A 57,305-nucleotide genomic window follows, 5' to 3' on the forward strand; every position below is an offset into this window, starting at 1 on the left:
CCTGAGGGGCGCCCGTAAAGGGGCCAACGCGTTGCGTTGTTCAAAAACGCTCCCGGCGTTTTTGTCTATGCCGCGGGACGCTTGCCTCCTTTGACCGTGTTCCCTGCACGTTAAGCTAATTCATTGCTGCCAGATGCATCCTGATTTGGGTTTGCCAGCAGTCAGCAGGGACGCCTCAGCGTCCCTCAGACTTATGAAAACCACTTCCCGAACCAGCCGTTGAACTTCATCATCACGAAATCAATCATCCGGCTGAAGAAGCCGCCTTCCGGCACGTCCTGCAGCACCACCAGCGGACGCTGCTCAATCGTTTTGCCATCCAGCTGGAAGTCGATGGTGCCGACCACCTGATTCTTCTTCAGCGGCGCTTCAAGCTGCGGCGCATTGAGTTTAAAACTCGCCTTCAGATTCTTCATCTGCCCTTTCGGGATGGTCAGCGCGGCATCTTTCGCCACGCCCAGATTCACCTGACTCTTGTCACCGAACCAGACCCGCTGCTGCGCAAATGGTGCATCCGCTTTAATTGGCGTCACTGTTTCATAGAATCGGAAGCCCCACGTCAGCAGCTTTTCACTTTCGCGGAAACGAATCGCATCGCTGGAGGTGCCGAGTACCACCGAGATCAGACGCATATCGCCCTCGGTCGCGGAGGCCACCAGGTTATTGCCTGCGCCTGAGGTATGGCCGGTTTTAACGCCATCCACTTTGAGGTTGGTGCTCCACAACAGACGGTTGCGGTTGATCTGACGAATATTGTTAAAGGTGAACTCTTTCTCTTTATTCAGGGCGTACTCTTCAGGCACATCGCGGATCAGCGCCTGAGCAATCAGCGCCATATCCCGCGCAGTGCTGTACTGCCCTTCTGCATCCAGACCATGCACCGTCATAAAGTGGGTGTTCTGCAGTCCCAGCGCCTTCACGTAGTTATTCATCAGGCCGATGAACGAATCCTGACTGCCTGCCACATAATCCGCCAGCGCGATACAGGCATCATTACCGGACTGAATCACAATTCCTTTATTCAGCTCATGCACCGGAATGCGGTCGCCAGGCTTGAGGAACATCAGCGAAGAGCCGCGCAGCTTAGGATTGCCAGTCGCCCAGGCATCCTGTCCGACGGTGACCAGATCATCCGGTTTGATTTTGCCTGCTTTAATTGCCTGACCCACTACGTAGCTCGTCATCATCTTAGTCAGACTGGCGGGATCGAGACGCTGATCGGCACTGGATTCAGTCAGCACTTTACCGCTGGCGTAGTCGATCAGAATCCACGCTTTAGCATCAATGCCGGGCGCGGCGGGAGCCTGCTCAGCAAAAACGCTGATGGGGGCAAGAATCAGTAATGAGGTGGCAGCAAAGTGCCGCAGGCGAGATGAGAAGCGAGTGTTTGTCATGAGCTTGGCCGGATTGTCCTTGTTAAATCGAAATTCCAGGGGCAGAAAATTCTCACTCAAACGCTACCCCCTGACGGCAGTGAAAAAAACCGTCGAATCGTAAAGTTTTTTAGAGTTTAGTAGAGTAACCCTGGCATAAACGCCGCGCGCGTGCCCCTTTTTTCCGATTCTGTCGCCACCAAAACTGCGTGAAATTCCGATTTTTCGCAGAAGAGTTAAGCCCGTCACAAATATCAGCTAACCTGAACGCCAGTCAGCCGAGGAGACCGACCATGGACTTAGCCCTTTTTGATCTTGATGAAACACTCATTTGTGAAGACAGCACCAGCCTGTGGCTGCGCTGGCTGGTATCACAGGGATTTGCTCCCAGCGAACTGATTGATCAGGAACAGGCATTAATGAATCAGTATTATGCCGGTACGCTGTCGATTGAAGAGTATATGAATAAGACGCTCTCACCGCTGGCGGGCATGGCGACGCTGACCGTTGAAGGCTGGGTGCGTCGCTTCATTCAGCGCGACATCCTGCCTCGTGTCTATCCGGCCGCCCGCGAGCGGATCGAATGGCATCGGGCGCGCGGCGACCGGGTGATGATCATCTCTGCCAGCGGCGAGCATCTGGTGGTGCCGATTGCTGAGAAACTCGGAGCCTGCGGCGCGCTGGCGATTGGTGTTGAAATCGTGGACGAGCGTTACAGCGGCAACACCTACGGCACCATGACCTATAAAGAGGGCAAAGTGACCCGACTGGGTGACTGGAAAGCGCTGCAGCAGCAGGAGCACTTTGAGCGCACCTGGGCCTACAGTGATTCAATGAACGACCTGCCGCTCCTGGAGCAGGCCGATCATGCCCATGTCATCAACCCGGATGCGCAGCTACACCAGGAAGCGTTAAACCGTGGATGGCAGGTTTATCACTGGGCTCGCTGATTCAGCGTCGTGTCCATCGGGCGTAATTTTTGCAGACAGCCTGGGCGCTGAACAATCGGAACGCACATGGAGTACGCGAGGGTTGCGAGCAGAGCCAGGTGCAGACTGAAAAATTAACTCACCTGATGGACAAGGTTTTTAGCCGCGGGATGCGCCAGCGTCCTGCATTAATCCCACTCTCAACAGCTTGCCATTGGCCTCATCGGTCAGCACATAGAGATAGCCATCCGGCCCCTGTCGCACATCACGAATCCGCACATTCTGATCCCCCAGCAGCCGCTGCTCCTCCACCACTTTTTCGCCGTTAATACTCAGACGAATCAGGTTTTTCTCTTTCAGTGCACCGATGAATAGCGAGTTTTTCCACTGGGGAAAACGGGCGCTGTTATAAAACGCCATGCCGCTGATAGCCGGAGAAACTTTCCAGTGATAAAGCGGCTGTTCGGTGCCCGCGACATGAGTGCCTTTTGACTCCGGCACGTTGTCGCCATTGTAGTCAATGCCGTACGTCGCCAGCGGCCAGCCGTAATTCTTGCCCCGGGCCATGATATTCACTTCATCGCCGCCTCGCGGGCCATGCTCGTTTTCCCATATCATGCCGGTCCAGGGGTTAAGCGCCAGTCCCTGCGGATTACGCAGACCATAGGCCCAGATTTCTGGCCGTGCGCCGGCCTTTTTCACAAACGGGTTATCGTCGGGCACGCTGCCATCAGCATTCAGCCGCAGCAGCTTGCCCTGAAGCTTATCGAGATCCTGCGCCGCACTGCTGACAAAATTATCGCCGAATGCAATCCAGAGATAACCCTGGGTATCAAAGGCCAGCCGGGTGCCGATATTGTTGCCGCTGGAGAGCATCGGCGTCTGCCGAATCACCTCACGAAAATCGCTGAGCTGCCGGTTATCCTGGCTCAGCGTCCCGACGCCCACTACCGCGCCCGCTTTGCCGCTGCTGTTCGCCTCGGTGTAGCTCAGCCAGACGCGACGGCTGGTCGCAAAATCGGGTGCCAGCACCACGTCCAGCAAACCACTCTGCCGTTCTGCCCAGACTGTCGGCACCCCTTTGATTGGCTGCGACAGACCGCTCTCCGGGCTCCAGCTGCGCAACTGTCCGCTACGTTCGGTAATCAGCAGGGTTTTGTTGTCGGGCAGAAAGGCAACGGACCATGGATGTTGTAACTTATCCTGTAATACCTCAACTTTCACGTCAGCGGCAAACAGCGGCGAAGCGCAGAATAGCGCGCTACTCAGCAGCAGAGCGGTCGAAAAACGGGACATAGGGATCTCCTGACAGGATGGCTTGACCTTAAGCGTAGTCATCCGTCGCGGGGTGAACCTGAGGATTTACAAAAGATTAAACAGGAAACCCGCTGCAGGACGCAGCGGGTGAAAGGCATTACTCGAAACAGGTATCCGGATTATCCGACAGGGTGATGAACTGCTTGCCACCCTGGGTCAGCGCCATAATGGTGCCGCTTTCGATATCGTAGACCCAGCCGTGCAGACGCAGCTTGCCATTACGCAGGGCAACGGAGACCGACGGATGGGTTTTCATGTTGTTGAGCTGGGCGATAACGTTCTCTTTGACCATTTCGTTCAGCTTCTTCTCTGGCGAGTCATACTGACGCTGCTCAACCACCGCTTTTGCCGCATCGGCATAACGCAGCCAGTGCTCAACCGCTGGCATGGTATCCATGCAGGCGCAGGAGGCGATGGCATTCATGGCACCACAGTTAGAGTGACCACAGATGATGATGTCGGAGACACCCAGTGCGACAACCGCATATTCGATAGTGGCAGAGACACCGCCTGGCTCCGGGCCGAATGAGGGAACGATGTTGCCCGCATTGCGGATAACGAACAGCTCTCCTGGCTCCTGCTGTGTTACCAGTTCAGGCACCAGACGGCTGTCTGAACAGGAGATGAACAGCGCTTTCGGATTTTGATTTGACGCCAGGCTTTTGAAAAGATCCTTCCTTTCAGGAAACACATTCTGCTGGAAATTCAGAAATCCGTTGATGATCTCTTTCATTATTTAGCTCTCACATTATCCATTTCATTACCTGAGGAGCATAGCCTCCTCAGTGGGGTTTGCTGGTTTATTATTAATGAAAACAAGTGAATATCAACCCGAGTTTTGCAGTCAGCCCTGGACCATCGCCACTGTCAGCGTTTCGCTTATCGGTCAGCCAGAAGCATCCTGGTTGATTTCTTTTTATAGCACGGGAAGTTACTGGAAAAGGTAACGTTTGATCCGTCTGCTTTTTTTACCTGAGATCGCGCTCCGCTTTTACGCGTTTTTTCACTACTTTACGCACGACATAGCAGGTGGACGTACTTTCACTTTTACGTCAGCGGATGTGGCACACGCTGGAGGGCCGCCTGAACCGCAATGCTGCGCGACAGGCCGCCGGGGGGAATCAGCACTCAGCCATACTGTTGCTGATGCGCTTTTTTACGTTTCAGATAGTCCTCATCTTCCCGAAGTTTATCCCAGTACGCTTTGAAAATGGCCGCCGCTGCGGCTTTCTCTTCGTTGACGCCGCGCGGCAGCTCTTTGCCGTCTGCGTCATACTTGCGTCCGCCTTTATGATTGCTGTAGCGACGCGCTCGGGTATACCCCATCTGGATAAATTTGCGCGCCATATCCATACCGACAAAATCATCCTGACGCCGGTAATCCTCAAACAGCGCCATGATTTTCTCAGCCGACTCTTCAGCAATGGGGACAGTGCGAAAACGCCAGTGCGGCAGAATTTCGCTCTTATAAGGCTCGACCATCAGCACACCCTGCTCGCCTCGCCCGACCTGATAACGCTCGGGATGCTGGCGGAAATCAATCGTGCTGAAGTCCTGATCATAATCGAAAGGTTTCATCTCTTTAGTTTAGGATCAAGTGCGTCACGCAGCCCGTCTCCCAGTAAATTAAATGCCAGAACCGTGAAGAAAATGGCCAGACTGGGGAAAATCGCTACATGAGGCGCAATCACCATGTCGGCACGCGCCTCATTCAGCATCGCGCCCCACTCCGGTGTGGGCGGTTGTGCACCCAGCCCCAGAAACGACAGGCTGGCAGCGGTGATGATCGAAGTGCCGACCCGCATGGTGAAATAGACCACAATCGGCGATACCGTACCGGGCAGGATATGCCGCATCAGAATGGTCCAGTCAGACGCGCCAATACTGCGTGCTGACTCAATATAGGTCTGATGCTTCAGCACCAGCGTATTGCCGCGCACCAGGCGGGCAAAGGCGGGAATACTGAAGATAGCCACCGCCACAATCACGTTGCTCATGCCGCTGCCCATGATCGCCACCACCGCAATTGCCAGCAGGATGCCGGGAAACGCGAACAGCACGTCACAGATGCGCATGGTAATGCGGTCCCACCAGCCTTCGTAATACCCGGCAAGCAGCCCAAACAGCGTGCCAATCAATGCGCCGATCACCACCGAAAAGAAACCGGCAATCAGGGAAATACGCGTCCCGACCAGCACCCGGCTGAAAATATCACGACCCAGCGAATCGACACCAAACAGGTGAATCAGGGACGGGCCCTCATTGAGCCGGTCATAATCGAAGTAGTTCTCTGCGTCGAACGGCGCAATCCACGGAGCGATAACCGCCAGCACAATCAGCAGCAGTACAAACGCGCCGGCCAGCAGCGCCACCGGCTGCTGCCGGAAGCGCCGCCAGAACTCTCGCCATGGCGTACGAACCCGGTTCTCCGCAATCAGCGGCATTGTTTTCAGGGCCGCTTCACGTCGCCAGTTTTTCATCGCGACTCCTTAAAGCGAATAGCGGGATTGATCACCGCATAGAGCATGTCGACAAACAGATTGATCAGAATAAACTCCAGTGAAAACAGCAGCACCTCTGCCTGAATAACCGGATAGTCGCGCATCGCCACCGAGTCGACCAGCAGACGGCCCAGTCCCGGCCAGTTAAACACCACTTCGACGACGATCGATCCCCCAAGCAGAAAACCAAACTGCAGCCCCATCATCGTCACCACCGGGATCATCGCGTTGCGAAGGCCGTGTTTCACCACCACCAGCGACTCGCGTACCCCTTTAGCCCTGGCGGTGCGCATGTAATCTTCCTGCATCACCTCCACGAACGACGCGCGGGTAAAGCGTGCCATTACCGCCGCCACCGCCGCACCTAAGGTGATCGAGGGCAGAATGTAATGTTTCCAGCTGTCAGCACCGACGGTTGGCAGCCAGCCCAGCTCCACTGAGAAGACCTGCATCAGCAGCATGCCCAGCGCAAAGGCGGGAAACGAGATGCCCGATACCGCCAGCGTCATCCCCAGCCTGTCAGGCCAGCGGTTGCGCCAGACAGCCGAAACAATGCCGATGGTCATGCCAAAAATCACCGCCCAGATCATGCTGGCCAGCGTCAGCCACAGGGTCGGCATAAAGCGCGAGGCGATCTCATCCGCAACCGGCCGCTTTGAGACCATCGACTGGCCGAAATCACCCTGCAGCGCATTCAGCATAAAATGCCAGAACTGTTGCGGCAGCGGCTGATCCAACCCCAGTTCCTGACGCACCAGCGCCACCACGGAGGCATCAGCTTCCGGCCCGGCAATCAGGCGTGCCGGATCGCCCGGCAGCATATGAACAAACAGGAACACCAGCACCGCCACTATCAGCAGCGTTGGAATCAGCCCCAACAGTCGTTTAAGAAAATAGTTAAACATGCAACATCCTGCAGCTGCGGCCAGCCACGCAGGCTGGCCGGCTCCGTTACTTCAGAGTGGCCTCATCAAAATTGAATGAGGTATCGGGCATCACATAAAAACCGCTGAGGTTTTTGCTGTTGGCAGAAACCAGCTGCTCCACCACCAGCGGGATCCACGGATGGTCCTGCCAGATGGTGTCCTGCGCATCTTTATACAAGCGCGCTTTCTCTGCACGGTCAGTGGTTTTCAGCGCATCGGCCAGATCTTTATCCACCTTAGGATTGCTGTAAAACGCCGTGTTAAAGATCGCCGGTGGCCAGGCTGCGGTAGCAAACAGTGGCGTCAGCGCCCAGTCTGCTTCGCCCGTTGAAGCAGACCAGCCGGTGTAGAACATCCGCACGCCGCTCTCTTTCTGGCCCTTGCCCTCCACTTCTGCGGCACGCTGGCCCGCATCCATCGCCGTGACTTTTACCTTCACGCCAACCTGCGCCAGCTGCTGCTGAGTGAACTGCAACACTTTCTGCGCGGTGCTGTGGTTATGTGATGACCAAAGCGTAGTTTCAAACCCGTTCGGATAACCCGCCTCTTTCAGCAACGCACGGGCTTTGGCTGGATCGTAGCTGATGGCCGGATAGGTCTGTGCAAAGTCGACAGCGGACGGCACGATGCCGGTAGCGGGTGTGGCATAACCGGAGAAAGCCACTTTCGCCAGCGCCTGACGGTTGATGGCATATTCCAGCGCCTCACGTACCTTCGGGTTGTCGAACGGCTTCTGAGTGACGTTGAGGCTGATATAACGCTGCATAATGGAAGGTGAGGTCACCACATCCAGCTTGCTGTTCTTTTCCAGCAGTTTCACCTGCTCATAAGGCACCGGGAAAGCAAAGTTTGCTTCGCCGGTCTGCAGCATCGCCGCACGGGTGTTGTTGTCCACCACCGGACGCCAGGTGATGCTGTCCAGCTTCGGATAGCCCGGCTTCCAGTAACCGTCCCACTTCTTCACTTTCACAAAATCGGTCTGGTTCCAGGTTTCAAACACAAACGGGCCGGTTCCTACCGGATGGAAACCGATCTCTTTGCCATATTTTTTCAGCGCGGCTGGCGAAATCATCGCCGCCGCCGGATGGGCCAGGTTGTTGATAAAGGCAGAGAACGGCTCTTTCAGCGTCACTTTTACCGTCGTCGGATCCACGACTTCCGTACTGGCGATGCGTTTAAACAGGTTGTAGCGCTTGAGATGGTTATCCGGGTTGCTGGCACGATCGAGGTTGACCTTTACCGCTTCCGCATTGAAATCCGTGCCATCCTGGAACTTCACGCCAGGACGCAGCTTGATGGTATACGTCAGGCCGTCGGCGCTGGCCTGATAGCTCTCTGCCAGCACGTTAGTCAGTTTCATATCCTTATCGAAGCCAAACAGACCCTGATAGAAGGATTTCGCGACCGCCTGCGACAGTGTGTCATTGGCGTCATAGGGATCGAGCGTGGTGAAGTTGGACGCGACGGCAATCACCGCATCCTGTGCTGCCCAGGCGGGCAATGTCATTGCGCTGCTTAACACGCCAGCTGCCAGTAACCCTTTACGCATCGTCATCTGCATCTTGTTCTCCTGTAATCCCTGTCGGGTTGGTCGCCGGGGCGACATTGTCACTGTTCAGGTCGCGCTGATAATGTGGCGGGCGACGAAATGGCCCGGAGCCACCTCCATCAGCGGCGCCACTTCAGGTTCATCCCCTAACGCATGGATCGGGCTGGGGATCTCATCGACCAGTAAGGCGCGTTCACGACGCCGGTGAGCCGGATCGGCGACCGGCACCGCTGCCATGAGTTTTCGGGTGTAGGGATGCTGAGGCTGTTCAAACACCGCCTGACGCGGCCCCATCTCGACAATCTGACCGAGATACATCACCGCCACGCGGTGGCTGATACGCTCCACCACCGCCATATCGTGGGAAATAAACAGGAAGGCGATGCCAAACTCGCGCTGCAGGTCGAGCATCAGATTAATAATCTGCGCCTGAATCGACACATCCAGCGCCGAGACGGACTCGTCGGCAATCACCACTTTGGGGTTCAGCGCCAGCGCGCGGGCTATACAGATGCGCTGACGCTGCCCGCCAGAAAATTCATGCGGATAACGCTGAGCATGTTCCGGCAGCAGTCCCACTTTATCCAGCAACCAGGCAACGCGCTGCTCCGCCTCGCGACGCGGCATCGCCTTGTGGACCAGCAGCGGCTCCATGATGGAGAAGCCGACCGTCAGCCGGGGATCCAGCGAGGCGTAGGGATCCTGGAAGATAAACTGAATATCACGCCGCAGATGGGCCAGCGCGGCACCGGAGAGATGATCTATTCGCTGGCCGTCAAACGTCAGCGTGCCGCCCTGACTGGCCACCAGCTTCAGCAGCGAGCGGCCGGTGGTCGATTTACCACAGCCAGACTCCCCCACCAGTGCAAGCGTCTCACCGGCATAGAGATCAAAACTGACTTTTTCGACGGCATGAACCCGGCTTTTAACCCGATTCAGCAGACCACCGCGAATATCAAAGCGGGTGACCAGATCGCGCACCTGCAAAATCGGCGGCTGCAGGCGGCGTACCGTATCCTGCGGCACGTCATCAACGGCATCACTGTGCAGCAAGGGGAATTTGGCGGGCAAAGGCTGCCCCTGCATCGAGCCGAGTTTTGGCACCGCCGCCAGCAGCGCCTGTGTATAGGGCTGCTGTGGTGCGCTGAACAGCTCGGCGACCGGAGCATTTTCCACTACTTCGCCGCGATACATCACCTGCACCCGGTCGGCCATTTCGGCGACCACGCCCATATCGTGAGTGATAAAAATCACTCCCATCTGCATCTCTTTTTGCAGCACGCGGATGAGCTGCAGAATCTGCGCCTGAATGGTGACGTCGAGCGCGGTAGTCGGTTCATCGGCAATCAGTAACGCCGGCTTGCAGCAGAGCGCCATCGCAATCATCACGCGCTGGCGCATCCCACCCGACAACTGATGCGGAAAGCGGGATAAGACATTCTGCGCATCGGGAATGCGCACCAGATCCAGCATCCGGCGCGCCTCTGCCAGCGCCCCGGCGTGGCTCAGACCCTGGTGCAGACGAATGGATTCGGCAATCTGCTCACCCACGGAGAAGACCGGATTCAGTGAGGTCATCGGCTCCTGAAAGATCATCGCCATATCCGCGCCGCGTACCCGGCGCATCTGACCTTTTGAGGCGCGCATCAGATCCAGCACGTCGCCGTTGCGACGGCGCAATTGCACTTCTCCGCTGACGATTCCGCCCGCCTGCTCAATCAGTCTCATCAGCGCCAGCGAGGTGACCGATTTCCCCGAACCTGACTCCCCCACCAGCGCCAGCGTTTCGCCCCGAAACAGATCGAGTGACAAATGACGCACCGCATCCGTGACGGTGTCTTCGTGCTGAAAACGCACATTGAGATCGCGCACCGCGAGTACCTGTTCAGGGGCCAGCGGCGATAATGTTTGCCTGTCGCTCATCACTGCCCCTTAACTTTCGCGATATATCGCGACGTCCGCCGCTTCGCCGACGCGCCCAACACCCCGATACATGCCTTCGCTGTTAAACGGCAGCGCCACGTTACCTGCACGATCCACCGCAATCAGCCCGCCGCTGCCGCCCAGTTCCAGCACGCTGTCATGAATGACATTAACCGTAGCCTGCTGCAGCGAACGTCCGGCGTAGCGCATCTGCGCAGCCACATCGTAGGCCGCCAGCGTGCGCATAAAGACTTCACCGGTGCCGGTACAGGAGACGGCCACGCTGTCGTTGCTGGCGTAGCAGCCCGCACCCGGTAGCGGTGAGTCGCCGACCCGCCCGGCCTGTTTATTGGTCATACCGCCCGTTGAGGTAGCTGCAGCCAGGTTGCCTGCCAGATCCAGCGCGACGGCGCCTACCGTACCGAACTTGCGGTCCGGATCGAGCGGGTCGTCGCTGTGCGCGGCACCATCGTGGTCCAGCACCGCGGTATCGCTGTTCAGCGCGCGCTGCAACTGCTCCCAGCGTTCCGGCGTTGAGAAGTAATCTTGTGCAACCATTTCCAGCCCGTTCGCTACGGCAAACTGCTCTGCACCCTCGCCGATAAACAGCACATGCTCGCTTTTTTCCAGCACGGCACGTGCCGCCAGCACCGGATTACGCACCCGCGTCACGCCCGCGACCGCGCCCACATCCAGCGTACGCCCATCCATGATGCAGGCATCAAGTTCATGAGTGCCCTGATGGGTGAACACCGCGCCTTTACCGGCGTTGAAAAGTGGACACTCCTCCAGCAGTCGCACGGCCTCCGTCACCGCATCCAGTGCGCTGCCACCCTGAGCCAGTATCTGCTGACCCTGAGTAACAATATCGTGTAGCGCCTGACGATAGTGTTGTTCTTTTTCAGCGCTCATTGCTGCGCGCGAAATTGCACCCGCGCCGCCGTGAATGGCGATCACTGCATTGACCATAACGCTTTACCCTGTGGTTGCATCAGGACGAAAAACACTGATTTAAAATGGTTTTCACCCATTTTGGGTGATTTTTGACTATAGAAAGCCTGCTAAGTGTTGTAAAGCGGAAACTGTTCCTGTGGTTATAACCTTTTCTTACCACCCTGATTCATTTTTGCCATAACAACCGGCGCGTCTGACCGACACCGATGTGACTCAGCGGCTAATCCGACTCATAATAGGCAGCATCTGAGTTAACCAGGCTGGACTGTTTATGGAAAGTTTTACTGCAGGTTTGATCTCCCTTGAGGAGGCGCAACAAAAAATGCTGTCACAGCTGACGCCCGTTACCGACTCACTGAGCGTGTCGCTGGCCGACGCGGTCGGCCGCATCACGGCAAAAGCCGTCACCTCCCCGATCGCCGTGCCGCCCTTTGATAACTCTGCGATGGATGGCTACGCCGTCAGGCTGGCCGATGTCAGCAGCGGCCAGCCGTTACCCGTCGCGGGCAAAGCCTTTGCGGGCGCGCCGTTCAGCGGTGAGTGGCCGCAAGGCAGCGTGATTCGCATCATGACCGGTGCCCCAGTGCCCTCAGGCTGTGAAGCGGTGGTGATGCAGGAACAGACCGAATCTCAGGGCGATGCGATTGTGATTACCGCGCCCGTGCGTCCAGGACAAAACATCCGCCTGACCGGCGACGACATTCAGCCAGGTCATGTGGTGCTGGAAGCGGGAACACGTCTGGGTGCCGCCGAGCTGCCGCTGCTGGCTTCGCTGGGTATCGCGCAGGTGAGCGTGCTACGTAAACTGCGGGTCGCTATCTTCTCCACCGGTGATGAGCTTCAGCCGGTCGGTGAGCCGCTGGCAGAGGGCCAGATTTACGACACTAACCGTTTTGCGGTCTCGCTGATGCTGCATAAGCTCAACTGTGAAGTCATCGACCTTGGCATCATCAAAGATGATCCTGCTGCCCTTCGCGCCGCATTTGAGGAAGCCGATCGGCAGGCGGATGTGGTGATCAGCACCGGCGGCGTCTCGGTCGGCGAAGCGGACTTCACTAAAAATATGCTGGAAGAGCTGGGCGCGATTAGTTTCTGGAAACTGGCGATTAAGCCTGGCAAACCATTTGCCTTTGGTCGTCTTAACAGCAGCTGGTTCTGCGGTCTGCCCGGCAATCCGGTCTCCGCCGCCGTGACCTTCTATCAGCTGGTACAGCCGCTGCTTGCCACCCTTACCGGCCAGCAAAAATCCGCCTTGCCGCCCCGTCAGAAAGTGCGCAGCGCCTCGCGACTGAAAAAGTCGCCGGGCCGCCTCGACTTCCAGCGCGGCATCCTGCGCCAGAACGCACAGGGTGATCTGGAGGTGGAGACGACCGGAATGCAGGGTTCACACGTCTTCAGCTCTTTTGCCCAGGCGAACTGTTTCATCGTGCTGGAACGTGAACGCGGAAACGTTGAGCCGGGCGAATGGGTTGAGGTAGAACCGTTCAACGCCTTGCTGGAGGCATAAATGGTGCCTGAATTAAGCGATGAGGAGATACTGCGTTACAACCGGCAGATTGTCCTGCGCGGCTTTGATTTCGACGGTCAGGAGCGGCTCAAAGCGAGTCATGCGCTGGTTGTCGGGCTGGGAGGACTCGGCTGCGCCGCCGCGCCCTATCTGGCGTCTGCGGGCGTCGGCAACATGACACTGCTCGACTTCGATACCGTGTCGCACTCTAATCTGCAACGGCAGATTCTGCACCATGATGTGGATATTGGCCGCGCCAAAGTGGACTCTGCCGCGCAAAGCCTGGCCGCTATCAATCCGCACTGCCTGCTGCATCCGGTCAATGGACAGCTGGAGGACGCAGCGCTGCTGGCGTTGATTGCCCGGCAGCAGGTGGTGCTGGACTGCACCGACAATGTTGCGGTGCGTGAGCAGCTTAACCGGCTCTGTCGGCAGCAGCGGGTGCCTCTGGTCTCGGGCGCCGCAATTCGGATGGAAGGTCAGATCAGCGTATTTAACTGGCAGCCCGGCACGCCCTGCTATCGCTGCATCAGCCGCCTGTTTGGCGAACAGACCCTGAGTTGCGTGGAAGCGGGCGTCATGGCCCCGCTGGTTGGCGTCATTGGTGCAATGCAGGCGATGGAAGGGATTAAAGTACTGACCGCCTTTGGCACACCCGCCACCAGCCGGTTGCTGATGTACGATGCGATGAGCGCGGAGTTCCGCAGCATGAAAGTCGCGCAGGACGCGCACTGTGAAGTGTGTGGCGGTGGAGATTAACCTTCTGCAGATATCCGTTCGCAGACAGCTCAAAACTTAAAGCGAAGGGAGCATACGCCTGTAGCAAAGCATCGCGCCGCCCGGATAAAAACGCCGGGAGCGTTTTTTGAACAACGCAATGCGTTGGCCGGGTTACGAGCGCACCTCAGGGATGAGGTGCGTAATCGCCCGCGCTGAGCATGCCAGTGACGGGGTCTTTTGTGTCTTTGCGAAACACGTATGCTCCCTGAAGCCCGCTCAGCTGATAAGAGTGTGAATGCTTAGCGATCAGATTGAGATCTGCTTCAGGAACACGGGCAGATCGGAAAGTCGCTTAAACCATCCATGGATGCTCGGCCCACGCCGTCCATGGCGTGGGACGCTTTCCTCCTCTGCCCGTGTTCCCTGCGCCTTGAGCATTTGCGTTGCTGTCAGATAACCTATGAGCGTGGCAATCAGCCCAACCCACACCCTCTGACAATCAATAAGCATTCAGCTCTCTCATCAGCACAAAAAAAACGGGGTGGCCTGCGCCACCCCGTTTTTATCAGACGATACCCTGAATGCGCAGGTAATCTTCATAATTACCGGTGAAGTCCACCACCTTGTCTGCTTTCAGCTCAATCACGCGGGTTGCCAGCGAGCTGACAAATTCGCGGTCATGTGAAACAAACACCAGCGTGCCTTCATACATCTCCAGCGCCATATTGAGTGATTCAATCGACTCCATATCCAGGTGGTTGGTCGGCTCATCCATAATCAGAATGTTCGGTTTTTCCATCATCAGCTTACCGAACAGCATACGACCCTTCTCACCACCCGAAAGCACTTTCGCCGGCTTCTTAATATCATCCTGCGAAAACAGCAGACGACCCAGAATACCGCGAATGGTCTGCTCATCATCGCCAGGCTGTTTCCACTGACTCATCCAGTCAAATACTGTCAGGTCATTGGCAAAATCATCGGCATGATCCTGAGCGTAATAACCAATGCGTGCGTTCTCTGACCATTTAACAGTGCCATTATCTGGCGTAAGCTGACCCACCAGCGATTTCAACAGCGTCGACTTACCAATACCGTTGGCACCGATGACCGCCAGTTTCTCACCGACTTCCAGCAGCAGATTTAAATTCTTAAACAGCGGACCGTTATCAAAGCCTTTAGTTAAACCTTCCACTTCCAGCGCATTACGGAACAACTTCTTGTCCTGCTCAAAGCGGATAAATGGGTTCTGACGACTGGACGCTTTCACTTCATCCAGTTTAATTTTATCCATCTGCTTGGCGCGTGATGTCGCCTGACGCGATTTAGAGGCGTTAGCACTAAAACGACTGACGAACGATTGTAAGTCAGCAATCTGCGCTTTCTTCTTCGCGTTATCTGATAACAGACGTTCACGTGCCTGCGTTGCAGCGGTCATATATTCGTCATAATTACCGGAATAAACCCGCAGCTCGCCATAATCCAGATCGGCCATGTGAGTGCAGACCATATTAAGGAAATGACGGTCATGCGAAATGATAATCATGGTGCTGTCACGCTCGTTCAGCACCTGCTCCAGCCAGCGAATAGTGTCGATGTCCAGGTTGTTCGTCGGTTCGTCGAGTAACAAAATATCGGGATTTGAAAACAGCGCCTGTGCCAGCAACACACGCAATTTAAAGCCCGGCGCAATTTCGCTCATCGGGCCGTAATGTTGCTCAACCGGAATACCCACGCCGAGCAATAACTCACCGGCACGGGACTCGGCGCTATAGCCGTCCATCTCACCGTAGAGCGCTTCAAGATCGCCGACTTTATACCCCTCTTCTTCGCTCATCTCGGGCAAAGAATAAATACGGTCGCGCTCCTGCTTCACTTCCCATAATTCATGGTGACCCATGATTACGGTGTCCAGTACGCTGAATTCTTCAAAGGCAAACTGATCCTGACGCAGCTTACCGATACGCTCATTAGGATCGTAAGAGACGTTGCCGCCTGAAGGCACCAGATCGCCACCCAAAATCTTCATGAAGGTGGATTTTCCGCTGCCGTTCGCACCGATTAAACCGTAACGATTACCGCCGCCAAATTTAACGGAGATATTTTCGAACAGTGGCTTGCTGCCAAACTGCATGGTGATATTGCTGCTAACTAACACGGCATTGACCTTTGTGAAGAGAATGGATGAAAAAACGGCGGCTATTATGCCAGATGTGACGCAGCGCACGCCAGCGTCAGGCGTGGATTCCTGGCGGGGTGATTGATATCCCGGCAGAAATAAAAAAGCCGGAGGGCCATATTGGCCCCCCGGCTCCCACTTACAAGGATTGTGTTGATCAATCGATCAGGAAACTGTCCAGGCTTTTACCGGAATCCAGCGCTTTTTTAATCGCTGCCGGGGTACGGCCCTGGCCAGTCCAGGATTTCTGCTCACCATTTTCGTCGGTGTAAGAATATTTAGCCGGACGCGGCGCACGCTTGGTGCGTTTTTTTCCGCTCTCCAGCGCACCTAATAATTCATTAGGATCGATGCCGTCAGCCAGCAGCATTTCGCGATATTTAGACAGCTTTTCTTCTTTTTCGCGATTCTGTGTCTCTTCCGCTTCTGCTTCTTCGCGGCGCTCAGTAACGACTACCGTTAATTTTTCCAGGATCTCTTCAAGATCGGTCAGTGGCAGTTCACGAGCCTGGGCACGTAATGTGCGAATATTGTTCAGTACCTTAAATGCGTCACTCATCACAATGTCCTTGATTAAGGGGGGTTAATAAAACTGTAGCGCCAAGACTACCTAATTCAAATAAAAAAATAAATTATTTTTACGCTACAGATAATTCCTAAGTTTTAATTTCAGTTAAAATCTTACTATTAAATCGGCAGTGGCTGGTAATTTATTAACGCTGAATTAACAACAAATCGCCCTTTTACTCAACCGATGAAAACGATTTCAGCCTTGTTATACCGGCAACAGGCGTTAACGATTTTCGCTAAACGCGCACTACAGCGCGTCATTAATTGCAATTAAAGGTTCGTTGATAGCTGATTAAACGCGTGCCCTGATTGAGATCTCTGTCACACCAGCTTACAGATCATGCCTGAAAAACCGCCTCCCCCACCTTAAATAGTGCAAAATTATTACCGCTCGCGTGTTTTTTTTAATTATCCCTCAGCGTGCAGCCAGCCCTTTTTTAACGGTGAGATTTCCAGCAGCGTCAGATTATTCGCAGCCCGACCGGCTGTGCAATAACTGTAGGGTCTGACTCCGCCTGGTGAATGATCACGTGCTCTCACCTTAACAGTCGTAAGTTGCATTAAAGAATCGTCAAAGAAATAAATTCAGAAAGGTGACACGGCTCAGAATCCAGGATGGCCGGTAACGTAAAAATAATTGCCGGTCAAAAGCGCTGATAATATTCCGGCTAAGACTGGCTGTTTATTTTCTGCAGTCCGGACCGGACGCGTTGGGGCTGCGATGTATGCTAATTCAACGGCTTAGACCATTGAGATTTACATTGAGTGGGTGAGAACCCTTAACTTAACGCGGTTAAAAGGGAGAGATAAAGCGGTCACTGCGCACAGGCAGCGACCGCGAAAGGATTAATTCGCCTGTGTGGCCGGACCAAATACCGGATATTGAGGCATCTCAACGTTCTGATACGTTTCCCATCCGCCGCCCAGCGCTTTATAAAGCGCCACTAAATCCAGAGCGCTCTGCATTCTCGCCTGAGTCGCCTGCTCCTGAGCCTGTGCCAGCTGGCGCTGCGCATCCAGCACGTCAAGGAAGGTCGAAAGCCCCTGGCGGTAACTGTCGCTGGCGAGGTTAAAGGCCCGCTGCAGGGCGCCGGTCGTCTCATCCAGCGCAGTCACGCGCTGCTGGTCGGCGCGGTAGCTGACCAGCGCATTCTCGACATCCTGTAACGCCGTCAGCACAGTTTGACGGTAATCCAGCGCGGCGCTGGCCTGCTGCGCCCGCGCTAACTTGACGCTCGATACCAGTTGTCCACCCTGGAAAATCGGGATCGAAAGCGAGGGGCCATAACTGTAGAAATGGCTGCTCCAGTTATCCAGATAACTGGCGTCAGTGTTGCGGACGCCCAGCTGTCCGGTCAGCGACAGGCTTGGGAAGAGCTGCGCAACAGACACGCCGATCTCCGCGGTTTGAGCATGCAGCGTCGCTTCAGCCTGGCGAATATCAGGACGACGACGTGCCAGCGTGGAGGGAATACCAACCGGTACAAACTGCGGCAACGGCGGTAAGGCTTTAGGTGTGCTGAGTTCAGCATCCAGTGCACCCGGTGTTTTGCCGAGCAGCACCGCTAATCCGTTCATCGCCTGCCGTGCCTGCGATTGATACTGCGGCAGCTGGGCCTGAAGCGTGCTGAGCTGGGCACGGGCATTTTCTACATCAGTTAACGGAGCCAGACCATTACGCTGCTGACTTTGCGTCAGCTCGGTCGTCTGCTGCGCCACATTAATCTGCTCCTGCAGAGTCTGAACGGTGCTCTGCGCGCCTCGCAGCTGCAGCCAGGCTCGCGCAACTTCGGCCTCAAGTGAGACCAGCGCATCGTTACGCTGCTCTATCGCTGCCTGCTGCTGGGCATTGGCGGCCTCAACCTGACGGCGAACTTTGCCCCACAGGTCAAGCTCCCAGCTGGCATCGAAGCTGCCCTGATAGAGGTTAACCGGCTGGGTCAGGCCATTGAGCTGGCTGGCCACGTTGCTGTCGAGTTGATCGGTGGCGCCATTGGACTCAAGCAAGCCTTTCAGGCCGAGCTGCTGACGGGTGACTTTAGCCGAACCGCTCAGACTGGGGAACAGGCTGCCCTGGGCCTGCGTCAGCTGTTCACGCGCGCCCGCAATCCGCAGCACTGTCTGCTGCAGGCTCAGGTTCCCCGCTATCGCCCGCTCAATCAGGCTGTCGAGCTGCGGATCGTTAAAGCTCCGCCACCAGCGGGAATTAATTGCGGCGTTTTGTGGCTTTGACGCCTCCTGCGAATCCAGCGTGTTGTAGCTACCCGGCACGGCAGGTTTCGGTGCCTGATAGTCAGGCCCGACAGCGCAGCCCGCCAGCCCCAGGGCCAGCAGTAAGCTCAGGGGTTTCAGGCGATGAGTATAAAAAACCTTCATGTTAGTGTGCTCCTGCACTGCCTTCGCTCTTGATAGGCGACAGCAGCCAACAAAATGGAATCAAAATCAGGGCGACAATACTCAGGCCTGAGAAGACATCGATGTATGCGAGAATACGCGACTGCGCAATCATCTCCTGATAGAGCTGACCGGTTGCCAGCGTAATGGGATCGCCCACCGCCGACGTGAAGTCGCGTATCGCCTGCGCCCAGTGCTCAAGCGTAATGTTGAACGGCTCGTTAAGCGGCGTCATGTTGTGCACCATATGCGCCGACCGCGCCTGTGCGCGCTCGGTAATGGCCGCGGTCGAAAGCGAGATCCCAATGGATCCGGCCACGTTACGGAACATGGTAAAGAGCGCGGAGGCGTCCGCGTTAAGTCGCTGAGGAATGGTGACAAAGGCAATCGTAGTCAGCGGAACAAACAGGAAACCCAGCCCGATCGACTGTGCGCTACGCATCATCACCAGCGTTTTGAAATCGACATTCGGCGTCAGGGTAGCAGAATAGAAAAACGCCATGGCCAGACAGCTGAAACCAAAGGCGATGATGTATCGCGTCTGCACAATCGGCATCAGTTTCAGCACCAGTGGTATGGTCAGCACAATAAGCACCGCGCCGGGCGACAACACCAGCCCTGACCAGGTGGCGGTATAACCCAGATCCTGCTGCGCCAGCTGTGGCAACACCACAGAACTGCCATACAGAATCATCGCCATTCCCGCCATCAACAGCCCGGCCACCCAGAAGTTCCGGTCTTTCATTACCAGAATATCGACCACCGGCTTACGCGCATACATCAGCCAGTAAATGGCGCCAACGATGCCAACCAGCGCCAGAACAGCGAACAGTACGATAAAGTGCGAAGCAAACCAGTCCTCATCTTCTCCGCGATCCAGCATCACCTGCAGACACCCCAGGCCTAAGGTAATCAGGCTGATCCCGATGTAATCGATCTTCAGCTTACCTTTGGCCCATTTACGCTCCCAAGGCGGATCTTCCAGCAGCTGATAGATCGCCAGCACAGTCAGCACGCCCACCGGAATGTTAATAAAGAACACCCAGCGCCAGCTGTAGTTGTCAGTGATCCAGCCACCCAATGTCGGGCCAATCACCGGCGCGACGATAATAGCGATGGAGGAGAGACCAAATGCCTTGCCGCGATCTTCTGCCTTGAAGTAGTCCAGCAGCACGGACTGCTGAACGGGCTGCAATCCGCCACCAAAAAAGCCCTGCAGCACGCGGAACAGAATGATTTGCCAGAGTTCAGTGGCGATGCCGCACAGGAACGAGCAAATGGTGAACATCACAATGCAAATCAGGAAAAACTGTTTACGGCCAAACAGCCGGCTGAAGAACGCAGAGATAGGCAGCACAATGCCGTTCGCCACCAGATAGGAGGTCAGCACCCAGGTTGACTCATCATAACTGGAGGAGAGCGAACCGGCGATGTGCGGCAGCGCCACGTTAACGATGGTGGTGTCGAGGATCTCCATAAACACCGCCAGCGTCACCGTGATTGCCACTAACCACGGATTACTGGCCGGTTTCCAGCTCTGCGCCGTACTCATTCCACTGTTACCTCGGGTTCAACGGAGAGACCCAGCGGCAGCGGATGGTTCGGATCCAGGCCCTTGTCGATAACGATTTTCACTGGCACACGCTGAACAATTTTCACGTAGTTACCGGTGGCGTTTTCTGACGGGAAGGTCGAGAAGCGTGAGCCGGAGCCCATCTGAATGCTGTCGACGTGTCCTTCCAGCTTCATGTCCGGCCATGCATCAACGCTGATTTTCACTTTATCGCCAGGATTCATGCGTTCCAGCTGAGACTCTTTGAAGTTCGCAGTAACCCAGATGTCAGGCGAAACCAGCGAGAACAGAGAGGAACCGGCCTGCACCAGCGTGCCCAGCTGAACGTTACGCTTGGTGATAAACCCGTCATAAGGCGCGCGAACCTGGGTATAGGAGAGGTTAAGATCGGCCGTACTTAACTGTGCTTTCGCCTGCTCAACCTGTTGCTGACGCGCTTCAACATTGGTCTCCTGCTGACGAATCTGCAGGGCAACCTGTGAAGCGACTTCAACCTGGGCTTTCGCACTCTGTAACTGTGCCTGCGCCGAACGTAGCTGCGCAGACGCGCTGTCGATATTACGCTGGCTGGTCGCACGTGGATCGACGCCACGCTGGCGACGATAATCCGCCTGCGCATTCAGCATATTGGCTTCTGCTTTCGCCTGATCGGCCAGAGCCTGATCGCGCTGAGCCGGATACTGTACTTTTGACAGCGCCAGCTGGGCCTGCGCCTGATGCAGTTGTGCAACGGCTAAACCGAGCTGCGCGTTAGCCTGCTCACGCTGGGCACGGTTATCGCTGGGATCAATCTCCACCAGCAGATCGCCCTTCTTCACCCGCTGGTTATCTTTCACCAGCAACTTCACGACATAGCCGGATGCTTTAGGCGCAATAGTAACGGCATCGCCTTCGGTAAAGGCGTCGTCGGTGGTTTCAATATTGCGGGTAGATAACCAGAACCAGAGACCGACAATCAGCATAATCACCACCACCACCGCCAGAATAATCAGCGGCTTTTTACCGGGGCGTTTACGCTCAGGCTGCTGGTCGTTGTCCTGATTTTCCTCTGACTGACGGTTTTGATCCGTCGTGTTTTCTGCGTCCTGCTGATGTGGATCGCGTTGATTGTTCTCGCTCATAGTTCCCATCACTGGCTAAGGCCCTGATTCCGGGCATAAAGGTCCTGTTAACCTTATATCGGAAATTGACAAAATCCAGTGCAACTTTACGAAACTTGAGGAATGCCGCACATCCTGCCACCTGACAGCGATAGCAGGATGTATCGGGCCTAATTGAGCAACCGCAGCAGCAGCCAGCCGCTGGCCATTGACCAGGCCAGCAAAGGAAGGGAAAAGAGATGAAATTGCCACCATACGGCACGATCTTTCGCCATACGCAGAGCAATCAGGTTAGCCAGTGAACCTGGCAGCAGACCGAATCCACCGATGTTGACCGCCCAGGCGAGCACATCGGTTGGCGGGACTTTTTGCAGCAGCAGAATCGTCGCCGGGACATTGCTTATCACCTGTGACAGACCAATCGCCAGCAGATAGAGCTGCCCCTGGCCGAAATGCGCCACCGCATCAAAGTGAGCCTGCATCACCGGCAGACGTGTCAGCAGGAAGACGTCAATAAACATGGCGATAAACACCGCCAGCAGGCTCCAGTCGATACGTTGCAGCACCGGACGCGCCATTACCATAAAGGTGGCGAGGATAACCAGCAGTATCCAGCCGGTGATTTCCAGCTCCAGACCGGCGATAAACAGCAGGTATAACACCACGCTGACAATAAACAGTGGCTTCTGCCACTCCGGCTGCTCCGGGTTGTCATGTTTATCAATTGTCCGCTTTGAAAAGCTAAACCAGGTCAGCACGACCAGGCTCAGCAGCAGCCAGGCGGCCAGCGGCAGCATCTGCACAATGAATGCAATAACGCTGAGCTTGCCGTGACTCCACAGCAGAATGTTTTGCGGATTGCCGACCGGCGTCAGCAGCGACCCGGCATTCACTGCCAGCGCCTCGAAAATGATCAGTCGCGAGATAGGTAAATGAGAGAACTTCCGCAGCGTTAATGTCAGCGGCACCAGAATAAACAGCGCAACATCGTTGGTTAAAAACGTGGAGAGCAACGCGGCAGCCAGTACCATAAATAGCGCCAGCGCACGTTCGTGCCGGAAACGCGCAATCAGGCGTCCTCCCAGCACGTCAAAGTAGCCGCTGGTTTCCAGCCCTTTGGTCAGAATCAATAACCCGGTGAGTGTGATAATGGTATGCCAGTCTACGGCTCCGGGCAGATCGGCCCAGCGGAAATCCGCCAGGAATGCCAGAACTACACCAATCACGATTAATAAATGCAAAATTGAGTCATGCAAAAAAGATCGAAGCAGTTGTGGCATGGTGAGGGTACGCCTTAGCGTTAACGGGTTTCGGAGAACTTCTTAAATACAGCCAGAGTTTCATCACTGACGTGATGTTCAATACCTTCTGAATCGCGTCGGGCCGTTTCGGGGCTGATGCCTAACGCCAGCAGAAAACTTTCAACAATATGATGACGGGCGCGACTCTCCTCTGCCAGCTTCTCCCCTTCACTGGTCAGGAAGACACCGCGGTAAGGGACCTGCTCAACCAGCCCGGCACTGCCAAGTCGTTTCAGCATTTTAGCCACTGTCGGTTGCGAAACGCCCAGACGGGCTGCCATATCGACCTGACGTGCTTCGCCAAATTCACCAATTAAATCAGAGATTAACTCAACGTAGTCATCAATTAACTCCCGACGATGCGCTTCACGCACCTGCCGAAAACCTTCGACATGCTCTTCAATATCTTTCAGTGGTCCTTTCGGCGCAGAAACCACGCTTTTAGCACGACGACTCATTCAGCTTCCTCATTATTATTTCCCGTACTGACGCTGCTGTACGGATTTAGCTGCGCTCATTGTAAACCAGCCACAAAGAAGCTCAAATTTTTCGTCATTAGCCTTGGCTAAACGATATAGCCAGTGCTATCTTTGTTGATAATGTAAGCAGCCAACGCATGATCCCTAGTGATCTTCTGTTGCTCTGGTGATGATGACGCTCTCACCCCACGCTGCTGATTACCGCGTCGATCAGGCTTGGGAGGTAATTCTATGAGCACTCTGAAATGTTGCTTAGATTGCAGCAAATGCTTCCAGACAGAGAAGAAAACAACCACGGAGTTTAAATCCTGGCTGTGCCTGCTGACGCGTTCCCCTTTCACACTGCGTCTGATGCTGATTGAAAAACTGCTGGGCCATAAGCCTGCCGAACCTCGCTGTCCGAATCTTATCTGGCGCGGCTAATCCTGATTCAGAGCCTTTTTGCCTGCGGTTGAAAGGCTCACGCCCCTCTGTTTGTTCTCTTTGTTTTTTCCCCTCATAAGAAACTGCCCTGAGGCTGAAAGGGGCATGCCTGCAGATCAGCGTCTGCCAGAGAATGAGACGGGAGACCGACAGGTAAGTCGGGGTGGCGGGTAAAATCAGCACAATAAAAAACGGCCCACAAGGGGCCGTTTTTTTGCAGGTCAGCTAAGCTAAACTTAGAAGCTGTAACCTACGCCAGCAATCCAGGTACCGACGTCAACGCTACGGATACGGCTCTGCTCGTAACCAACGTCAAGTGCGATGTCCTGCATTGGGTTAAACTGCATGCCTGCGCCGTAAGAGAAACCTACGTCGCTGGTGTCAGTTTTATCACGTGATGCAGTTTCGTTGCCCTGGTATTTACCATAGCCGATACCGACAACACCATAGATGCTAGCCCAGTCGTTCAGACGGAAAGCTGGACCACCGGTCACACCGTAGTACTGGCCTTTGTTGTAAACGCCATCTTCGGTACGATCTTTTTCAGTGTAGGTGAATGAACCGATCCAACCCAGTGGGTTAGAACCGTCTTCGTAGCGGTATTTCAGGTTGAAGCCGTTAGCTTTGTTCGCTACGCCCTGATAATCGCTCTGAGCATAGCCACCAGTTACGGTGCTCTGTGCCATTGCTGAACCTGCAGATACTGCCAGTACACAGGCTAATGCTGAAAGACATGCAATTTTTTTCATAACCACCTCAAATGTGAAAATACTTCTCTCCTGACAACGCTGAAAATATAACAAAAAATAGCGAGAAACTCTGCCCGGATTTTGTTGTCTAACAGAAAGTTTGGTGTAACAGGACGTTAATGCGACATACTATGTCATTCATTTTTCTTATAAAATCCGTCATCTTCCTGCAATAATCTTTTTGTGCTCAATTTGCCGTTTAAGTTAATTCCTAAAAAAACCTGACATTTCTTTACCTAAATGGCACTGATTTTGGCCAAAATTTGCGCAGTTAAGGCAAATTAAAAACGCTGACTCATGATTTTTTGCCTGACATTTCCTTTACACTGGCCCACTCGTTACGTTGATGACCAGGAAAAGTACACAGGATGTCTGCCTCTCCCGCTTCTAAAAATCTTGCGCCAATCGTGTTGCCAATTGCCGTACTGCTGATTGCGATGCTGTCGCTGCAGGGCGGTGCTTCTCTGGCAAAAAGCCTGTTTCCTTCTGTTGGGGCGACGGGAATCACCGCGCTGCGTCTGGGCTTTGGCACCCTGATACTCTGTGTCATCTTTAAACCCTGGCGTTTACGCTTTAGCCGGGAACAACGTCTGCCTTTGCTGATGTATGGTCTGGCGTTGGGCACCATGAACTTCACATTCTATCTGGCGATTCGCACTGTGCCGCTGGGCGTGGCGGTGGGACTGGAGTTTACCGGTCCACTGGCGCTGGCGCTGTTTGGATCGCGCAGACCACTGGATTTTGTCTGGGTGCTGCTGGCGGTGATTGGTTTGTGGTTCCTGCTGCCGTTTGGGACAGGGATGACCGCGATTGATCCATTGGGCGCAGCACTGGCCGTGAGTGCGGGTGCCTGCTGGGCAATCTATATCCTGGCGGGACAGCGGGCAGGTGCAGAACATGGTCCTGCGACAGTGGCTATCGGTTCGCTGATTGCTTCGGTGATTTTTGTACCGCTGGGGCTGACGTTTGCAGAAAGTGGCATCTGGACATGGGCCGTGATGCCGATCGCATTGCTGGTTGCCCTGCTCTCCAGCGCGATACCCTACTCACTGGAGATGATCGCCCTTACCCGCTTACCGGCGCGCATCTTCGGCACGCTGATGAGTCTGGAACCCGCCATGGCCGCTTTTTCCGGCATGCTGTTTTTGGGCGAAACGCTGACCGGCCTACAGTGGCTGGCGCTACTGGCAATCATCATCGCTTCGGCAGGCTCAACGCTGACCATGCGACCGAAAAAGAGCCAGTTAAGCAGCGTGGAATTATCAGATTCTGGTCAGAAATAAACGCCTTTAGCCTGCCTTTGTGGTGGGCTAAATAACAATCATGCTCATCATGAGAATTATTCTTAACCATTCCCTGTCCAGGTTCTGACTATTTTGAAACAGACGCTTACCTGTTATTTACATGTAAAATTAAAGCATTGATTTAATTAATTAAATACAAGCGCTTTTATTTTAACATTGCGTTAACCTCGTCTGTGCCTTCCCGCATTTAATAAAGACCTGCACTATTTCATCTATCGATAAAGTCGTTTCTGCAAAGCTGAAAAGCGCTGCTATACTTATCCGGTACTTGATTAGGACAACCATCAAAGAGAGGACTGAAACGATGAGTACCGCTAAACTGGTTAAAACTAAATCTGCTGACCTGATTTATACCCGTAATGACGTGGCCGAAGATGAGAAGAAAGCCACCATCGCGGTGTTGAACCGTCTGGTAGTCGAGTTTATTGACCTGTCATTGATTACTAAGCAGGCGCACTGGAACATGCGCGGTGCTAACTTCATCGGTGTACATGAAATGCTGGACGGCTTCCGTACTGCAATCACCGAGCATCAGGACACCATTGCTGAGCGTGTGGTACAGCTGGGCGGCGTTGCACTGGGCACCACGCAGGTTGTTAACGATACGACGCCGCTGAAAAGCTATCCGCTGAATATTCACAGCGTTCAGGATCACCTGAAAGCGCTGGCAGACCGTTATAGCGTCGTGGCTAATGATACCCGTAAAGCCATTACTGAAGTGAAAGATGAAGATACCGCTGACATCTTTACTGCGGCATCACGTGACCTGGACAAATTCCTGTGGTTCATCGAAGCCAACATTGAATAAAACTCAATGCAGTCAATCAGGCGGGGAAACCCGCCTTTTTTACGTCTGCGTTACCGCATTTTTATGACCCTGTTAACAGTTCTTCCTTCCTTCGCTTCACAGCCTTAACATCTGAGGCACACTACCGCTTGCACCAAAACAGCCATATGCACCAAAACTGAGCACCTAGATGGTGCAAAGGCAGAATTAACTGCAAAATCGTGTCAGCTATGTTATTTAACTCTCTGATTTAGCGAAACTTGCAAAGTTGGCATAATTATTTCATATGACAAGCCGCAAACGCAGGCCCTGCCGCCTGGTAGTAAAAAAAGGAAAAATGATGAAGTCACTGTTAAAAGTTTCTGTGGCCGCGCTGGCGCTGGCCTTCTCCCTCTCTTCCACTGCAGCAGATAAGAAGCTGGTTGTCGCTACCGATACCGCCTTTGTTCCGTTCGAATTCAAACAGGGTGACAAATATGTCGGCTTTGATGTGGATCTGTGGGATGCCATTGCGAAAGAGCTGAAGCTGGATTATACCCTGAAGCCAATGGACTTCAGCGGCATCATCCCTGCACTGCAAACGCGCAATGTCGATCTGGCCCTTGCGGGCATCACCATTACCGAAGAACGTAAAAAAGCAATCGAGTTTTCTGATGGCTATTACAAAAGCGGTTTGCAGGTAATGGTGCGTAACAATGAAAACGACATCAAAGGCATCAGCGATCTGAACGGTAAAGTGGTTGCTGTGAAAAGCGGCACCGGCTCTGTGGAATACGCAAAAGCCCACATCAAATCTAAAGACCTGCGTCAGTTCCCGAACATCGACAGCGCCTACATGGAACTGGGCACTAACCGTGCGGACGCCGTGCTGCATGACACGCCAAACATTCTTTACTTCATCCACACCGCCGGTAAAGGCCGCTTTAAAGCGGTAGGCGATTCGATTGAAGCGCAGCAGTATGGTATCGCCTTCCCGAAAGGCAGCGACGATTTACGTGAAAAAGTAAACGGCGCACTGAAAACCCTGAAAGAGAACGGCACCTATAACACGCTCTATAAAAAATGGTTCGGCACCGAACCTAAATAATAATTTGCCCGTTATCTGATTTCAGCAGGGAAACTTTTTCCCTGCTTTTTTCCATCGCAACATATCTGGAGTGACACCATGGAGTTTGACTGGAGCGTCATCTGGCCCGCCATGCCAGCGCTGCTTGAAGGCGCTAAACTGACTTTAATAATCTCTGTTATTGGACTGGTTGGCGGCCTGTTTATCGGGCTGATTGCCGGTTTTGCCCGCGCTTACGGCGGCTGGATCACCAATAACATCGCACTGGTGTTTATCGAAATTATCCGCGGCACCCCTATCGTGGTGCAGGTGATGTTCATCTACTTTGCTCTGCCGATGGCGTTCCCCGACCTGCGCATTGATCCCTTCAGCGCAGCGGTAGTGACCATCATGATTAACTCTGGCGCTTATATCGCGGAGATTACGCGTGGTGCCGTGCTGTCGATTAATAAGGGCTTCCGCGAAGCCGGACTGGCGCTTGGCCTGTCGAGCCGTGAGACGCTGCGCTACGTGATTATGCCGCTGGCGCTGCGCCGTATGCTGCCACCGCTGGGCAACCAGTGGATTGTCAGCATCAAAGATACCTCGCTGTTTATCGTTATTGGTGTGGCTGAACTGACGCGTCAGGGTCAGGAGATTATTGCCGGTAACTTCCGCGCTCTGGAAATCTGGAGCGCCGTCGCGATCATCTATCTGGTGATTACGCTGGTGCTGAGCTTTATGCTGCGCCGCATTGAGAAAAGGGTGAAAATCCTGTGATTGAATTTAAAGATGTCTCCAAGCATTTTGGCCAGACCCAGGTGCTGCACAATATTGATCTGAAGATTAACCAGGGCGAAGTGGTGGTAATTATCGGCCCATCCGGTTCCGGTAAATCCACCCTTTTACGCTGCATTAACAAGCTGGAAGAGATCACCAGCGGCGAGCTGATTGTTGATGGCCTGCGCGTGAATGACCCGAAAGTTGATGACCGCCTGATTCGTCAGGAAGCGGGCATGGTATTCCAGCAGTTTCATCTGTTCCCACAGATGAGTGCGCTGGACAACGTTGCCTTTGGTCCTATCCGGGTGCGTGGCGCCAGTAAAGAAGCGGCACGCCAGCTGGCGCGTGAGTTGCTGGGCAAAGTGGGCCTGGCAGAGCGTGCACATCATTTTCCGTCTGAGCTGTCCGGCGGCCAGCAGCAGCGCGTGGCGATTGCCCGTGCGCTGGCGGTTAAGCCAAAGATGATGCTGTTCGATGAGCCAACCTCAGCGCTGGACCCGGAACTGCGTCATGAAGTCCTTAAAGTGATGCAGGATCTGGCGGAAGAAGGCATGACGATGGTGATTGTGACGCATGAAGTGGGCTTTGCACAGAAGGTCGCCTCGCGCCTGATCTTTATTGATAAAGGCCGGATTGCGGAAGATGGCGATCCTGACAGCCTGATCAGCAATCCACCCAGTGACCGTCTGCGCGAATTCCTGCAGCACGTCTCCTGATCAAAACGGGCCGCTAAGCGGCCCGTTTTTTTATGCCCCTGGCCGCAGTAATAGCGTGCCTGCACCGGGAAAACCCTAACTTCCCAGACGACTCAGCAGTTTGCTGCGCGGTGCGGCAGGCATAAAACTCCACGCCAGAAAGCGGCTCTGTTTCTGACCCTGGGCCATGTTCACCACCCGCACTTCAGCAACGTCGAGCGCCTGCAGCTGTTTTTCCAGTGCCGGCAAGTTCTCTTTGCGCGACACCAGCGAGGTAAACCAGCCGATCTGACGACCCAGCGCCACGCTCTCGGCGATCATCTTGCCGATAAACGCCTTTTCGCCACCGGGATACCACAGCTCATTGTGCTGCCCGCCAAAGTTAAGTGGCGCACTCTTGTCCAGTCCGAGATTGCGGACCTTGCGCTGCGAACCGGCCACTGCCTCATCCGGCGACGCGTGGAATGGCGGATTACACATCACCGCGCTGAAGAATTCCGTTTTGCTGACCACACCCGCCAGCACCGCATCGCTGTTTTTCTGACGACGCAGACGGATCTGGCGCGTCAGGCGTGGGTTAGCCGCAACGATGCGGTTAGCGGCTTTGATGGCGGCTTCATCAATTTCGGTGCCGGTAAAGCGCCAGCCATATTCTGCCGCACCAATCAGTGGATAGATGCAGTTTGCGCCGCAGCCAACATCGAGAATGTCCGCCATCGGGATAACGCCGTTGTTATCCAGCGCCAGCAGATCGGCCAGGTAGTGCAGATAATCGGCGCGTCCCGGTACTGGCGGGCAGAGTGAGCCGGGAGAAAGCTGCCAGTCGATGTCGTAAAAGAGTTTGATCAGCGCCTGGTTCAGCAGCATCACCGCCTCCGGGTCCGCAAAATCCACAGACTTCACGCCATAACCATTAGGCCGGACTTTAGCCTTCAGCGGCGGATGAGCAGCGGTTAACGCGGCAAAATCGTATTCGCCCTGATGGCGATTGCGGGCGTGGAAGGGCGACGTGCTGGCTGACTTTTTCATACGTTCTCTCAATTATTCAGGCGCGCGTACAATACGCTGTAGGCGGCGGAAAATAAACCCGCACCATCCGCTTACCGCTTTCCGATTCCGTCGGGTGATGCTGTCGGGCTAAGATAAATAAAATCACCTGCTGGAGACGTTATGACCCGGAAACGCTATTCCTATGAACCCCGTGCTGGTCACGGTCTGCCCCACGATCCGCTCAACGCCATTATCGGACCACGACCAATCGGCTGGATTAGCTCTGTCAGCGCCAGCGGCCAGCGCAATCTGGCCCCTTACAGCTTCTTTAACTGCTTCAACTATCATCCGCCAATTATCGGTTTCGCCAGCAGCGGCTGGAAAGACAGCGTGCAGAACATTGCGGACACCAAAGAGTTTGTCTGGAACCTGGCTACCCGCCCGCTGGCCGAAGCGATGAACGAAAGTTCTGCTTCACTGCCTGCCGATCAGGATGAGTTTGCTTTTGCCGGATTAACCCCGCTGTCAGCATCACAGGTTGGTGCAAGTCTGGTGGCGGAAAGCCCGGTCAACTTTGAGTGTCGTCTGACCCAGCTGATTCAGTTGCAGGATGCCAGTGGCAATCTGGTCGACAGCTGGCTGGTGCTGGGTGAAGCGGTCGCGATCCACATCGATGAATCGCTGCTGGAAGCGGGCATTTATCAGACCGCAAAAGCCGAGCCGATTCTGCGCGCAGGTGGTCCCAGCGCCTATTACGGCATCAGCGAAACACAACGCTTTGACCTGGTCCGTCCCGACGCACGCCCTAAATAATCCTCACCCCACAAGCGCATCGGTCCGGTGCGCCCTTATCTGCGCCACCGCACGGTCGATGTCGGGTGCCAGCCAGCGATCCTGCTGCCAGCGCTCAACCACCTGCCGCAGATGCTGCCAGGCGCGCCGCGTGCCGGCTGCCAGCTGTGATTCACCGTGAAACTCCAGCGCCTGCGCCGCCAGCAGATACTCAATCGCAATGATGTGATCGACGTTGCTGACCAGCTTCAGCAGCTTCAGCGCCGACCCGGTGCCAAGACTGATGTGATCCTCCTGTAATCCTGAGGTGACATAGTTGTCGAGTACCGCAGGCTGGGCCAGCTGACGGTTTTCCGCGCAGAGCGAGGCCGCGACGTACTGCGCAATCATCATGCCAGAATTGACGCCAGGCTCGGCCACCAGAAACGGCGGCAGGCCACTGACCAGCGGGTTTACCAGCCGATCCAGTCGTCGTTCGGCAATGCTCCCCAGTTCCGCCAGCGCAATCGCCAGCAGGTCACAGGCCATCGCCACCGATTCACCGTGCGGATGTGACTGTGACACCACGCGCCACTCCTGCGGCGTGCCCAGAATCAACGGATTGTCGGTACAGGCGTTGAGTTCAGTCTCCACCTGACGTGCGGCGTGATCAAACTGATCGCGGCAGGCGCCGTGCACCTGCGGCATCGACCGCAGACTCATCGCATCCTGAGTGCGGATGCCGACGCTCGCGTTCAGCAACGGGCTGTCACTCAGCAACTGGCGCAGACGTTCACCACTGCGCTGTATTCCCGGGCTGGCCTTGAGTGCCAGCACCTCTGGATCAAACGCCACCCGCTGACCGCGCAGCGCTTCAAAACTCATTGCGCCTGTCACATCCGCCCAGTCCAGCAGACGCCCGGCATCGTCCAGCGCCAGGCAGGCTAAGCCGGTCATGCAAGGCGTGCCGTTGACCAGGCTCAGTCCCTCTTTGGCACCTGGCCGGTAAGGCGCTAAGCCCGCCTGGGCCAGCGCCTGCTGCGCGGACATGATTTCGCCGTGCCACTCCACCTCGCCGATGCCAATCAGGGCCAGACCGATATGCGCCATGTGGGTCAGATAGCCCACCGATCCCTGAGACGGCACCTGAGGGGTCATCTGCAGATTCAGTAGCGCCAGCAGCTGCTGCACCAGCGCCACTGACACACCCGATTTGCCATGACTGTAGTTGGCAATCGCGGCACACAGAATGGCGCGGACCTCCGCTTTTTTCAGCACCGGCCCGACACCACAGGCATGGCTCAGTAAGGTATTGCGCGACAGCTGGCTCAGTTCATCTTCGGAAAGAGTAATGTTGCACAACGCCCCTAATCCGGTATTAATGCCGTAGGCTACCTGCCCCGCCGCGACGATGTTGCCGACGATTTCACGACTCCGGGCAATTCGCTGCCAGGCGCTGTCGCTTAGCATCAGAGTCGCGCCATGCCGGGCGACCTGCACCAGCTCCTGCCATTTAAGCGGACCATCGCCCCAGACCCGCGTCTGACTCATGACGTCGCTCATACCACCGGCTCCACCTGATGATGACTGGAAATAAATTGCTTAAAGCGCGCTGATCCCGCCTCGCCGAACATCGCCTCTGGCGTGCCCTGACAATCAATCGTGCCCTGATGCATAAACACGACCCGGTTTGAGACGTTGCGGGCAAAGCCCATCTCGTGCGTGACCACCAGCATGGTGCGCCCCTCTTCGGCCAGGCTGCGCATCACCTTCAGCACCTCACCCACCAGTTCCGGATCCAGTGCCGATGTCGGTTCATCAAACAGCATCACCTCCGGGTCCATCGCCAGCGCGCGGGCGATCGCCACCCGCTGCTGCTGGCCGCCCGAAAGCTGAGCGGGATAGAAGTCTTTGCGATTCAGCAGGCCAACCCGATCCAGCAGCTGTTCTGCCTGAGCGATGCAGGCTTTTTTATCGCGCTTCAGCACATAGTGCGGCCCTTCAATAACGTTTTGCAGTACGGTGAGATGCGACCAGAGATTAAAGCTCTGAAACACCATCCCCAGCCGGGAACGCAGCCGTTCAATCTGACGCGGGTTAGCCGCCAGCTGGTGCCCGCGTGCATGACGCTTCATCTCAATGGTTTCACCGCCCACGCTGACGACGCCAGAATCAGGCGTCTCCAGCAGGTTGATACAGCGCAGCAGCGTACTTTTACCGGAGCCGCTGGCACCGAGAATAGAGATGACATCGCCCTGATGCGCCTGCGGCGAGATGCCCTTCAGCACCTCCATCGCGCCAAAGGATTTATGGATATCGCTGGCCGACAGCGTGACGGGTGGCAGTTCAGACATTTTTTTCTCCTCCGGGGATCGGCTTAGCGGCCGGTAACGGCTTTTTTTCCGGTTTATGAACCGGTGTCAGACGCCGCTCCAGCAGGGCATACAGTTGAACAATGATGAAGTTGAGGATCAGATAGATCGCCGCTGCACAGAGAAACACCTCCATGGTGCGGTAAGTACGCTGGATAATCTGCTGCGCGACCCCGGTGACATCCCACACCGTCACCAGACTCGCCAGCGCGGTTGATTTCACCAGCAGAATCGCTTCGGTGGAGTACGCAGGCAGCGCATAACGCAGCATCACCGGTGCGATAATGCGCCGCAGCAGCAGGCCGCGCGACATGCCGCATGCCATCCCCGCTTCCACCTGACCGGGCGGGACCGCCAGCAGCGCGCCGCGCAGGATCTCCGCCGTGTAGGCGGCGGTACAGAGGGACAGGGCCAGCACCGCGCAGGTAAAAGGCTCACGCAGAAACGGCCAGAAGACGCTGTGGCGGATCACCCCAAACTGTCCCAGCCCGTAGTAGATCAGGAACAACTGAATCATCAGCGGCGAGCCGCGAAACACCAGAATGTAGCCGCGGGCGAATGCACTCAGCAGCCGCCAGCGGCTCATGCGCAGCGCCAGAATACCGACCGCCAGCACGCCCCCGCAGAGAAAGGCGCTGATAAACAGGCCGAGCGTGACCGGCAGCGCCGCGCTGAGTTTCAGGAAGGTGTCAGTAAGGAACGCAAAATCAATCATAACTCTCCTTAATGCTGTGCAGCGGTGCGGCTTTGCCAGGCGCGACCCAGACGGGATTCGGCGCGCAGAAAGGCGCGATTCGACAGCAGCGTCAGCAGCAGATAACAGGCACCGCCCACCAGGTAAAAGGAGAAGTAGTCCCGGGTAGAACCGGCTGCTATCTGGCTGGCCCGCATGAGCTCGACAATGCCGGTCACCGATACCAGCGCGGAATCTTTCAGGCTCATCTGCCAGACGTTAGACAGGCCGGGCAGCGCATAGCGCGCCACCTGCGGCAACAGGATACGTTGCCGGATGCGCCAGCGCGGCATGCCAATAGCGACGGCGGCTTCGATCTCCCCTTTCGCCAGAGCCAGCCGCGCGGCGCGATAGACTTCCGCCTGGTAAGAGCCGGAGATAAGCCCGATCGCCAATGCCCCGATCAGAAACGGCGGCGCTTCGATAAAACCGTCTGCGCCAAACAGTTGTCCGATCTGCGTGATCAGTCCCGATCCACCGAAGTAGAACAGGTAGATCACCAGCAATTCAGGGATACCCCGAAAGATCACCGAGTAGCTTTCACCCAGCCAGCGTACCGCCCGGTGCGGGGATAACTTTGCGGCGGCCACGCCCGATCCCACCACCGCGCCGACCAGCAGCGCGCAAAACGACAGCAGCAACGTGGTCAGCGTGGCACTCAGAATCAACCGTCCCCAGCCGTCCGGGCCAAAACTCAGCAGGCTTATCATCAGTTACCTCACTCAGGGTGTGACGTCAGTTTTGAACCACTTCTCACTCAGCTTTTTCACTGTGCCATCGGCCAGCGCGGCTTTAATCGCCTGATCCAGTCGGGCTTTCAGATCGTTGTCGGCCATGCGTACACCCATCGCCTCGCCCTCACCCCAGATTGGGCCGCCCAGCTGAGGACCGCTGAAACTGAGGTTGCGGTTATCCGGTCGTGCCAGCATCGACTGCGCGAACGTCACATCGTCAAACACCGCATCAATGCGTCCGGCCTGCAAATCAAGAATCGCATCGGCTGAGCTGGTGTATTCACGCACATCCGCCACCCCTTTGAAGTATTTGTCGATAAACGGCGTATAGACCGTGCCAGAGGCGATACCAATCGTTTTGCCCTTCAGCGCTGCTTTCAGGGGTGCGATGGCAGGCTCAATGGTTTTTTCATCGTCAGTGAGTTTGATGATCTTGCTGTCAGCGGGCAGCAGTGACCCTTTTACCGTGATAAAGGTGGCGGGTGTTGAGGCGTAAGGCACGGTGAAATTCACCACTTTTTTGCGGTCGGGCGTAATCACAATCGCATCCATGATGACGTCATATTTTCCGGCATTCAGTCCGGCGATCATCCCATCCCAGTTCTGCACCACCAGCTTGCACTGGATCGCCATGCGCTGGCAGAGATCCGCCATCAGCTCCGGTTCGAAACCGCCCAGCTTGCCGCCCGGCAGGGTGAGGTTCCAGGGTTCATAACTGCCTTCAGTGGCAATGGTGATCGACTTCCACTCTTTAGCCTGGGCGCTGACGCCACAGAGCAGCAGACTGGAAACCAGCGTAGTAAGACATAAACGACGAAGAGTCAGAGGGTGTGTCATACGGTTCTCCTGAAGTAGCGGCCTGGTGATCGCCCTGATGAGATTTAACATAAACCCCACAAGATGATATGTCATGTATATACAAGTTAACGCAACGCAGTTCATTGCCGGCTTTTTCATTTTGTGAGCCAGACGGAATTTATTCAGATAGAGCACGCACTGCAGTACTTGTACATACAACCAAGCAAAGGTTATGCCAGCTCTGAAAAAGCGAAGAATGGAGGCGGTAGCAAGGGAGCAGCCACACAGGCTGCCCTCACCTGCACCCGATTAGCGCAGCGCTGCACCGGCGTGGCGCATCGCTGATTTACTGCGGTTTAGCCTGCGCCAGCATGGCATGAATCATCGCCTTCAGCACTTTCTGTAACTGAGCGGCACGCGCCTGCTGCCAGGCGTAAGGAGGCATCTCATCCATGTAGTTGAGCTGCGCCAGCTCCAGCTGGACGGCTTCAATATGCTGCTGCGGCTGTCCATAAGCGCGGGTGATGTAGCCGCCTTTAAAGCGTCCGTTAATCACCCAGCTGTAGTCGTTCTGTGCGCTGCATACTGCTTCAATCGCCGCGCTCATGGCAGGTGTACAGCTTGCACCGTCGTTGGTGCCAACATTGATATCGGGCAGACGGCCCTCAAACAGGCGGGGAATTTCGCTGGCGATGGAGTGAGCATCAAACAGCAGCGCATAACCATGCAGCGCTTTAAGCCGCGCCAGCTCCTGCTGAATCTGCTGATGATAAGGCTGCCAGATCTGATCGATGTAGCCCTGACGCGCCGTGGCATCAGGCGTTTTACCTGGCGCAAAGGTCGGCGTGCCGTCGAACAGCGTTTCCGGGAACAGGCCAGTGGTGGCCGTCGTGTAGAGCGGCTGGTTATCGGGCGGACGGTTAAGATCAACCACAAAACGGGAGTAGCGGCCAATTAACACGCTGGCCCCGAGGTCACGCACAAAATCATACAGCAGCGGGATATGCCAGTCAGTGTCAGGCAGGCCGCGCGCGGCCTCACTTAATCCAGCCTCCACGCCGGGCGTCAGGTCGGTCCCGGCGTGTGGAATGCTGACCAGCAGCGGCAGGCTGCCCTGGGTGAAATAGAAAGGGTTCATTGTGGATCTCCACGATAAATAACGGTACAGGGCAGCTCACCACCCAGCCAGTAAACCAGTTCCGCGGGACGAGCCAGCGGCCAGTGCACGAAGTTTGCCACTTTTCCCGCCTCCAGCGAGCCGTGACTGTCAGCCAGCCCCAGCGCTTTTGCTCCCCACAGGGTGACGCCCGCCAGCGCCTCTTCCGGTGTCATGCCAAACAGCGTGCAACCCATATTGAGCATCAGACGCAGCGACAGCGCAGGCGAGGTGCCAGGATTCGCATCGCTGGCCAGTGCCATCGGTACCCCATGTCGCCGGAAGCTTTCCACCGGCGGGCGCTGGGTCTCACGCAGCAGGTAAAACGCACCAGGCAGCAGCACCGCGACGGTGCCATGCTCTGCCATCACCCTGGCATCCTCTTCCGTGGCGTATTCAAGATGGTCCGCAGAGAGTGCGCCGTAGCGCGCCGCCAGTGCTGCGCCCCCCAGTGCCGAAAGCTGTTCCGCATGCAATTTCACCGGCATACCCAGCGCCACCGCCCGGTCAAACACCCGCGCCACCTGCGCAGGGGAAAAGGCGAGATGCTCACAGAACGCATCCACCGCATCCGCCAGCCCCAGCGCCTGTACCTGCGGCAGGAGTCGATCGCAGATGATATCGACCCAGCTATCCGGGTCGTGCTTAAACTCCGGCGGAAAGGCATGTGCTGCCAGACAGGTGGAACGCACATCGGCGGACACGCTCTCTCCCAGCTGGCGAATCGCCCGCAGCATCCGCAGTTCGCTCTCTTCATCCAGACCATAGCCGGACTTAATCTCCACGGTGGTGACGCCTTCGGCCAGCAGCCGATTGAGCCGCCAGCGAGCCGACGCCACCAGCTCCTCTTCCGTGGCCGCGCGGGTGGCGCGCACGGTGGAGAGAATGCCGCCGCCCTGCGCGGCGATCTCTGCGTAGCTGACGCCATTCAGGCGCTGTTCAAACTCCTGACTGCGGTCGCCGCCAAACACCAGATGGGTATGACAATCCACCAGCCCTGGCGTCACGATGCCGCCTGGCAGTTGATGATGCTGATCGGCGACGAACGCGGGCATCTCCGCCTGCGGGCCCACCCATACCAGTTTACCTGCCCGCACCACCAGCGCGCCTTGCGGAATCAGATGGTACTTTCCGTCACGCATGGTAACCAGGTCGGCCCCGGTCCATACCGTATCTACACGCATCTCTTCTGCCATCGCTGCCTAAGCCTCCACCGTTTACACTGTGCCTCAAAGTATGTATATGTATATACAACCACATCCGGAGAGGATCAACCATGGTAACTTTTTTTGCCCCGCGTGCACTGCTGGCAGAGGGCTGGCAGCAGCAGGTTCGTATCACAGTTAATCAGGCGGGTTTTATCGATGCCATTGCTCCGGATAGCCATGCGGAGAATGCTGTCCAGCTCAACGGCGAGGTAATTCCGGCGATCGCCAACCTGCACTCGCACGCCTTTCAGCGTGCCATGGCGGGGCTGGCAGAAGTCGCGGGCGATCCTCAGGACAGCTTCTGGACCTGGCGGGATTTGATGTACCGCATGGTGCAGCGCCTGACACCCCGGCAGGTGGGTGATATTGCCGCCCTGCTCTACATCGAAATGCTGAAGGGCGGCTACACCCAGGTGGCGGAGTTTCACTATCTGCATCACGACCCCAGCGGCGCACCCTATGGTGATGATGCGATGCTGCAACAGCTGATCGAGGCGGCGGAGATCGCCGGTATCGGTCAGACCCTGCTGCCGGTGCTCTACAGCTACAGCGGCTTTGGCAGTCAGCCTGCAACGGCGGGTCAGAAACGTTTTATCCAGCAGACCGACCAGTATCTGCAACAGCAGGCGCGGCTGGAGGAGTGGCAGCAGCAGCGGCCACTGCTGAATCGTGGCCTCTGTTTCCATTCGCTGCGGGCAGTAAGTGAAAGTCAGATGCACGACGTGCTGGCGGCCAGCGATCCTGGGCTGCCGGTCCATATCCATGTGGCTGAACAGCAGAAAGAGGTCAATGATTCACTGGCGTGGAGCGGCGAACGGCCGGTTGCCTGGCTGCTTAACCGCTTTAACGTGGATACGCGCTGGTGTCTGATCCACGCCACGCATCTGGATGAGAGCGAACTGTCACGCCTTGCCCGCAGCGGTGCGGTGGCGGGTCTCTGCCCGACCACCGAAGCCAACCTCGGTGACGGCATTTTTCCGGCGGTGGAGTATATCGCGCAGGGCGGACGCTGGGGCATTGGCTCCGACAGTCACGTCTCGCTGAGCACCCAGGAAGAGCTGCGCTGGCTGGAGTATGCGCAGCGCCTGCGCGACCAGCGCCGCAACCGAATCACCCTGCCTGACCAGCCCTCGGTAGGCGATCTGCTTTGGCAACAGGCTGCAGCAGGGGGTGCGCAGGCGTGCGGCATTCAGCAGGGTACGCTGGCGGTGGGACAACGTGCTGACTGGCTGGTGCTGCGTGATGAGGCATGGCTCGGCAGCGTGGAATCACACGCCGTAATGAACCGCTGGCTGTTTGCCGGACAGCGCGATCAGATTCGCGACGTCTATGTTGCAGGTAAAGCCGTGGTGAAAGATGGCGTGCATCCGCACCAGACAGCGTGTGCCGCACGCTTTGCTCAGGCAATGGCGGCGCTGCGATGATCGCCCGGTTCGCATATGCCGATCTGGCAGTCAGCCGCTGGCGCAACGGTGGCGGTGAGACCCGTGAGATTATCAGTTTCCCGCCCGGCGCAGATCGCTTTGGCTGGCGCGCCAGTATTGCGACCCTGGCGCAGGATGGCCCCTTCTCTCCCTTTCCGGAGATTGATCGGGTTATCACCCTGCTGCACGGCGATCCGGTGTTGTTAACCGCGCCCGGCGTGCAGCATCTGTTGACGCCGCAAAAGCCGTGGGCGTTTGCCGGCGAACTCGCCTTAACGGCACAACTGCAGGGCAGCGTCAGCGAAGATTTTAATATCATGACGCGACGTGGTGAATGGCAGGCAACGGTGGAGGTGGTGACCACAGAGGTCAGCGCGCTGCATGGCGTCGCCTGGGTGCTGGCTGGCGCATGGCAGACGGCTGACGGAGAAAAGCTGAGCGCGCAACAGGGGACGTGGTGGGTCGATGATGAGACACAACTCAGCCCGTGTGACACGGATGCCCGGCTGCTGTTTACCCGACTTAACCGTGTCCTCTGAAGCGGCCCAGCAGTTTGTAACGTGAGCCGGGATAGAGCAATCGCGCATAGGTCACGATTTTCGTGTCGCTCCAGGTCTGACGGCGAATCAGCAGGCAGGGTTCGTGCTCATCCAGCGACAAATGCTTACGCTGACGCGCATCGGGCAGCACCGCTTCAACGATGTGCTCACCCGCCGTCAGCGGCGCGACCCGCATGAGATAGGTGTACGGCGTCATCTTCTCATAATCCTGCGTCAGGTAGTCGGGCGCGACCAGGGGATTGACCAGACGATCCTCCAGCTGCACCGGCAGATCGTTTTCGTAGTGCACAATCAGCGAATGGAAGAGCGTCTGCCCGGTAGTGAGACCCAGTACGGCCGCCTGCTCGGGATCGGCTTTGTTCTGACCGATGGTAAGGATTTTTGCGCTGTGCTGATGACCTCGCTGGGCAATCTCATCGGCGATGTTATGCACCTCCAGCATGGCGGTGTACCCTTTCATCTCCGCCACAAAGGTCCCGACACCCTGCATCCGCACCAGAAATCCCTCACTGGTGAGCTCACGCAGCGCCCGGTTAATGGTCATGCGACTGACGCCCAGTTCATTGACCAGTTCACTTTCTGATGGCACACGCTGATTCGCTTTCCACAACCCTTCACGAATCTGGCTGACGATGGCCTGTTTCACCCGCTGATAGATCGGTGCGGGTTCATCGCTCATTGCCGCCGCCAGTTGTGCCAGTGCCGTATGCTCAACCATTTGCTGTTCCTTATGCTGAAAGTCCCCTGAGTTTACTGTCTCACTGCGTGAATGTATATACATCCAGCAGAGCACGCGATGCTCCGATGGTGCAGCCTCCGCATCCTGATGGTGCAGCTTCTCCCACATGCTAAACACCCGACCCGCAGCATAGGGAGATTCGATTTTTGTGATCGGCCTGGCACGTCCTTTGCTTCCATTGCTTGATTGTATAGACAAGCATAGACAAGATTTAATGCTTATGTTTCACTCGAATTATCCCGCTGGTTCAGGGCAAGGGAAGCAGCTTCGCCACACCAGCACACTTGTATCGACAGGAGTAGGCTATGTCAGGTTCGTTTCAGGCATTGCGCCTGGTGCCAGGCGAGGTGGACCTCGCCACATTACGCGCTATCTATCAGGGTAATGTCACATTAAGTCTCGATGAGCGTGCGCGTCAGGCGATTGCAGCGGCGCAGCAAACCGTAGATGCCATTGTCGCCTCCGGTAACGTGGTGTATGGCATTAATACCGGCTTCGGCAAACTGGCGCAGACCCAAATTCCGGCCAGCCGGCTGGCGGATCTGCAGCGTAATCTGGTGTTGTCACACAGCGTCGGACTGGGCGATCTGCTGCCCGACAATGTCACCCGGCTGGTGGTCGCAACCAAAATCATCAGTCTGGCGCGCGGTCACTCTGGCGTGCGAATCGAACTCGTTGAGGCGCTGCTTGCCCTGTTTAACGCGGGTGTGATGCCCTGCATCCCGGAAAAAGGCTCTGTCGGGGCTTCTGGCGATTTGGCGCCGCTGGCGCACATGTCGCTGATGCTGCTGGGTGAAGGTCAGGTACGGCTCGCTGGTAAGCTGATCCCGGCCACAGAAGGACTGGCAAGCGTCGGCCTGTCGCCGTTTGTGCTCGGTCCAAAAGAAGGACTGGCGCTGCTCAATGGCACCCAGGTTTCGACTGCGCTGGCGCTGCGTGGCCTGTTTGAAGGTGAAAATCTGTTTGCTGCCGGTCTGATGGCGGGTGCGCTCTCGCTGGAGGCGATCAAAGGCTCGCTGAAACCGTTCGACGCCCGTATTCATAAAGCGCGTGGTCAGCAGGGCCAGATTGCGGTCGCCGCCGCCGTCAGCGCTCTGATAGAGGGCAGTGAAATTCTGCAGTCGCATACCCATTGCGGCCGCGTGCAGGACCCCTACTCCATCCGCTGCGTGCCGCAGGTGATGGGTGCCTGCCTGGACAATTTCAGCCACGCGGCGCGGATTCTGGAAATCGAAGCAAACGCAGCCTCGGACAACCCGCTGGTGTTCAGCGACAGCGGCGATGTGATCTCCGGCGGCAACTTCCACGCCGAACCCGTGGCCTTTGCCGCAGATATCCTGGCGCTGGCCATTGCTGAAGTCGGCGCCATCTCCGAGCGGCGCCTGGCGCTGCTGCTGGACAGCGGCTTATCTGGCCTGCCGCCTTTCCTGGTGCGTGACGGTGGCGTGAACTCTGGCTTTATGATCGCCCAGGTCACCGCCGCCGCGCTCGCCTCTGAGAACAAATCGCTGGCCCATCCGGGCAGCGTAGACAGTCTGCCGACCTCCGCTAACCAGGAGGATCACGTCTCAATGGCGACCTATGCCGCCCGCCGTCTCGGCAGCATGTGCTTTAACAGCGCCGCGGTGGTCGGTATTGAAGCGATGGCCGCCGCGCAGGGTATTGAATTTAACCGGCCGCTGAAAAGCTCTGTGCTGATTGAGCAGGCCATCGACACCATTCGCGAGCAGGTCGCTTTCCTTGAGGAAGATCGCCTGCTGGCACCCGATATCGAGGCCATGCGTCAGTGGGCAAGTCGCGCTGACTGGCCTCAGGCATTGACCGCGCTGCTGCCGAGCATGCGCCCAACTTCTTGAATTAAGGAATCTCTTATGAGCGAAACTCTTTCTCAGGCTGTGGCACGTGAAATTCGTGCGCCACATGGCACCACACTGCACTGCGCTAACTGGCTGATTGAAGCGGCTTACCGCATGATTCAGAACAACCTCGATCCCGATGTGGCCGAGCGGCCGGAAGATCTGGTGGTTTACGGCGGCATCGGTAAAGCAGCGCGAAACTGGGCATGCTTCGAGCAGATCCTGCGTTCGCTGCGGGCGCTGCAACCGGATGAGACGCTGCTGATCCAGAGCGGCAAACCGGTCGGCATCTTCCGCACCCACGCGGATGCGCCGCGCGTCCTGCTGGCGAACTCTAATCTGGTGCCACACTGGGCGACCTGGGATCACTTCCACGAGCTGGATAAAGCGGGCCTGATGATGTACGGCCAGATGACCGCCGGTTCCTGGATCTATATCGGTGCACAGGGCATCGTGCAGGGCACCTATGAAACCTTTGTGGAAGCGGGACGTCAGCACTATAACAACGACCTCAGCGGACGCTGGATTCTCACCGCCGGGCTGGGCGGCATGGGCGGCGCGCAACCGCTGGCGGGTGTGCTGGCCGGTGCCTGCGTACTGGCGATTGAGTGCCAGGAGTCACGCATCGATTTCCGTCTGCGTACCCGCTACGTAGACTACAAAGCCACCACGCTGGACGAAGCGCTGGCCATCATCAGCGAAGCCACTGCTGCGAAAAAAGCGATTTCAGTCGGGCTGCTGGGCAATGCCGCTGAAATCCTGCCAGAGCTGGTGAAACGCGCCCGGGCGGGCGGGCCGAAGCCGGACATCGTGACCGACCAGACGTCGGCACATGACCCAATAAATGGTTATCTGCCGATTGGCTGGGATCTGGCGCGCTGGCAACAGGCGCGCGTTTCACAGCCGAAAGCGGTTGAGAAAGCCGCGCGTGCCTCTATGGCGGTTCACGTCCAGGCGATGCTCGACTTCTGTCATATGGGTATTCCGACCGTGGATTACGGCAACAACATCCGTCAGGTAGCGCTGGATGAGGGTGTCAGCAACGCCTTCGACTTCCCTGGCTTTGTACCGGCCTATATCCGTCCGCTGTTCTGTGAAGGCAAAGGCCCGTTCCGCTGGGTGGCGTTGTCAGGCGACCCGGAGGATATCTACAAGACCGATGCCAAACTCAAGGAGCTGTTCCCGCACCACAAAACGCTGCATCGCTGGCTTGATATGGCGCAGGAGCGCATCGCTTTTCAGGGCCTGCCGGCACGTATCTGCTGGCTGGGACTGGGCGAGCGACACCTTGCCGGTCTGGCGTTCAATGAAATGGTGCGCAACGGCGAGCTGAAAGCGCCGGTGGTCATTGGCCGCGACCATCTCGACTGCGGTTCAGTTGCCTCACCAAACCGCGAGACCGAAGCGATGAAAGATGGCTCGGATGCGGTCTCTGACTGGCCGCTGCTTAACGCGCTGCTGAATACCGCGGGCGGCGCGACCTGGGTCAGCCTGCATCATGGCGGCGGTGTCGGCATGGGCTTCTCGCAGCACTCTGGCGTAGTGATTGTTGCCGATGGCAGCAAAGAGGCCGATGCGCGTCTGGGTCGTGTGTTATGGAATGACCCGGCCACCGGTGTCATGCGTCACGCCGATGCAGGTTATGAGCTGGCGCAGAGCTGTGCTGCAGAGCACGGCCTGAACCTGCCAATGCAAAAATAGTCTGATATCGTTCACTAAACGGGGCGCGCTGTGGCCTGCCCCGTTTTTCTGACTTTTCCATTGTGAAACCCCTCTCTGAAATCACTTCCTTATTACTTATTCCATTTTGATTTAGCCTATAGCCATATTTAGTCCCGACAGCGATAGACGCCGCGCCACCCAATCACTAAAGTGAAATCTACTCATTCTGTATGGAGCGCGACGCTGCATGACCCTTTCTCCTTCCCTGCTTGAAGACGCCCTGCACTGGCGCCGTGAGTTTCATCGCCACCCCGAATTAGGTTACCAGGAACAGCAAACCAGCCAGTTTATTGCTGAAGAATTAGCGCGGGCGGGGCTGCAGGTGTTTCGTGGGCTGGCGGGAACAGGAGTCATCGGTACGCTGGAAAACGGTCCCGGTCCGGTTATCGGGCTGCGTGCGGATATGGATGCATTGCCGATTACAGAGAAAGGCGACGCTGAGTGGCGATCTTCGACGCCTGGCGTCATGCACGCCTGCGGCCACGATGGTCACAGCGCTATCCTGCTGGCCGCCGCCCGACAGCTGGCTGCCACGCGTCAGTTTAGCGGCACGGTGCATTTCATCTTTCAGCCTGCCGAAGAGAATCTGGGCGGGGCGCGCAAAATGGTGGAAGAGGGATTGTTCCAGCGCTTTCCGATGGATGCGATCTACGCGATGCACAACTGGCCGGGGCTGCCGCTGGGGTCACTGGCTGTTAATCCTGGCGCAATGATGGCGTCGCTGGATTCATTCGAAATTACCCTGCACGGTAAAAGCTGCCATGCGGCGATGCCAGAAAGTGGCGCCGATCCGATGGTGGTAGCGGCCGAGCTGATTCTGGCGCTGCAGACGATTCCCTCGCGTCGGCTCTCGCCCCTCGCCTCTGCGGTGGTCAGTGTGACGCAGATCCACGGGGGTGAAGCGATCAACGTGATTCCGGAACAGATTGTGCTGCGCGGCACAGTGCGCTGCCTGCAGACCAGCGTGCGCGAAAAAGTACGCGGACTGATTGATGAGTTTGTGACGACTCTGCCACGTCCGTTTGGCGTCAGCGGCGAGATTAACTGGCTGCCGGGCTATCCGGTCACGGCTAACCATGCGGCCCCGGCTGAGCAGGTGCGCGACGTGGCGCTGGCAACGCTGGGCGCAGAACAGGTTCACTGGCAGGTCAATCCGTCGATGGCATCAGAAGATTTTGCCTGCATGATGGAAGCCTGTCCCGGCGCTTACTTCTGGCTGGGCGCGGATGGCGAGACGCCCTCCGCGCCGCTACATAACGCTCGCTATGATTTCAACGACACACTGCTGCCGATTGGCATCCGTTTCTGGCAGAACCTGGTTGAACAGGCGCTGCCAGCCGCCTGACTCAGTATCCGGCAGCGGCAATCTGCTGCCCGGCCGCCGCCAGCGAGTCGCACTGGCCGCTGGCGCGCAGGCAGCAGGCGAGCTGCAATCGCAGTGACGCAGGCACCGGGCGCTGCTGATTCAGCACCTCATCAATCCAGCGCGCCGTCACCTCTGCCGTCTTGTCCGCCGGCAGTTCAACCGCCACTTCAGGCTGACGCTCGACCCACACTTCCGCTTCCACGCCTGCGCCCTGAATCATACTGATCGCCGGGCAGCGCTGCGGATTCGCATAGACTTCCCCTTCGGTGCCATTGAGCAGTATCGCTGGCGCATCAATGTCACTGAAGAATTTCGCCACGCGCGGCACATACTCCGGATGCGACACGCTCGACAGCCGCAGCGCCGCACGCTCTGCAAACGGGGTTGCCAGTTTTGCCAGCGTATGTGCGCTGTTACGGACGCCCATCCGCCAGCGCAGTGAGAGCTGTTTCGCCATTGGCGGGCAGAGGTGATCGATAGTGATAAAAACGAGTTCGCCCTGGTCGAGTTTCGCCTGCGCCAACTCTGCGGTGGTGACAGGTGTTACACCCAGTGCGGCAAACACCGCCTCACTGGTGATACGCGTCGCGTCGTCGCTGACGCCATGTACCACCACAGGGAAGCCGAGTTTCACCAGCAGCAACGCCAGCAACGGCGTCAGATTGCCCTGGCGGCGCGCGCCGTTGTAGCTGGGGATGACGATCGGCATCGGCCGGTTTTCTGGCGCTCGCAGCTGCATCATCTGTGCCTGCATCGCCTGATAAAAGCCGCGCATCTCGTCTTCGCCTTCGCCCTTGATACGCAGCGCAATCAGGATGCCGCCCAGTTCCAGGTCCGGCACCTCGCCCGCCAGCATTGCGCCATACAGCGCCACTGCAGTATCAAAATCGATGTCGCGGGCATGATTTTTACCGCGACCAATCTCTTTAATGATTTTATTCAGTTCCATCACTCGCTTCCGGTTAAGTGCGCGGCTTAGCGCCGCGTGGGACGTCGTTTTCGCACCGTGTTTTTTGGCGCCACGGTGGCCGGTATCGCTTCCGGCTCTGGCGTTTCCGGCTGCGCAATCGGGAAGATCGGCAACGCGGCTAATAACCGGCTGCCGTAGGATTTGCTCAGCAGACGACGGTCGTAAATAACGATTTCGCCATAACATTGATGGCTGCGAATCAGGCGCCCGACCTGTTGAATCAGGGTGAATGAGGCGCTGGGTAAGCTCTGCACCTCAAACGGATAACGCTTCAGGCTTTTAAGCCACTCGCCTTCGGTCAAAATTACCGGACTGTCCACCGGGGGAAAAGCGATTTTGTGAATATGCACCTGACTCAGCAGATCGCCCTTCAGATCAAGCCCTTCGGCAAAGGACTGCAGGCCAATCAGAATACTGGTTTCCCCTTTGGTGACGCGCTGGCGATGCAAATCGACCAGCCGGCTGCGCGGCTGATCGCCCTGCACCAGCATCGAGAGCCGCAGGTCAGGCAGACAGGCGACAAACTGCTGCATGGCCCGGTTGCTGGCAAACAGCACCAGCACGCCTTTGTGCTTTTTCTCCGCCATCTGCTGACGGAAGAAACCGGCCATCTCCGCAATGTGCTCCGCTTCGTGCGTCATCAGCGGCTCGAAGCGCATCTGCGGGATCACCAGCCTGCCCTGCTCTACATGGTTAAACGGCGAGTCCAGCGCCACAAAACGATCGCCTGCTTTTTCGCTGAGTCCCGACATCTCCTGCAGGCGGTTGAAACTGTTGAGCGATCGCAGTGTGGCAGAGGTGACCACCACATGTGGGATTTTGCGCCACAGCAGCTTTTCCAGCTGATCGCTGACGCGAATACCGGCGCAGTGAAACAGCAGATGCGCCTGACCTTCGCGCAGCTCGCGGGTGATCCATTTCGATACCGGTGCGCCAGACGCTTTTTCCATCGCCGCCAGCCGCCACAATTTGCTCACCGACTCGAACCAGCCAAACTGACGATTGAGCTGCAGCAGATTGCGATGCAATCGCACCACGTCCACCTTGCCAGTCTGCTCACTGAGTGCATTGATCAGGCCTTCGCTCAAACCGCGCAGCGCGTCGCTGAGTTTGAACAGCCGGGCACAGAGATCCAGCAGCTCCTGCGGAAGCGCACCCAGCACAAAGCGAAATTCGCCCGGCTGGTTATGCGGTGGCAGCAGCGGATTCAGCGCCTGCGCGGTCACGGTCAGCAGTTCGCGCAGCTCATCACAGTGTGCTTTCAGCCGCTCAGGGTTAGCCAGCGGCGGCGGCGATTTTGGCCGCATCTGCGTCATGATGCTGTCAACCAGCTTGATAAACAGGTCAAGTTGCAGGCTGCTCCAGCCCGGCGTAATGTCGGCACTCATCTCCAGCGCATCGCGGGCTACGTCGGGCAAATGGTGCCCTTCATCCAGCACCAGCATCAGGTTTTTAGCCGGTGGCAGCACCGACTCATTCTCCATCGCCGCCATCACCAGCGCATGATTCGCCACCACCACATCCACCTGCTCGATTTCGCGTCGCGCCACAAAGAACGGGCATTCACGATACCAGTGGCAGTGCGCGCCCAGGCAGCTTGCTTTATCGGTAGAAAGGCGCTGCCACAGGCTGTCGCTGACGTTCTCTTCGCTGTGATCGCGCAGGCCATCCCACTGATAGCGATCCAGGGATTTTTGTAAGCGGCCACACTGCGTCTGTTCCTCTTTGGTGCTGCTGACCGCATCATCGTCCAGATAGAGCAGCAGATCGCCCTGCTGATCGGCGTCGGCTGCCATCGCCGCCAGATTGCGCGGACAGACATAGCGCCCGCGGCCAAAAGCAGCGGTAAAGGTGAGGTCGGGGATGATTTTCTTCAACAGCGGCAGATCTTTGGTGAAGATCTGATCCTGCAACGCCACATTGGCGGTGCTGATGACCAGCTGCTTTTCCTGGGCGCGGCTGGCCGCAATGCCTGGGATCAGATAAGAAAGAGTTTTACCCACGCCGGTCGGCGCTTCAACCGCCAGATGGCGCGAATCGTCACCGGCCAGGCATTTTGCCACTTCGGCAATCATCTGGCGCTGCGGCGCTCGCGGGATGAAATCAGGCACCTGCTCCTGAAGCGCTTTATACCATTGCGCTATCTGGCTTTTTACTGCGGCTGTCAGGGCCATGATTTGCGTTACCACACTGAAAATATGGCCTGTATTTTTACACAGTATCCCGGCGGCGTCAGCTTTCACGCCGAATTTTTCGTGCGCTGTCGTAAATTTCAGTGCGTGCCCGGCGGCGGTGATTTACGCCAGCACTTTGTACATTACGGTGGTGGCGTCCAGCACGCCTGCGGTGGATTCCGCATAAAACGGGATCGATCCCGCTACCTGCCAGCCCAGCGAGCGATAGAGATCGCTGGCGACATCGCCGCTGCGCGTATCCAGCACCAGCAGGGTTTTGACGCGCTCGCGCGCCCGCTGCTCGGCGCGCTGCATCAGTTCACGGGCGATGCCCTGTCGGCGTGCCTGCGGATGCACCAGCAGTTTGCTGATCTCCGCCCGGTGGCGGCCGTTTGGCATGCCGCTGCTATTGATCATCACCGTCGCCACAATGCGACCCTGTTGACGCGCCACGATTAACTCGCTGTCGCCGCCTGTGATGCTGATGATTCGCTGCTGCCAGAATCGCGTCATCACCTCACTGTCTTCAGCATCAATAAACCCGACGCTGGCCCCATCTGCCACACAGCCCTGTAAAACATGGGTCAGTTCGGCCAGATTCTGTTGCGCCTGGGTGGCGCTGAGGGTTACGTACTCAATCATGGTTTCGCCACCACCAGTAAATAGCGCGCGCCGTCGGTCAGGTGCGCCTCAAAAGCCGATTTTCCTGTCAGATGAAAACGTAAACAGTCACCTGGCTGCAACGTCCACGCCTGAGATCCCATCGTGACGGTGAGACCGCCCTCGCGCAGCCAGATATGCTGCTCCAGTCCCTGGATGGGTGGTGAATCGTAATCGATACGCGCACCAGGCCGTAACCTGCCCTCAACCAGTTCGCATCTGAAATGAAGTGCAGGAGGGGATATATTGCGGCGAATAAATCCGCTGGCCTCATCCTGCCACACCGGCTGATGCTGGCTGGTGACCAGCAAACTGGACTCCTCCTCCACCTCACTCAGCAGGCGTGACATCGTTAATCCGTAGGCGACACACAGACGGTTAAGCAGTGCAGCAGTAGGGCTGGTCTCGCCTCGCTCAATGCGCGATAATGTCGCACGACTGATGCCCGTGGCCACCGCAAGTTCATCCAGCGACCAGCCGCGTTGCAGGCGTAACTCTGACAGCCTCACAGCCAGTCGTTGCTCAGTATTCAGCTCAGACATTACTTTTCTCACTTATGGGAAATATTCTCTCAAATGAGATATAGCTGAAAAGGGCCGTATCAGTCAAGTTGTACATTGAGAAATGTATTGTACAACTTAGTTTGCTTCGTTATGGTAATTACACTCAGACCAATCGAAAGAGGAATTTATGACCTTATACAGTATCGGTGACGTCGCCGAGCGCTGTGGCATAAACCCAGTTACCCTGCGCGCCTGGCAGCGTCGTTATGGCTTACTGAAGCCGCAACGTACCGAAGGCGGACATCGTCAGTTTGATGAAGAGGATGTGCAGCGTATTGAAGAGATCATGCGCTGGATTGAAAGCGGCGTGCCGGTCGGTAAAGTAAAGGCATTGCTGGAAGGTGGCGATGTTGATGCACACGATGGCTGGACCACACTGCAGGATGAGCTAATCAGCGTATTACGTCATGTCAGACCCGCTAAACTGCGTAACAAAATTGCTGCGATTGGTCGCGAACATCCGATTGATGCGCTAATTGATCACGTTTTCATGCCTGTACGCCAGAAACTGAGTCTGGACCAGAATACTGCCCGAACCATGTGCAGCCTGCTGGATGGTTTGCTGATCGACTATGTCGCTTTCTGTCTGACCGGCAGCCGCAAAAAATCGGGAAAAGATGCGCTGATCATTGGCTGGGGTACCGACGATCGTACCCGTATCTGGCTGGAAGGCTGGCGTCTTTCACAGCATGGCTGGCGGATTGATGTGCTGGCTGAACCGCTTGATGTCCCGCGTCCTGAACTTTTTCCTGGCATGAATATGTTTGTATTTACCGGTAAAAAATTAACCCGTCGCCAGCAGGAACAGCTGTCACACTGGCAGGAACAGGGCTATGCCGTGCGGTTACATGAACCCGGCTGATAACAAAAAACGCACGCCGGGCGCTTTGCCTGCTGCCTTGCGCGCGCTATTATCCCCGCCTCACTGTTAACAAGTTCAGGTTTCCGTCATGAATGTCAAAAAAGCCTTTTTCGCCACGTTGTTTTTTATTATGGCGGTTGGCGGCACCAGCGGTCTCATGCTGGTGGGATACTCTCTCATCGTTCACTCACGCTAAGCCGACGTTGCAGGCGCTCAAAGAGGCGGTCGCTCACTATCGCCAGCAGCGCCACCAGTAGCGCTCCCTGAATCACGTAGGCGGTATTAAAGCCGCTTAGGCCGATAATCACTGGCGACCCGAGACTCTTTGCCCCGACCGTTGAGGCGATGGCCGCGGTACCGATGTTGATGATCACCGAGGTGCGTATCCCGGCAATGATCACCGGCGCAGCCAGCGCCAGCTCAATCTGCCACAGCCGCTGCCAGTTGCTCATGCCTACGCCAATAGCGATCTCCCGGCTGCTGGACGGTACGCTATCAATGCCCGCCAGGGTTCCCTGTAAAATCGGCAGTAAACCGTAGAGCAGCAGTGCCACCACGGCAGGCCAGGCACCAAAGCCCATCACCGGCACCGCAATGGCCAGCACGGCTACCGGCGGAATAGTCTGGCCCGCTGCCACGATAGTTTCTATCAGCGGCCGGAACGCACGCCCTGCCCGCCGGGTTACCAGCACGCCACTGCCAATGCCGATGACGATCGCCAGCAGGCTGGCGGTGATCACCAGAAACAGATGCGCCAGCGTCAACTGCCAGAAACTCTCCTGTTGATAGAGTGGCCGGGCCAGCTCCGGAAACCAGAGATGGAACAGCGGCCCACTCAAAGGCATTAGCGTCAGCAGCGCGCCATAGAGCAGTACCAGCCACAACAGCGGATCCCTTAGCCTGCGCATGTTAATGCCTCGCGCTGTCGCAGAAGGTCGCCAAAGTAGAGCACGCCCAGCGGCTGCTCCTGATCGTCAATGACCGGGAGTCTGTCTGTGCCCCGCGCAATAAACTGCGACAGGGCGTCGCGCAGCGTCAGCCCTGCAGCAATCGGTTCACCCGCCAGCCACTCGCCGCGTCGCACGGCATTACCCACCTGCTCCAGCGACAAGAGCCGTACGCCCATTTCGCTGCGGCCAAAGAAGTCGCGCACAAAATCATTTTTCGGCTGGGTCAGCAACTCAACCGGCCTGCCCTGCTGAACAATCTCACCGTTATCCATTAGCACGATGCGGTCCGCCAGCGTCAGTGCTTCGTCGATATCATGCGTCACCAGCACGATGGTTCGCCCCGACAGGCGATGAATACGCAGCATCTCCTGTTGCAGCACGCCGCGCGTCACCGGATCAAGCGCACCAAACGGCTCATCCATCAGCAGGACCTCCGGATCAGCCGCCAGCGCACGCGCCACGCCGACACGTTGCTGCTGACCGCCTGAGAGCTGATGCGGATAACGATTCAGCAGGTGCTCGTCGAGATTGAGCAGCGCCAGCAGCGTCGTGATGCGTTCGTTGATCTTTGCTCTGGACCAGCCCAGCAGCACCGGCACCGTGGCAATATTCTTTCGCACCGTCCAGTGTGGAAACAGCCCTATCGACTGAATGGCATAGCCCATGCGTTGCCTGAGCGAGCGGGCATCGAGCTGGCGAATCGACTCACCGGCAAAGCGGATTTCACCACTGTCATACTCCACCAGCCGGTTAATCATCTTCAGGGTGGTCGATTTGCCGGAGCCGGAAGTGCCGAGCAGTACACAGAACTCCCCTTTTGCCACCTGCAGCGACAGATCTTTCACCGCCGCCTTGCCGTTAAACGCGCGGCAAACGCTATCAAACTCAATCATCTTCTCTCTCCAGCAGTGAGATCAGCAGGCGAAACAGCGCATCGATGACGACCGCCAGCGCAATCACCGGGATCACCCCGAGCAATACCAAATCAAGCGCGCTGCTTAACAGCCCCTGGAAAATAATCGCGCCAAAGCCGCCCGCGCCAATTAATGCCGCCACCACCGCCATGCCCAGCGTCTGTACCACGACGACCCGCAGGCCCGCCAGCCAGACCGGTAGCGCCAGCGGTACATCCACCGCGACAAACTGCTGCCAGCCACTCATGCCCGTGCCGCGCGCGCTTTCGCGCACCTCCTGCGGCACCTGTTGCAAGCCCACCACCACGCTGCGCACCAGCGGCAACAGGGCGTAGAGCACCAGCGCGATCAAGGCTGGAGCCATGCCGATGCCGCTAATGCCCCAGTCACTGAGCCACGGAAAATGCTGCGCCAGCCCGGCCAGTGGCGCAATCAGCAGACCAAACAGCGCCACTGACGGCACTGTCTGAATAACATTAAGGACGCCAAACACACTGCCTTGCCAGTCAGGCCGCCGGAAAAGCGTGACGCCCAGCGGCAGTGCAAACATTAAGGCTGGCAGTACTGTACCCACCAGAAGAGTGAGATGACGGCTCAGTGCCGCATCAAACACCGCGTGACGGTTGGCATACTCTTTCAGCAGGGAGAGATCGCTGAGCTGGCCGCTGAACAGCAGCAACAGCGGCAACAGCCAGACCTGCAGATTGAGCAGCAGCTGAGCCAGCCGATGGGAAGTGAGTTGACGCACCTGATCGGTAATCAGCAGCAGAATGAGTGCACCACTGCACCATAAGCCACTGGCAAAGCTGGTTCGTGCCAGACGGCTGCCCTGCTGACTGAGTAGTGTCGCCTGATGACCGCTGAGCCAGAGCATGGCGGCCAGCAGCAGCTCTGCCGCCAGCAGGGCCAGTATCAGCGTAGTACGCCCAGGCTGACGCCACAGCAGCAACCACAGCATCATCAGCGGCAGCAGTAACAGCCCGGCGCTGCTGACCTGCCAGCTCATCAGCGGTTCGCCCGCCACCAGCCGGTTAGGAGCGAAGTTAAGAAACGGCAAGGTCACCAGCGCCAGACTCAACAGCGTCAGCAGCAACAATGCTACCGGCTGCTGAGCCGGGCGGCGTATCGCGTCCCGCGCTATCGGCATCGGTTACAGCAGCTTTTTTTGCTGCAGCCACTCGGTCGCTACGCTGCTCGCATCCTGACCGTCGACCGCGATTTTCGCATTGAGCTGTTGCAGCGTCTTCTCATCAAGCGCGCTGAAGACCGGCTTCAGCCAGTCGGCAATCTGTGGGTAGGCTTTCAGCACCGATTCGCGGATCACTGGCGTCGGCGCATAGATCGGCTGTACGCCTTTAGGATCGCTGAGCGTCTGCAGGCCCAGTGCCGCCACCGGACCGTCGGTGCCATAGGCCATCGCCGCGTTCACGCCCGACGTCTGCTGTGCTGCCGCGCTGATGGTGACAGCGGTATCGCCACCCGCCAGAGACAACAGCTGATCCTGCTTAAGGTCGAAGCCATAGGCTTTTTCAAAGGCCGGTAAGGCATCGCTGCGTTCGATAAATTCGGCTGAGGCCGCCAGTTTGAAGGTACCTCCTTTCTTCAGGAAAGCGCTGAGATCGGCCAGCGAGGTAAGCTGGTTCTTCTCCGCCAGGTCCTTACGCACGGCGATGGTCCAGGTGTTGTTGGCCGGAGCCGGTGTCAGCCACACCAGATGGTTTTTCTCCGCATCCAGTTTCTTCACCTTTTCGTAGCCTGCGCCGGCATTTTTCCAGGCACTGTCTTTTTCATCGTTAAAGAAGAATGCGCCGTTGCCGGTGTATTCCGGGTAGATGTCGAGTTCGCCCGCCGTAATGGCGCCACGGACGACCTGGGTCGTGCCGAGCTGGATTTTATTGACAGTTTTTACCCCATGCTTTTCCAGCACCTGAAGAATCACATTGCCCAGCAGCGATCCTTCGGTATCAATTTTTGAGCCGACCCGCACAGGATCGGCCGCGTGTGCCATCCCCATGCTAAGCAGCAACGCGCTGACGCCCATCCAACCCCGAACTCTGACCATGGCCTTTTCCTTATCGCATTTTCGCGTGTTGTTTTTGTGTTTCATGAGTGCGTGATGACTTACAAGGCGTCATGCGCCTGAGGGTGCAGGCTGCTCTCCTGCCGCTGAGAGTGTTGCTGGCAAGGCGTGCAGCGATAAATTATCTGCTTTAAAAGCGTAGCCTGGCATAGCGGTGATGCAGCTGACTTTATCGAAAATTAATAACGATTTAGGATTATAATATTATTTTATATAACTGAAATGAATTTACGTCTGGGCGTCTAAACGGCTATTCTCGGTAATCTGTTTAAAATAAAAGATACATAACATCATGTCCGATCTGACTTCTTCCGCCCATGTGGCAACAGCAGGGAGTTCGCCCGGTGGCGAAACACAGTGGATTCGTAGCGCAGCTGACGTCTCCCGATTAGTCAACAGCGGCGACAGCGCCCGAAATAATGCCCGCATTGTGGTAGCCATAGCACTGGGAGGCGTTTTTCTCGACGCCTACGACCTGGGTGCGCTGGCCTTTGGCATCAAAGACATCACACGCGAGTTTAATCTCACCCCAGCCGGCACCGGCATGGTCGCCTCGGCCATTACCTTCGGGGCGATTATCGGCGCGCTGATTGGCGGCTATCTCACCGACAAAATTGGCCGTTATCGGGTCTTCATGGCCGATATGTTCTTTTTCGTGGTGGCGGCTATCGCCTGTGCATTTGCGCCCAATGAATATGTGCTGGCTGGCGCGCGCTTCGTAATGGGGCTGGGCGTCGGGATCGATCTGCCGGTGGCGATGGCCTTTCTGGCGGAGTTTTCAAAGCTGCGCGGTAAGGGGAATAAAGCGGCCAGCGTGGCGATGTGGTGTCCGACCTGGTACGCAGCAATCAGCATCTCTTATCTGCTGGTGCTGCTGCTCTATGCGGTGTTGCCCGAAAGTCACACCGACTGGCTCTGGCGGCTGATCCTCGGTTTTGGCGCCGTTCCGGCGATTGTCATCATCGCTATCCGCAGCCGTTACATGAGCGAATCCCCGGTGTGGACAGCTAATCAGGGCGACCTGAAAGGGGCCGCGGCGATTTTACGCAGTGCGTGGAATATCAACGCTCAGGTCGCGTCCGACGCCGCACTGACCGCTGCCACGCCGGTGCGTAAGGCAAGCTGGCGTAACTATGGTGCGCTGCTGCAGGGTGTCTATCGCCGCCGTACGCTGCTGGCGACCATTACCTCTATCGCCTCGTCGTTTGCCTATAACGCGGTGGCGTTTGGACTGCCGGTGATTATCTCCAGCTTCTTTGCTCAGTCGATGCTCACCACCATTCTGGTGTCGCTGGCACTGAATCTGCTGTTTGCCTTTGTTGGCGGGATTCTGGCGGTGCGACTGGTGCCGCGTCTGGGTGCGTGGAAGATGTCAGTGGCGGGATATGGTTGTCAGTGTGTGGCGCTGCTTGGGCTGGCGCTGATTGGTCGCCCGGAAGGCGGTCAGGAGGCAGCAATGGCTATCGCAATGCTGGCGTTGTTCCTGTTTGGTCAGGGATTCGGGCCTGGCTCGCACACCATGACGTTTGCCTCACTCAGCTATCCCACTTCACTGCGCGGCGTGGGCGTGGGCTTCAACCAGACACTGATGCGCGGCAGTTCAACCGTTTCGCTGTTTCTGTTTCCGGTGCTGGTCGCGGCGCTGGGCACGGGCGTGTTCTGGGTGATCTTTCTGGCGCCGCTGGCCGGTCTTCTGGCGCTGCTGGCGATCCGCTGGGAGCCGTCGGGCTATGATGTGGATGCGGAGGATTTTGAGCTGCCGCGTTAAACAACATTCCAGGCGTGGAGCGCACGCAGGCTCAGGGAACAAACGTCCTCTGCAAAGATGCAAAAGACGCCATCCCTGGCCCGCGATGCTTTGCGATGGACGTTTGCGCCCATCGCTGTGAATTTCAAACCGTCTGACCGCACCTTAGTGCGGTTTTTTATGCCGTGACGGCCGGAAAAGGAAACTGCTCCAGATAATCCGGGATACGCGGGAAGGTATGCAAAAACCACGGCGTGAACTGCTGTGGCTGCTGCTGCATCTGCTGCTCGATCATCGCCATCGGACGATAATCAAAGGCATCTGCTTCCTGAGGATTAAGCTGCGGCAGGCTGTCACAGATCGCAAAAAAGACATGACCATATTCATGCTCTGTCAGGCCATTGCTCAGCTTCAGGTTGTAGCTCAGTTCAAACACCGGCGTCAGTGCCACTGTCATCCCCATCTCTTCACGCAGACGGCGCTCGGCGGCGTCGCGGGTCGATTCATGGGGATAAGGATGGCCACAACAGGTGTTACTCCATAAACCACCACAATGATACTTATCACTGGCGCGCCGCTGCAATAACAGCTCCTGCCGGGAATTGAAGACGTAGACCGTCACCGCGCGGTGCAGCAATCCTTTTTCATGCACTTCCAGCTTTTCCATTTTGCCGGTGGGACGATCGAGGTGGTCAACGAGGATAACTTCAATAGCAGACATGGCGTTTCCTTGAGATTATTCCCAACTATTCTGGCACAGAATACGCAGTTTGGGCGGATCATCGCGGATTTTTTACCCAGGTCCGTCAGAGATAAGCGGATGAAGCAGAGGGGAAATCAGGCCAGCAAGGCTGGCCTGGAGGAGAATTACAGTC

53 protein-coding genes (1 of these 53 running past the window's edge) are annotated in these 57,305 nt (G+C 56.8%); 17 read left to right on the forward strand and 36 right to left on the reverse strand.

The features are described 5' to 3' along the window. Positions 1-191: 191 nt before the first annotated feature. Positions 192-1,394, reverse strand: coding sequence for a serine hydrolase (locus H7K52_RS09585; RefSeq protein WP_182629980.1), 1,203 nt, complete (start codon positions 1,392-1,394; stop codon positions 192-194). Positions 1,395-1,666: 272 nt separating this feature from the next. On the opposite strand from H7K52_RS09585, the gene H7K52_RS09590 reads away from it, so the two are divergent. Next, a complete protein-coding gene (locus H7K52_RS09590; RefSeq protein ID WP_003852323.1) occupies positions 1,667-2,323 on the forward strand; it encodes an HAD family hydrolase in 657 nt (218 codons plus the stop codon). A 138-nt stretch (positions 2,324-2,461) separates the two neighbouring features. On the opposite strand, the gene H7K52_RS09595 is transcribed toward H7K52_RS09590, so the two are convergent. From H7K52_RS09595 to H7K52_RS09630, 8 genes are all read right to left on the reverse strand, one after another. Continuing rightward, on the reverse strand, positions 2,462-3,598 hold the full coding sequence (locus tag H7K52_RS09595; RefSeq protein WP_182629981.1) for a PQQ-dependent sugar dehydrogenase: 1,137 nt from the start codon (positions 3,596-3,598) through the stop codon (positions 2,462-2,464). A 118-nt stretch (positions 3,599-3,716) separates the two neighbouring features. Then, a complete protein-coding gene (locus H7K52_RS09600; protein WP_003852320.1) occupies positions 3,717-4,352 on the reverse strand; it encodes a carbonic anhydrase in 636 nt (211 codons plus the stop codon). Between the two features lie 395 nt (positions 4,353-4,747). Next, on the reverse strand, positions 4,748-5,197 hold the full coding sequence (locus tag H7K52_RS09605; protein ID WP_003852318.1) for a DUF4385 domain-containing protein: 450 nt from the start codon (positions 5,195-5,197) through the stop codon (positions 4,748-4,750). Continuing rightward, positions 5,194-6,099: a glutathione ABC transporter permease GsiD gene (gene gsiD / locus H7K52_RS09610; RefSeq protein ID WP_003852316.1), complete on the reverse strand. Its 906-nt coding sequence runs from the start codon at positions 6,097-6,099 to the stop codon at positions 5,194-5,196. Before gsiD ends, H7K52_RS09605 begins: the two co-directional genes overlap by 4 nt. Further along, the gene (gsiC, locus tag H7K52_RS09615) at positions 6,096-7,025 is read right to left on the reverse strand and encodes a glutathione ABC transporter permease GsiC (protein ID WP_003852314.1); all 930 of its coding nucleotides are present in this window, start codon (positions 7,023-7,025) and stop codon (positions 6,096-6,098) included. Before gsiC ends, gsiD begins: the two co-directional genes overlap by 4 nt. Before the next feature lie 46 nt (positions 7,026-7,071). Further along, positions 7,072-8,607 carry a glutathione ABC transporter substrate-binding protein GsiB gene (gene gsiB / locus H7K52_RS09620; protein ID WP_140033576.1) on the reverse strand — a complete coding sequence of 512 codons (1,536 nt, stop codon included), beginning with the start codon at positions 8,605-8,607 and terminating at the stop codon, positions 7,072-7,074. 54 nt (positions 8,608-8,661) lie between these two features. Further along, positions 8,662-10,518 carry a dipeptide ABC transporter ATP-binding protein gene (locus H7K52_RS09625; protein WP_008925822.1) on the reverse strand — a complete coding sequence of 619 codons (1,857 nt, stop codon included), beginning with the start codon at positions 10,516-10,518 and terminating at the stop codon, positions 8,662-8,664. A 9-nt stretch (positions 10,519-10,527) separates the two neighbouring features. Further along, positions 10,528-11,487 carry an isoaspartyl peptidase/L-asparaginase family protein gene (locus tag H7K52_RS09630; protein WP_003852309.1) on the reverse strand — a complete coding sequence of 320 codons (960 nt, stop codon included), beginning with the start codon at positions 11,485-11,487 and terminating at the stop codon, positions 10,528-10,530. A 256-nt stretch (positions 11,488-11,743) separates the two neighbouring features. Between H7K52_RS09630 and moeA the strand changes: the two genes are divergently transcribed. Next, on the forward strand, positions 11,744-12,979 hold the full coding sequence (moeA, locus tag H7K52_RS09635) for a molybdopterin molybdotransferase MoeA (protein ID WP_008925821.1): 1,236 nt from the start codon (positions 11,744-11,746) through the stop codon (positions 12,977-12,979). Further along, complete coding sequence (gene moeB / locus H7K52_RS09640) at positions 12,980-13,738, forward strand: molybdopterin-synthase adenylyltransferase MoeB (protein ID WP_105099361.1); 759 nt, start codon at positions 12,980-12,982, stop codon at positions 13,736-13,738. It begins immediately after the preceding gene. A gap of 526 nt (positions 13,739-14,264) precedes the next feature. Here moeB and H7K52_RS09645 read toward each other — a convergent pair. The 7 genes from H7K52_RS09645 to mntR form a co-directional block, all read right to left on the reverse strand. Next, entirely contained in the window at positions 14,265-15,857 is a 1,593-nt protein-coding gene (locus H7K52_RS09645; RefSeq protein ID WP_182629982.1) for an ABC-F family ATPase, read from the reverse strand. A 178-nt stretch (positions 15,858-16,035) separates the two neighbouring features. Then, positions 16,036-16,437: an H-NS family histone-like protein gene (locus tag H7K52_RS09650; protein ID WP_003850507.1), complete on the reverse strand. Its 402-nt coding sequence runs from the start codon at positions 16,435-16,437 to the stop codon at positions 16,036-16,038. Between the two features lie 857 nt (positions 16,438-17,294). Continuing rightward, complete coding sequence (locus H7K52_RS09655) at positions 17,295-18,824, reverse strand: efflux transporter outer membrane subunit (RefSeq protein ID WP_003850508.1); 1,530 nt, start codon at positions 18,822-18,824, stop codon at positions 17,295-17,297. A gap of 1 nt (position 18,825) precedes the next feature. Next, a complete protein-coding gene (locus tag H7K52_RS09660; RefSeq protein WP_003850509.1) occupies positions 18,826-20,394 on the reverse strand; it encodes a DHA2 family efflux MFS transporter permease subunit in 1,569 nt (522 codons plus the stop codon). Beyond that, positions 20,391-21,536 carry an HlyD family secretion protein gene (locus H7K52_RS09665; RefSeq protein WP_003850510.1) on the reverse strand — a complete coding sequence of 382 codons (1,146 nt, stop codon included), beginning with the start codon at positions 21,534-21,536 and terminating at the stop codon, positions 20,391-20,393. The genes H7K52_RS09660 and H7K52_RS09665 overlap by 4 nt, the downstream gene beginning before the upstream one ends. Positions 21,537-21,685: 149 nt before the next feature. Continuing rightward, entirely contained in the window at positions 21,686-22,795 is a 1,110-nt protein-coding gene (locus tag H7K52_RS09670) for an SLC13 family permease (RefSeq protein ID WP_003850511.1), read from the reverse strand. Between the two features lie 20 nt (positions 22,796-22,815). Next, a complete protein-coding gene (gene mntR / locus H7K52_RS09675; RefSeq protein ID WP_003850512.1) occupies positions 22,816-23,274 on the reverse strand; it encodes a manganese-binding transcriptional regulator MntR in 459 nt (152 codons plus the stop codon). Between the two features lie 252 nt (positions 23,275-23,526). Here mntR and H7K52_RS18945 point away from each other — a divergent pair, with 252 nt between their 5' ends. After that, a complete protein-coding gene (locus H7K52_RS18945) occupies positions 23,527-23,718 on the forward strand; it encodes a hypothetical protein (protein WP_003850513.1) in 192 nt (63 codons plus the stop codon). A gap of 236 nt (positions 23,719-23,954) precedes the next feature. On the opposite strand, the gene ompX is transcribed toward H7K52_RS18945, so the two are convergent. Further along, positions 23,955-24,467: an outer membrane protein OmpX gene (ompX, locus tag H7K52_RS09680; protein WP_008925816.1), complete on the reverse strand. Its 513-nt coding sequence runs from the start codon at positions 24,465-24,467 to the stop codon at positions 23,955-23,957. A gap of 368 nt (positions 24,468-24,835) precedes the next feature. Between ompX and rhtA the strand changes: the two genes are divergently transcribed. The 5 genes from rhtA (at position 24,836) to glnQ (ending at position 29,102) form a co-directional block, all read left to right on the forward strand. Continuing rightward, positions 24,836-25,750, forward strand: a complete 915-nt coding sequence (gene rhtA / locus H7K52_RS09685) for a threonine/homoserine exporter RhtA (protein ID WP_003851733.1) — start codon at positions 24,836-24,838, stop codon at positions 25,748-25,750. Positions 25,751-26,075: 325 nt separating this feature from the next. Then, complete coding sequence (dps, locus tag H7K52_RS09690; protein WP_003851735.1) at positions 26,076-26,579, forward strand: DNA starvation/stationary phase protection protein Dps; 504 nt, start codon at positions 26,076-26,078, stop codon at positions 26,577-26,579. Between the two features lie 319 nt (positions 26,580-26,898). Beyond that, a complete protein-coding gene (glnH, locus tag H7K52_RS09695; RefSeq protein WP_003851738.1) occupies positions 26,899-27,645 on the forward strand; it encodes a glutamine ABC transporter substrate-binding protein GlnH in 747 nt (248 codons plus the stop codon). 78 nt (positions 27,646-27,723) lie between these two features. Continuing rightward, positions 27,724-28,383, forward strand: coding sequence for a glutamine ABC transporter permease GlnP (gene glnP / locus H7K52_RS09700; protein ID WP_078804210.1), 660 nt, complete (start codon positions 27,724-27,726; stop codon positions 28,381-28,383). Continuing rightward, on the forward strand, positions 28,380-29,102 hold the full coding sequence (gene glnQ / locus H7K52_RS09705; protein ID WP_003851741.1) for a glutamine ABC transporter ATP-binding protein GlnQ: 723 nt from the start codon (positions 28,380-28,382) through the stop codon (positions 29,100-29,102). The genes glnP and glnQ overlap by 4 nt, the downstream gene beginning before the upstream one ends. Positions 29,103-29,177: 75 nt before the next feature. Here glnQ and rlmF read toward each other — a convergent pair whose 3' ends face one another. Then, complete coding sequence (gene rlmF / locus H7K52_RS09710; RefSeq protein ID WP_105099366.1) at positions 29,178-30,110, reverse strand: 23S rRNA (adenine(1618)-N(6))-methyltransferase RlmF; 933 nt, start codon at positions 30,108-30,110, stop codon at positions 29,178-29,180. A 141-nt stretch (positions 30,111-30,251) separates the two neighbouring features. Here rlmF and H7K52_RS09715 point away from each other — a divergent pair, with 141 nt between their 5' ends. Further along, a complete protein-coding gene (locus H7K52_RS09715; protein WP_039659265.1) occupies positions 30,252-30,884 on the forward strand; it encodes a flavin reductase family protein in 633 nt (210 codons plus the stop codon). Positions 30,885-30,887: 3 nt separating this feature from the next. On the opposite strand, the gene H7K52_RS09720 is transcribed toward H7K52_RS09715, so the two are convergent. The 7 genes from H7K52_RS09720 to hutI all read right to left on the reverse strand — a co-directional run bounded on the left by H7K52_RS09720 (position 30,888) and on the right by hutI (position 37,831). Beyond that, positions 30,888-32,393, reverse strand: coding sequence for an HAL/PAL/TAL family ammonia-lyase (locus tag H7K52_RS09720; RefSeq protein ID WP_182630072.1), 1,506 nt, complete (start codon positions 32,391-32,393; stop codon positions 30,888-30,890). An 8-nt stretch (positions 32,394-32,401) separates the two neighbouring features. Then, a complete protein-coding gene (locus tag H7K52_RS09725) occupies positions 32,402-33,196 on the reverse strand; it encodes an ABC transporter ATP-binding protein (RefSeq protein WP_182629983.1) in 795 nt (264 codons plus the stop codon). Further along, positions 33,189-33,929, reverse strand: coding sequence for an ABC transporter permease (locus H7K52_RS09730; protein WP_008925091.1), 741 nt, complete (start codon positions 33,927-33,929; stop codon positions 33,189-33,191). Before H7K52_RS09730 ends, H7K52_RS09725 begins: the two co-directional genes overlap by 8 nt. 8 nt (positions 33,930-33,937) lie before the next feature. Continuing rightward, a complete protein-coding gene (locus tag H7K52_RS09735) occupies positions 33,938-34,657 on the reverse strand; it encodes an ABC transporter permease (protein ID WP_003851749.1) in 720 nt (239 codons plus the stop codon). 12 nt (positions 34,658-34,669) lie between these two features. Continuing rightward, positions 34,670-35,518 (reverse strand): transporter substrate-binding domain-containing protein, encoded by an 849-nt coding sequence (locus H7K52_RS09740; protein WP_008925090.1) that lies wholly within the window; start codon positions 35,516-35,518, stop codon positions 34,670-34,672. A 307-nt stretch (positions 35,519-35,825) separates the two neighbouring features. Next, positions 35,826-36,617 (reverse strand): N-formylglutamate deformylase, encoded by a 792-nt coding sequence (gene hutG, locus H7K52_RS09745; protein ID WP_182629984.1) that lies wholly within the window; start codon positions 36,615-36,617, stop codon positions 35,826-35,828. Further along, positions 36,614-37,831: an imidazolonepropionase gene (gene hutI / locus H7K52_RS09750; protein ID WP_182629985.1), complete on the reverse strand. Its 1,218-nt coding sequence runs from the start codon at positions 37,829-37,831 to the stop codon at positions 36,614-36,616. The genes hutG and hutI overlap by 4 nt, the downstream gene beginning before the upstream one ends. Before the next feature lie 80 nt (positions 37,832-37,911). Between hutI and H7K52_RS09755 the strand changes: the two genes are divergently transcribed. Together H7K52_RS09755 and H7K52_RS09760 are read left to right on the forward strand one after the other, a co-directional pair. Then, the gene (locus tag H7K52_RS09755) at positions 37,912-39,267 is read left to right on the forward strand and encodes a formimidoylglutamate deiminase (protein ID WP_182629986.1); all 1,356 of its coding nucleotides are present in this window, start codon (positions 37,912-37,914) and stop codon (positions 39,265-39,267) included. Further along, on the forward strand, positions 39,264-39,806 hold the full coding sequence (locus H7K52_RS09760) for a HutD/Ves family protein (RefSeq protein WP_008925086.1): 543 nt from the start codon (positions 39,264-39,266) through the stop codon (positions 39,804-39,806). The genes H7K52_RS09755 and H7K52_RS09760 overlap by 4 nt, the downstream gene beginning before the upstream one ends. Here H7K52_RS09760 and hutC read toward each other — a convergent pair. Then, on the reverse strand, positions 39,790-40,545 hold the full coding sequence (gene hutC / locus H7K52_RS09765) for a histidine utilization repressor (RefSeq protein ID WP_039659254.1): 756 nt from the start codon (positions 40,543-40,545) through the stop codon (positions 39,790-39,792). The genes H7K52_RS09760 and hutC overlap by 17 nt on opposite strands. Positions 40,546-40,871: 326 nt before the next feature. Between hutC and hutH the strand changes: the two genes are divergently transcribed. The 3 genes from hutH (at position 40,872) to H7K52_RS09780 (ending at position 45,489) form a co-directional block, all read left to right on the forward strand. Further along, on the forward strand, positions 40,872-42,422 hold the full coding sequence (gene hutH / locus H7K52_RS09770) for a histidine ammonia-lyase (protein ID WP_039659252.1): 1,551 nt from the start codon (positions 40,872-40,874) through the stop codon (positions 42,420-42,422). A 15-nt stretch (positions 42,423-42,437) separates the two neighbouring features. After that, complete coding sequence (gene hutU, locus H7K52_RS09775; protein WP_003851765.1) at positions 42,438-44,123, forward strand: urocanate hydratase; 1,686 nt, start codon at positions 42,438-42,440, stop codon at positions 44,121-44,123. 208 nt (positions 44,124-44,331) lie between these two features. Continuing rightward, the gene (locus H7K52_RS09780; RefSeq protein WP_182629987.1) at positions 44,332-45,489 is read left to right on the forward strand and encodes a M20 aminoacylase family protein; all 1,158 of its coding nucleotides are present in this window, start codon (positions 44,332-44,334) and stop codon (positions 45,487-45,489) included. A gap of 1 nt (position 45,490) precedes the next feature. Here the strand turns inward: H7K52_RS09780 and ybiB are convergent, their stop codons facing one another. The 4 genes from ybiB to H7K52_RS09800 form a co-directional block, all read right to left on the reverse strand. Continuing rightward, the gene (gene ybiB / locus H7K52_RS09785; protein WP_003851770.1) at positions 45,491-46,459 is read right to left on the reverse strand and encodes a DNA-binding protein YbiB; all 969 of its coding nucleotides are present in this window, start codon (positions 46,457-46,459) and stop codon (positions 45,491-45,493) included. A 26-nt stretch (positions 46,460-46,485) separates the two neighbouring features. Continuing rightward, positions 46,486-48,654: an ATP-dependent DNA helicase DinG gene (gene dinG / locus H7K52_RS09790; protein WP_003851773.1), complete on the reverse strand. Its 2,169-nt coding sequence runs from the start codon at positions 48,652-48,654 to the stop codon at positions 46,486-46,488. Between the two features lie 123 nt (positions 48,655-48,777). Continuing rightward, on the reverse strand, positions 48,778-49,296 hold the full coding sequence (locus H7K52_RS09795) for a GNAT family N-acetyltransferase (protein ID WP_003851775.1): 519 nt from the start codon (positions 49,294-49,296) through the stop codon (positions 48,778-48,780). Next, positions 49,293-49,856, reverse strand: a complete 564-nt coding sequence (locus H7K52_RS09800) for an XRE family transcriptional regulator (protein WP_003851776.1) — start codon at positions 49,854-49,856, stop codon at positions 49,293-49,295. The genes H7K52_RS09795 and H7K52_RS09800 overlap by 4 nt, the downstream gene beginning before the upstream one ends. 148 nt (positions 49,857-50,004) lie before the next feature. On the opposite strand from H7K52_RS09800, the gene H7K52_RS09805 reads away from it, so the two are divergent. After that, positions 50,005-50,739 carry a MerR family transcriptional regulator gene (locus tag H7K52_RS09805; RefSeq protein ID WP_003851779.1) on the forward strand — a complete coding sequence of 245 codons (735 nt, stop codon included), beginning with the start codon at positions 50,005-50,007 and terminating at the stop codon, positions 50,737-50,739. Between the two features lie 176 nt (positions 50,740-50,915). Here H7K52_RS09805 and H7K52_RS09810 read toward each other — a convergent pair whose 3' ends face one another. Genes H7K52_RS09810 through osmF form a run of 4 tightly spaced genes read right to left on the reverse strand, consistent with a single transcriptional unit; the run spans position 50,916 to position 54,665 of the window. Then, on the reverse strand, positions 50,916-51,647 hold the full coding sequence (locus H7K52_RS09810; RefSeq protein ID WP_003851780.1) for an ABC transporter permease: 732 nt from the start codon (positions 51,645-51,647) through the stop codon (positions 50,916-50,918). Further along, positions 51,635-52,582, reverse strand: coding sequence for an ABC transporter ATP-binding protein (locus H7K52_RS09815; RefSeq protein ID WP_003851781.1), 948 nt, complete (start codon positions 52,580-52,582; stop codon positions 51,635-51,637). The genes H7K52_RS09810 and H7K52_RS09815 overlap by 13 nt, the downstream gene beginning before the upstream one ends. Next, complete coding sequence (locus tag H7K52_RS09820) at positions 52,575-53,750, reverse strand: ABC transporter permease (protein ID WP_003851783.1); 1,176 nt, start codon at positions 53,748-53,750, stop codon at positions 52,575-52,577. The genes H7K52_RS09815 and H7K52_RS09820 overlap by 8 nt, the downstream gene beginning before the upstream one ends. Before the next feature lie 3 nt (positions 53,751-53,753). Continuing rightward, positions 53,754-54,665, reverse strand: coding sequence for a glycine betaine ABC transporter substrate-binding protein OsmF (gene osmF, locus H7K52_RS09825; protein ID WP_003851785.1), 912 nt, complete (start codon positions 54,663-54,665; stop codon positions 53,754-53,756). Positions 54,666-54,975: 310 nt separating this feature from the next. Here osmF and H7K52_RS09830 point away from each other — a divergent pair, with 310 nt between their 5' ends. After that, positions 54,976-56,451, forward strand: coding sequence for an MFS transporter (locus tag H7K52_RS09830; RefSeq protein WP_182629988.1), 1,476 nt, complete (start codon positions 54,976-54,978; stop codon positions 56,449-56,451). Between the two features lie 157 nt (positions 56,452-56,608). Here the strand turns inward: H7K52_RS09830 and idi are convergent, their stop codons facing one another. Continuing rightward, the gene (idi, locus tag H7K52_RS09835; RefSeq protein ID WP_003851788.1) at positions 56,609-57,151 is read right to left on the reverse strand and encodes an isopentenyl-diphosphate Delta-isomerase; all 543 of its coding nucleotides are present in this window, start codon (positions 57,149-57,151) and stop codon (positions 56,609-56,611) included. 146 nt (positions 57,152-57,297) lie between these two features. Next, a protein-coding gene (locus tag H7K52_RS09840) for a methyl-accepting chemotaxis protein (RefSeq protein ID WP_182630073.1) crosses the window boundary here: on the reverse strand, positions 57,298-57,305 show its end. Its footprint extends 1,888 nt past the window's final position; 8 of the gene's 1,896 nt are visible here — the last part of the coding sequence; the start codon falls outside the window, past its right edge — the gene reads right to left on this strand; it ends in the stop codon at positions 57,298-57,300.

The sequence above is a fragment of the Pantoea hericii genome (assembly GCF_014155795.1).
GTDB classification, from domain to species: Bacteria; Pseudomonadota; Gammaproteobacteria; order Enterobacterales; family Enterobacteriaceae; genus Pantoea; species Pantoea eucalypti.

Excerpts from the sequence above, each read along its gene's own strand:
- H7K52_RS09735 (WP_003851749.1), bottom strand. The coding sequence starts at position 34,657 with ATGATAAGCCTGCTGAGTTTTGGCCCGGACGGCTGGGGACGGTTGATT.
- H7K52_RS09780 (WP_182629987.1), top strand. The coding sequence starts at position 44,332 with ATGACCCTTTCTCCTTCCCTGCTTGAAGACGCCCTGCACTGGCGCCGT.
- H7K52_RS09655 (WP_003850508.1), bottom strand. The coding sequence starts at position 18,824 with ATGAAGGTTTTTTATACTCATCGCCTGAAACCCCTGAGCTTACTGCTG.
- hutI (WP_182629985.1), bottom strand. The coding sequence starts at position 37,831 with ATGGCAGAAGAGATGCGTGTAGATACGGTATGGACCGGGGCCGACCTG.
- dinG (WP_003851773.1), bottom strand. The coding sequence starts at position 48,654 with ATGGCCCTGACAGCCGCAGTAAAAAGCCAGATAGCGCAATGGTATAAA.
- H7K52_RS09595 (WP_182629981.1), bottom strand. The coding sequence starts at position 3,598 with ATGTCCCGTTTTTCGACCGCTCTGCTGCTGAGTAGCGCGCTATTCTGC.
- ompX (WP_008925816.1), bottom strand. The coding sequence starts at position 24,467 with ATGAAAAAAATTGCATGTCTTTCAGCATTAGCCTGTGTACTGGCAGTA.
- H7K52_RS09715 (WP_039659265.1), top strand. The coding sequence starts at position 30,252 with ATGACCCGGAAACGCTATTCCTATGAACCCCGTGCTGGTCACGGTCTG.
- gsiD (WP_003852316.1), bottom strand. The coding sequence starts at position 6,099 with ATGAAAAACTGGCGACGTGAAGCGGCCCTGAAAACAATGCCGCTGATT.
- hutC (WP_039659254.1), bottom strand. The coding sequence starts at position 40,545 with ATGGTTGAGCATACGGCACTGGCACAACTGGCGGCGGCAATGAGCGAT.
- osmF (WP_003851785.1), bottom strand. The coding sequence starts at position 54,665 with ATGGTCAGAGTTCGGGGTTGGATGGGCGTCAGCGCGTTGCTGCTTAGC.
- gsiC (WP_003852314.1), bottom strand. The coding sequence starts at position 7,025 with ATGTTTAACTATTTTCTTAAACGACTGTTGGGGCTGATTCCAACGCTG.
- H7K52_RS09815 (WP_003851781.1), bottom strand. The coding sequence starts at position 52,582 with ATGATTGAGTTTGATAGCGTTTGCCGCGCGTTTAACGGCAAGGCGGCG.
- H7K52_RS09800 (WP_003851776.1), bottom strand. The coding sequence starts at position 49,856 with ATGTCTGAGCTGAATACTGAGCAACGACTGGCTGTGAGGCTGTCAGAG.
- hutH (WP_039659252.1), top strand. The coding sequence starts at position 40,872 with ATGTCAGGTTCGTTTCAGGCATTGCGCCTGGTGCCAGGCGAGGTGGAC.
- H7K52_RS09650 (WP_003850507.1), bottom strand. The coding sequence starts at position 16,437 with ATGAGTGACGCATTTAAGGTACTGAACAATATTCGCACATTACGTGCC.
- H7K52_RS09590 (WP_003852323.1), top strand. The coding sequence starts at position 1,667 with ATGGACTTAGCCCTTTTTGATCTTGATGAAACACTCATTTGTGAAGAC.
- H7K52_RS09660 (WP_003850509.1), bottom strand. The coding sequence starts at position 20,394 with ATGAGTACGGCGCAGAGCTGGAAACCGGCCAGTAATCCGTGGTTAGTG.
- glnP (WP_078804210.1), top strand. The coding sequence starts at position 27,724 with ATGGAGTTTGACTGGAGCGTCATCTGGCCCGCCATGCCAGCGCTGCTT.
- H7K52_RS18945 (WP_003850513.1), top strand. The coding sequence starts at position 23,527 with ATGAGCACTCTGAAATGTTGCTTAGATTGCAGCAAATGCTTCCAGACA.
- H7K52_RS09600 (WP_003852320.1), bottom strand. The coding sequence starts at position 4,352 with ATGAAAGAGATCATCAACGGATTTCTGAATTTCCAGCAGAATGTGTTT.
- dps (WP_003851735.1), top strand. The coding sequence starts at position 26,076 with ATGAGTACCGCTAAACTGGTTAAAACTAAATCTGCTGACCTGATTTAT.
- H7K52_RS09730 (WP_008925091.1), bottom strand. The coding sequence starts at position 33,929 with ATGATTGATTTTGCGTTCCTTACTGACACCTTCCTGAAACTCAGCGCG.
- mntR (WP_003850512.1), bottom strand. The coding sequence starts at position 23,274 with ATGAGTCGTCGTGCTAAAAGCGTGGTTTCTGCGCCGAAAGGACCACTG.
- H7K52_RS09755 (WP_182629986.1), top strand. The coding sequence starts at position 37,912 with ATGGTAACTTTTTTTGCCCCGCGTGCACTGCTGGCAGAGGGCTGGCAG.
- H7K52_RS09760 (WP_008925086.1), top strand. The coding sequence starts at position 39,264 with ATGATCGCCCGGTTCGCATATGCCGATCTGGCAGTCAGCCGCTGGCGC.
- H7K52_RS09720 (WP_182630072.1), bottom strand. The coding sequence starts at position 32,393 with ATGAGTCAGACGCGGGTCTGGGGCGATGGTCCGCTTAAATGGCAGGAG.
- moeB (WP_105099361.1), top strand. The coding sequence starts at position 12,980 with ATGGTGCCTGAATTAAGCGATGAGGAGATACTGCGTTACAACCGGCAG.
- gsiB (WP_140033576.1), bottom strand. The coding sequence starts at position 8,607 with ATGCAGATGACGATGCGTAAAGGGTTACTGGCAGCTGGCGTGTTAAGC.
- rlmF (WP_105099366.1), bottom strand. The coding sequence starts at position 30,110 with ATGAAAAAGTCAGCCAGCACGTCGCCCTTCCACGCCCGCAATCGCCAT.
- moeA (WP_008925821.1), top strand. The coding sequence starts at position 11,744 with ATGGAAAGTTTTACTGCAGGTTTGATCTCCCTTGAGGAGGCGCAACAA.
- H7K52_RS09670 (WP_003850511.1), bottom strand. The coding sequence starts at position 22,795 with ATGCCACAACTGCTTCGATCTTTTTTGCATGACTCAATTTTGCATTTA.
- ybiB (WP_003851770.1), bottom strand. The coding sequence starts at position 46,459 with ATGGAACTGAATAAAATCATTAAAGAGATTGGTCGCGGTAAAAATCAT.
- H7K52_RS09630 (WP_003852309.1), bottom strand. The coding sequence starts at position 11,487 with ATGGTCAATGCAGTGATCGCCATTCACGGCGGCGCGGGTGCAATTTCG.
- H7K52_RS09830 (WP_182629988.1), top strand. The coding sequence starts at position 54,976 with ATGTCCGATCTGACTTCTTCCGCCCATGTGGCAACAGCAGGGAGTTCG.
- H7K52_RS09585 (WP_182629980.1), bottom strand. The coding sequence starts at position 1,394 with ATGACAAACACTCGCTTCTCATCTCGCCTGCGGCACTTTGCTGCCACC.
- H7K52_RS09725 (WP_182629983.1), bottom strand. The coding sequence starts at position 33,196 with ATGTCTGAACTGCCACCCGTCACGCTGTCGGCCAGCGATATCCATAAA.
- H7K52_RS09810 (WP_003851780.1), bottom strand. The coding sequence starts at position 51,647 with ATGCGCAGGCTAAGGGATCCGCTGTTGTGGCTGGTACTGCTCTATGGC.
- H7K52_RS09605 (WP_003852318.1), bottom strand. The coding sequence starts at position 5,197 with ATGAAACCTTTCGATTATGATCAGGACTTCAGCACGATTGATTTCCGC.
- H7K52_RS09805 (WP_003851779.1), top strand. The coding sequence starts at position 50,005 with ATGACCTTATACAGTATCGGTGACGTCGCCGAGCGCTGTGGCATAAAC.
- H7K52_RS09625 (WP_008925822.1), bottom strand. The coding sequence starts at position 10,518 with ATGAGCGACAGGCAAACATTATCGCCGCTGGCCCCTGAACAGGTACTC.
- H7K52_RS09795 (WP_003851775.1), bottom strand. The coding sequence starts at position 49,296 with ATGATTGAGTACGTAACCCTCAGCGCCACCCAGGCGCAACAGAATCTG.
- H7K52_RS09665 (WP_003850510.1), bottom strand. The coding sequence starts at position 21,536 with ATGAGCGAGAACAATCAACGCGATCCACATCAGCAGGACGCAGAAAAC.
- hutU (WP_003851765.1), top strand. The coding sequence starts at position 42,438 with ATGAGCGAAACTCTTTCTCAGGCTGTGGCACGTGAAATTCGTGCGCCA.
- rhtA (WP_003851733.1), top strand. The coding sequence starts at position 24,836 with ATGTCTGCCTCTCCCGCTTCTAAAAATCTTGCGCCAATCGTGTTGCCA.
- glnH (WP_003851738.1), top strand. The coding sequence starts at position 26,899 with ATGAAGTCACTGTTAAAAGTTTCTGTGGCCGCGCTGGCGCTGGCCTTC.
- idi (WP_003851788.1), bottom strand. The coding sequence starts at position 57,151 with ATGTCTGCTATTGAAGTTATCCTCGTTGACCACCTCGATCGTCCCACC.
- H7K52_RS09820 (WP_003851783.1), bottom strand. The coding sequence starts at position 53,750 with ATGCCGATAGCGCGGGACGCGATACGCCGCCCGGCTCAGCAGCCGGTA.
- hutG (WP_182629984.1), bottom strand. The coding sequence starts at position 36,617 with ATGAACCCTTTCTATTTCACCCAGGGCAGCCTGCCGCTGCTGGTCAGC.
- H7K52_RS09740 (WP_008925090.1), bottom strand. The coding sequence starts at position 35,518 with ATGACACACCCTCTGACTCTTCGTCGTTTATGTCTTACTACGCTGGTT.